55 protein-coding genes (1 of these 55 running past the window's edge) are annotated in these 57,671 nt (G+C 39.0%); 28 read left to right on the top strand and 27 right to left on the bottom strand.

Annotated elements, in window-relative coordinates:
• Nucleotides 1-270: the 3' portion of a hypothetical protein gene (locus tag H8744_RS00270; protein ID WP_262432914.1), read on the top strand. 75 nt of this gene lie to the left of the window's left edge; the window shows 270 of its 345 coding nt (coding positions 76-345); the start codon falls outside the window, past its left edge; its stop codon occupies nt 268-270.
• A gap of 15 nt (nt 271-285) precedes the next feature.
• Here H8744_RS00270 and H8744_RS00265 read toward each other — a convergent pair whose 3' ends face one another.
• Nucleotides 286-1,017, bottom strand: coding sequence for an SDR family NAD(P)-dependent oxidoreductase (locus H8744_RS00265; protein ID WP_262432913.1), 732 nt, complete (start codon nt 1,015-1,017; stop codon nt 286-288).
• 48 nt (nt 1,018-1,065) lie between these two features.
• Nucleotides 1,066-1,371 carry a nitrous oxide-stimulated promoter family protein gene (locus H8744_RS00260; protein ID WP_262432912.1) on the bottom strand — a complete coding sequence of 102 codons (306 nt, stop codon included), beginning with the start codon at nt 1,369-1,371 and terminating at the stop codon, nt 1,066-1,068.
• A gap of 97 nt (nt 1,372-1,468) precedes the next feature.
• On the opposite strand from H8744_RS00260, the gene H8744_RS00255 reads away from it, so the two are divergent.
• The gene (locus H8744_RS00255; protein ID WP_305067403.1) at nt 1,469-2,392 is read left to right on the top strand and encodes a DMT family transporter; all 924 of its coding nucleotides are present in this window, start codon (nt 1,469-1,471) and stop codon (nt 2,390-2,392) included.
• 2 nt (nt 2,393-2,394) lie between these two features.
• Here H8744_RS00255 and rlmF read toward each other — a convergent pair whose 3' ends face one another.
• The 10 genes from rlmF to crcB all read right to left on the bottom strand — a co-directional run bounded on the left by rlmF (nt 2,395) and on the right by crcB (nt 12,533).
• Entirely contained in the window at nt 2,395-3,345 is a 951-nt protein-coding gene (rlmF, locus tag H8744_RS00250) for a 23S rRNA (adenine(1618)-N(6))-methyltransferase RlmF (protein WP_262432910.1), read from the bottom strand.
• Nucleotides 3,346-3,432: 87 nt separating this feature from the next.
• Nucleotides 3,433-3,657: a hypothetical protein gene (locus H8744_RS00245; RefSeq protein WP_262432909.1), complete on the bottom strand. Its 225-nt coding sequence runs from the start codon at nt 3,655-3,657 to the stop codon at nt 3,433-3,435.
• 53 nt (nt 3,658-3,710) lie between these two features.
• Nucleotides 3,711-3,938, bottom strand: coding sequence for a hypothetical protein (locus tag H8744_RS00240; RefSeq protein ID WP_262432908.1), 228 nt, complete (start codon nt 3,936-3,938; stop codon nt 3,711-3,713).
• 467 nt (nt 3,939-4,405) lie between these two features.
• Nucleotides 4,406-4,723 (bottom strand): SWIM zinc finger family protein, encoded by a 318-nt coding sequence (locus H8744_RS00235; protein WP_262432907.1) that lies wholly within the window; start codon nt 4,721-4,723, stop codon nt 4,406-4,408.
• 451 nt (nt 4,724-5,174) lie between these two features.
• Nucleotides 5,175-6,434 (bottom strand): metal-dependent hydrolase family protein, encoded by a 1,260-nt coding sequence (locus tag H8744_RS00230; RefSeq protein WP_262432906.1) that lies wholly within the window; start codon nt 6,432-6,434, stop codon nt 5,175-5,177.
• A 123-nt stretch (nt 6,435-6,557) separates the two neighbouring features.
• Nucleotides 6,558-6,764 carry a hypothetical protein gene (locus H8744_RS18785; RefSeq protein ID WP_305067320.1) on the bottom strand — a complete coding sequence of 69 codons (207 nt, stop codon included), beginning with the start codon at nt 6,762-6,764 and terminating at the stop codon, nt 6,558-6,560.
• Between the two features lie 97 nt (nt 6,765-6,861).
• Nucleotides 6,862-9,723 carry a TolB family protein gene (locus H8744_RS00225; protein WP_305067319.1) on the bottom strand — a complete coding sequence of 954 codons (2,862 nt, stop codon included), beginning with the start codon at nt 9,721-9,723 and terminating at the stop codon, nt 6,862-6,864.
• Between the two features lie 97 nt (nt 9,724-9,820).
• Nucleotides 9,821-11,440 (bottom strand): RluA family pseudouridine synthase, encoded by a 1,620-nt coding sequence (locus H8744_RS00220; protein ID WP_262432904.1) that lies wholly within the window; start codon nt 11,438-11,440, stop codon nt 9,821-9,823.
• Nucleotides 11,441-11,464: 24 nt separating this feature from the next.
• Nucleotides 11,465-12,145, bottom strand: coding sequence for a pentapeptide repeat-containing protein (locus H8744_RS00215; RefSeq protein ID WP_262432903.1), 681 nt, complete (start codon nt 12,143-12,145; stop codon nt 11,465-11,467).
• A 4-nt stretch (nt 12,146-12,149) separates the two neighbouring features.
• A complete protein-coding gene (gene crcB, locus H8744_RS00210; protein ID WP_262432902.1) occupies nt 12,150-12,533 on the bottom strand; it encodes a fluoride efflux transporter CrcB in 384 nt (127 codons plus the stop codon).
• Between the two features lie 83 nt (nt 12,534-12,616).
• Here crcB and susR point away from each other — a divergent pair, with 83 nt between their 5' ends.
• From susR to H8744_RS00180, 6 genes are all read left to right on the top strand, one after another.
• On the top strand, nt 12,617-14,179 hold the full coding sequence (susR, locus tag H8744_RS00205) for a SusR family glycan utilization regulator (protein WP_262432901.1): 1,563 nt from the start codon (nt 12,617-12,619) through the stop codon (nt 14,177-14,179).
• 168 nt (nt 14,180-14,347) lie between these two features.
• A complete protein-coding gene (locus H8744_RS00200; RefSeq protein WP_305067318.1) occupies nt 14,348-16,507 on the top strand; it encodes a glycoside hydrolase family 97 protein in 2,160 nt (719 codons plus the stop codon).
• 373 nt (nt 16,508-16,880) lie between these two features.
• Nucleotides 16,881-18,287 carry an amidophosphoribosyltransferase gene (locus H8744_RS00195; protein WP_262432899.1) on the top strand — a complete coding sequence of 469 codons (1,407 nt, stop codon included), beginning with the start codon at nt 16,881-16,883 and terminating at the stop codon, nt 18,285-18,287.
• Nucleotides 18,288-18,443: 156 nt separating this feature from the next.
• Complete coding sequence (pepT, locus tag H8744_RS00190) at nt 18,444-19,670, top strand: peptidase T (RefSeq protein ID WP_262432898.1); 1,227 nt, start codon at nt 18,444-18,446, stop codon at nt 19,668-19,670.
• Between the two features lie 31 nt (nt 19,671-19,701).
• The gene (gcvT, locus tag H8744_RS00185) at nt 19,702-20,787 is read left to right on the top strand and encodes a glycine cleavage system aminomethyltransferase GcvT (protein ID WP_262432897.1); all 1,086 of its coding nucleotides are present in this window, start codon (nt 19,702-19,704) and stop codon (nt 20,785-20,787) included.
• 134 nt (nt 20,788-20,921) lie between these two features.
• Nucleotides 20,922-23,174, top strand: coding sequence for a monovalent cation:proton antiporter family protein (locus H8744_RS00180; RefSeq protein ID WP_262432896.1), 2,253 nt, complete (start codon nt 20,922-20,924; stop codon nt 23,172-23,174).
• An 82-nt stretch (nt 23,175-23,256) separates the two neighbouring features.
• Here the strand turns inward: H8744_RS00180 and H8744_RS00175 are convergent, their stop codons facing one another.
• From H8744_RS00175 to H8744_RS00160, 4 genes are all read right to left on the bottom strand, one after another.
• Nucleotides 23,257-23,679: an RNA-binding S4 domain-containing protein gene (locus tag H8744_RS00175; RefSeq protein WP_262432895.1), complete on the bottom strand. Its 423-nt coding sequence runs from the start codon at nt 23,677-23,679 to the stop codon at nt 23,257-23,259.
• Nucleotides 23,680-23,683: 4 nt separating this feature from the next.
• Complete coding sequence (gene pth / locus H8744_RS00170; RefSeq protein WP_262432894.1) at nt 23,684-24,247, bottom strand: aminoacyl-tRNA hydrolase; 564 nt, start codon at nt 24,245-24,247, stop codon at nt 23,684-23,686.
• Nucleotides 24,248-24,349: 102 nt separating this feature from the next.
• Complete coding sequence (locus H8744_RS00165) at nt 24,350-24,940, bottom strand: 50S ribosomal protein L25/general stress protein Ctc (protein WP_262432893.1); 591 nt, start codon at nt 24,938-24,940, stop codon at nt 24,350-24,352.
• Between the two features lie 135 nt (nt 24,941-25,075).
• Nucleotides 25,076-25,435, bottom strand: coding sequence for a DUF3276 family protein (locus tag H8744_RS00160; protein ID WP_262432892.1), 360 nt, complete (start codon nt 25,433-25,435; stop codon nt 25,076-25,078).
• A gap of 168 nt (nt 25,436-25,603) precedes the next feature.
• On the opposite strand from H8744_RS00160, the gene nusB reads away from it, so the two are divergent.
• From nusB to H8744_RS00130, 6 genes are all read left to right on the top strand, one after another.
• A complete protein-coding gene (nusB, locus tag H8744_RS00155; RefSeq protein ID WP_262432891.1) occupies nt 25,604-26,530 on the top strand; it encodes a transcription antitermination factor NusB in 927 nt (308 codons plus the stop codon).
• A gap of 44 nt (nt 26,531-26,574) precedes the next feature.
• Nucleotides 26,575-26,898 (top strand): preprotein translocase subunit YajC, encoded by a 324-nt coding sequence (yajC, locus tag H8744_RS00150; RefSeq protein WP_262432890.1) that lies wholly within the window; start codon nt 26,575-26,577, stop codon nt 26,896-26,898.
• Nucleotides 26,899-26,918: 20 nt separating this feature from the next.
• A complete protein-coding gene (locus H8744_RS00145) occupies nt 26,919-27,932 on the top strand; it encodes a CdaR family protein (RefSeq protein ID WP_305067317.1) in 1,014 nt (337 codons plus the stop codon).
• On the top strand, nt 27,922-28,539 hold the full coding sequence (coaE, locus tag H8744_RS00140; RefSeq protein WP_262432888.1) for a dephospho-CoA kinase: 618 nt from the start codon (nt 27,922-27,924) through the stop codon (nt 28,537-28,539). Before H8744_RS00145 ends, coaE begins: the two co-directional genes overlap by 11 nt.
• Before the next feature lie 17 nt (nt 28,540-28,556).
• Nucleotides 28,557-28,988: a DUF5606 family protein gene (locus H8744_RS00135; protein WP_262432887.1), complete on the top strand. Its 432-nt coding sequence runs from the start codon at nt 28,557-28,559 to the stop codon at nt 28,986-28,988.
• A gap of 496 nt (nt 28,989-29,484) precedes the next feature.
• The gene (locus H8744_RS00130; protein WP_262432886.1) at nt 29,485-29,724 is read left to right on the top strand and encodes a hypothetical protein; all 240 of its coding nucleotides are present in this window, start codon (nt 29,485-29,487) and stop codon (nt 29,722-29,724) included.
• Nucleotides 29,725-29,792: 68 nt separating this feature from the next.
• Here the strand turns inward: H8744_RS00130 and clpB are convergent, their stop codons facing one another.
• The gene (clpB, locus tag H8744_RS00125) at nt 29,793-32,381 is read right to left on the bottom strand and encodes an ATP-dependent chaperone ClpB (RefSeq protein ID WP_262432885.1); all 2,589 of its coding nucleotides are present in this window, start codon (nt 32,379-32,381) and stop codon (nt 29,793-29,795) included.
• Nucleotides 32,382-33,392: 1,011 nt separating this feature from the next.
• Here clpB and H8744_RS00120 point away from each other — a divergent pair.
• The 3 genes from H8744_RS00120 (at nt 33,393) to H8744_RS00110 (ending at nt 36,048) form a co-directional block, all read left to right on the top strand.
• Complete coding sequence (locus H8744_RS00120; RefSeq protein ID WP_262432884.1) at nt 33,393-33,971, top strand: DUF6621 family protein; 579 nt, start codon at nt 33,393-33,395, stop codon at nt 33,969-33,971.
• 46 nt (nt 33,972-34,017) lie between these two features.
• Nucleotides 34,018-34,914: a LysR family transcriptional regulator gene (locus tag H8744_RS00115; protein WP_262432883.1), complete on the top strand. Its 897-nt coding sequence runs from the start codon at nt 34,018-34,020 to the stop codon at nt 34,912-34,914.
• A 132-nt stretch (nt 34,915-35,046) separates the two neighbouring features.
• Complete coding sequence (locus H8744_RS00110; protein ID WP_262432882.1) at nt 35,047-36,048, top strand: YeiH family protein; 1,002 nt, start codon at nt 35,047-35,049, stop codon at nt 36,046-36,048.
• Between the two features lie 99 nt (nt 36,049-36,147).
• On the opposite strand, the gene H8744_RS00105 is transcribed toward H8744_RS00110, so the two are convergent.
• The 6 genes from H8744_RS00105 to H8744_RS00080 form a co-directional block, all read right to left on the bottom strand.
• Nucleotides 36,148-36,765 (bottom strand): DUF4252 domain-containing protein, encoded by a 618-nt coding sequence (locus H8744_RS00105; protein WP_305067402.1) that lies wholly within the window; start codon nt 36,763-36,765, stop codon nt 36,148-36,150.
• 40 nt (nt 36,766-36,805) lie between these two features.
• Nucleotides 36,806-37,321 (bottom strand): PG0215 family putative anti-sigma factor, encoded by a 516-nt coding sequence (locus H8744_RS00100; RefSeq protein ID WP_262432881.1) that lies wholly within the window; start codon nt 37,319-37,321, stop codon nt 36,806-36,808.
• Nucleotides 37,302-37,817 carry a GFO_1088 family ECF-type sigma factor gene (locus tag H8744_RS00095; RefSeq protein ID WP_262432880.1) on the bottom strand — a complete coding sequence of 172 codons (516 nt, stop codon included), beginning with the start codon at nt 37,815-37,817 and terminating at the stop codon, nt 37,302-37,304. Before H8744_RS00095 ends, H8744_RS00100 begins: the two co-directional genes overlap by 20 nt.
• A gap of 289 nt (nt 37,818-38,106) precedes the next feature.
• Nucleotides 38,107-39,147, bottom strand: coding sequence for a recombinase RecA (gene recA, locus H8744_RS00090; protein WP_305067316.1), 1,041 nt, complete (start codon nt 39,145-39,147; stop codon nt 38,107-38,109).
• A gap of 38 nt (nt 39,148-39,185) precedes the next feature.
• On the bottom strand, nt 39,186-39,638 hold the full coding sequence (gene bcp, locus H8744_RS00085; RefSeq protein ID WP_262432879.1) for a thioredoxin-dependent thiol peroxidase: 453 nt from the start codon (nt 39,636-39,638) through the stop codon (nt 39,186-39,188).
• Nucleotides 39,639-39,643: 5 nt separating this feature from the next.
• On the bottom strand, nt 39,644-40,837 hold the full coding sequence (locus H8744_RS00080) for a saccharopine dehydrogenase family protein (RefSeq protein WP_262432878.1): 1,194 nt from the start codon (nt 40,835-40,837) through the stop codon (nt 39,644-39,646).
• A 184-nt stretch (nt 40,838-41,021) separates the two neighbouring features.
• On the opposite strand from H8744_RS00080, the gene H8744_RS00075 reads away from it, so the two are divergent.
• Nucleotides 41,022-41,813 carry an META domain-containing protein gene (locus tag H8744_RS00075; protein ID WP_262432877.1) on the top strand — a complete coding sequence of 264 codons (792 nt, stop codon included), beginning with the start codon at nt 41,022-41,024 and terminating at the stop codon, nt 41,811-41,813.
• An 80-nt stretch (nt 41,814-41,893) separates the two neighbouring features.
• Here the strand turns inward: H8744_RS00075 and H8744_RS00070 are convergent, their stop codons facing one another.
• Complete coding sequence (locus H8744_RS00070) at nt 41,894-42,889, bottom strand: FecCD family ABC transporter permease (protein WP_262432876.1); 996 nt, start codon at nt 42,887-42,889, stop codon at nt 41,894-41,896.
• Nucleotides 42,889-44,016 (bottom strand): ABC transporter substrate-binding protein, encoded by a 1,128-nt coding sequence (locus H8744_RS00065; RefSeq protein WP_262432875.1) that lies wholly within the window; start codon nt 44,014-44,016, stop codon nt 42,889-42,891. Before H8744_RS00065 ends, H8744_RS00070 begins: the two co-directional genes overlap by 1 nt.
• A gap of 519 nt (nt 44,017-44,535) precedes the next feature.
• Here H8744_RS00065 and dnaK point away from each other — a divergent pair.
• From dnaK to H8744_RS00020, 9 genes are all read left to right on the top strand, one after another.
• The gene (gene dnaK / locus H8744_RS00060; protein ID WP_262432874.1) at nt 44,536-46,455 is read left to right on the top strand and encodes a molecular chaperone DnaK; all 1,920 of its coding nucleotides are present in this window, start codon (nt 44,536-44,538) and stop codon (nt 46,453-46,455) included.
• Nucleotides 46,456-46,668: 213 nt separating this feature from the next.
• Entirely contained in the window at nt 46,669-47,229 is a 561-nt protein-coding gene (locus H8744_RS00055; protein WP_009038133.1) for a helix-turn-helix transcriptional regulator, read from the top strand.
• Nucleotides 47,226-48,482 carry a site-specific integrase gene (locus tag H8744_RS00050; protein WP_009038134.1) on the top strand — a complete coding sequence of 419 codons (1,257 nt, stop codon included), beginning with the start codon at nt 47,226-47,228 and terminating at the stop codon, nt 48,480-48,482. Before H8744_RS00055 ends, H8744_RS00050 begins: the two co-directional genes overlap by 4 nt.
• Before the next feature lie 287 nt (nt 48,483-48,769).
• Complete coding sequence (locus H8744_RS00045; protein WP_032945184.1) at nt 48,770-49,129, top strand: helix-turn-helix domain-containing protein; 360 nt, start codon at nt 48,770-48,772, stop codon at nt 49,127-49,129.
• Nucleotides 49,129-50,502, top strand: a complete 1,374-nt coding sequence (locus tag H8744_RS00040; protein ID WP_007563562.1) for a DUF3987 domain-containing protein — start codon at nt 49,129-49,131, stop codon at nt 50,500-50,502. Before H8744_RS00045 ends, H8744_RS00040 begins: the two co-directional genes overlap by 1 nt.
• 115 nt (nt 50,503-50,617) lie before the next feature.
• Nucleotides 50,618-51,637: a DUF6371 domain-containing protein gene (locus H8744_RS00035; RefSeq protein WP_118940920.1), complete on the top strand. Its 1,020-nt coding sequence runs from the start codon at nt 50,618-50,620 to the stop codon at nt 51,635-51,637.
• A 293-nt stretch (nt 51,638-51,930) separates the two neighbouring features.
• The gene (locus tag H8744_RS00030; RefSeq protein ID WP_007563566.1) at nt 51,931-52,305 is read left to right on the top strand and encodes a plasmid mobilization protein; all 375 of its coding nucleotides are present in this window, start codon (nt 51,931-51,933) and stop codon (nt 52,303-52,305) included.
• Between the two features lie 4 nt (nt 52,306-52,309).
• On the top strand, nt 52,310-53,509 hold the full coding sequence (locus tag H8744_RS00025) for a relaxase/mobilization nuclease domain-containing protein (protein ID WP_229532997.1): 1,200 nt from the start codon (nt 52,310-52,312) through the stop codon (nt 53,507-53,509).
• Between the two features lie 26 nt (nt 53,510-53,535).
• Nucleotides 53,536-54,114 carry a hypothetical protein gene (locus tag H8744_RS00020; protein ID WP_009038137.1) on the top strand — a complete coding sequence of 193 codons (579 nt, stop codon included), beginning with the start codon at nt 53,536-53,538 and terminating at the stop codon, nt 54,112-54,114.
• A gap of 38 nt (nt 54,115-54,152) precedes the next feature.
• On the opposite strand, the gene H8744_RS00015 is transcribed toward H8744_RS00020, so the two are convergent.
• A complete protein-coding gene (locus tag H8744_RS00015) occupies nt 54,153-54,959 on the bottom strand; it encodes a tyrosine-type recombinase/integrase (protein WP_007563571.1) in 807 nt (268 codons plus the stop codon).
• A 62-nt stretch (nt 54,960-55,021) separates the two neighbouring features.
• Here H8744_RS00015 and H8744_RS00010 point away from each other — a divergent pair, with 62 nt between their 5' ends.
• Nucleotides 55,022-56,368, top strand: coding sequence for a restriction endonuclease subunit S (locus H8744_RS00010; protein ID WP_262432873.1), 1,347 nt, complete (start codon nt 55,022-55,024; stop codon nt 56,366-56,368).
• Here H8744_RS00010 and H8744_RS00005 read toward each other — a convergent pair.
• On the bottom strand, nt 56,348-57,671 hold a 1,324-nt coding region (locus tag H8744_RS00005; RefSeq protein WP_151931211.1), incomplete at its 5' end, for a restriction endonuclease subunit S. The two genes, H8744_RS00010 and H8744_RS00005, sit on opposite strands and share 21 nt — an antisense overlap.

Here is a 57,671-nt window from a genome sequence, read left to right as displayed (position 1 = left end):
TTATGTGAAAATTATTCTCTAGAAGGATTTATGGAACAATTAGATCAGCTCTCGTCTAGGGATTTGAAGTGTGCATATTGCTTGCTTGAAGTTGCTCGTCAAAAGGTAGAGAAAAAAGACATTCTTTATGATATTGTAGAGGTGGAAAAGTTGATGATAGTGTATTCAGCAGTAGCAGAAAAGTATATTTTAGCAGAAACCATATCGGAGGGTGTAGGTGGAAAATTGAAGAATAAGTTGAAAAAGTTATTGCAGAGATATCATGGTTAAGGTTTAGGAGTCGGTTTATCTTGTTTTTACAGGCAGACATTTCCAAATTCTTCTAGGAATCATTCGCCAAAAGAAAACGATTATTGCATATTTCCAATCAATTATTACTACACGTTTTTTATTTATTATTGCTTTTACAATGTGTTCTCCTACCTTATTTGCCTTCATTAGGAGTGGATATTTTTTCCCGTCATTTAATAAGTCTGTAGCAACAAAACCGGGACGAATATCGGTGAAGTAGATATTTAGCTTCTGTAAATTAGCTAGTTGTTCCAATGCATCGATATAGGTGTTCTGATACCGTTTTGTAGCAGAATAAGCAGGTGCTACTCCTAATCCTTTTGTTCCGGCTATGGAGCTGATGATGGCTAAGTTTCCGCTGCCTTGTTGACGGAAATAGGTGAAAGCAGCGATAATCATACGGGTAAATCCTTCTACATTGGTGCAGACGGTGCTTAATTCGATTTCAGGATTTAGTGTCGGGTTTTGATATCCGATTCCGGAACTTAGCAAAAAGATATCCATGCCTCCAACTTTGTTGATAAGGCACTGCAGCTTTTCAGGTGCATCTTCTTTGGTTATATCGAATGCTTCTGTTTCTATTTGGTCCGGAGCAATTGTTTTAAATGTGTCCAAAGCAGATTGGCGTCTTCCTGCAACTCCGATTCTCCATCCTTTCTGTAAAAATATTTTAGCTACTTCTTGTCCTATACCGGAGGTAGCTCCGATGATGATTGCTTTTTTCATATTATTGGTATTGTAAATAATCTTTTAGTTCGGTGTTATTTTATTCAATTATATATTATTGAGTATATGCCGTATGGCTTCTACAGGAGCGTAGAGTATCATCCTTGGACCGGAGAATCTCATTACCTGTTTCATCTTTTCTCGCATTGCAGGTTTGTAACAATGTATTGCACATTGTTTACAAGCTTTCTTTTTTTCTCCGAATGGACAACGATCCAATCTAGAGTGGGCGTAATGTAAAAGCTCCACACAGTCAGGGCAGAGAATAGTGTTTTTCTCCTTTTTACGACAGAAGATGCGAATCATTAGCTCTACCACTCGTTTCTCATGGTCAATATGCAATTGGGATTTCATGATAGATTCTATTATTCTATTTTTATATTTCTTTAGTAATGGTGGCAAAGGTACTTAAAAAGCAGTATATTTGCACCCCGAAAATGAAAACATAATGATGAATATTAATAATAAAGCGAAAGGATTTGTTTGTGGAGCAGTAGCCGCAGCTACTTATGGTATGAATCCCTTGTTCACCCTTCCATTATATGAGGAGGGTATGAGTGTGGATTCAGTATTGTTTTATCGATATGCTTTTGCTGTGCTAATTTTAGGGATATTGATGAAGTTGCAAGGTCAATCATTTGCTTTGAAGAAGAATGAGATATTTCCGCTTATTATTGGAGGACTGCTTTTTTCCGCGTCTTCTTTGTTGCTGTTTATGAGTTATAAACATATGGATGCAGGGATTGCTTCAACAATCTTATTTGTTTATCCGGTAATGGTGGCTGTTATTATGTTTTTGTTTTTCCATGAAAAAGTTTCATTTATGACTGCCTTTAGTATTATGATGGCTCTTAGCGGCATTGGATTACTTTATAAAGGTGATGATGGAGAAACGTTGAGTCTGATCGGAATGCTTTTAGTTATTCTGTCTTCATTATCATATGCCATTTATATTGTAGGGGTCAATCACTCCACATTAAAGATGATGTCAACTGCAAAATTGACTTTCTATGCTTTGCTATTTGGACTTTCGATTTATATTGTTCGTTTGAACTTTGGTCTGGATTTACAGGTTATTCCTTCATCATCAGCTTGGGTAAATATTCTTGCTATGGCTTTCCTTCCTACAGTAATCTCCTTAGTATGTACTGCTATATCTATACACAATATTGGTTCTACATCTACGGCTATTTTGGGAGCTTTGGAACCGGTCACTGCTCTTTTCTTCGGTGTACTTATTTTTGGAGAGCAGTTAACTCCCCGTTTAATGCTGGGTATTACAATGATACTTGTCGCTGTTACATTTATAGTGCTAGGCCGTCCTCTGTCGGAAAAGTTCGGACATTTGTTTGTACATCTGTTACGTCGCCATTGACATCAGAATCGCCATGCTAGAATTCGGCTGTTTTTTGTACCTTGATGCATTGGAATGATTATATATTCCGATGCATTAACAACCCTTAGTTTAGCATAGAGCTTGTCCAAGTTCTTTTCCTTGGAAACCAGACAGGTAAACCATCCGCAATTTTTTTTGTATTTCTGACTCTCGTCTATCATATTCAAAATGAAATGTAATTCTCCGCCATCACACCATAATTCATTTGATTTACCTCCAAAATTAAGCTCTACTTTTGTCACTCTCTTTCCTTTAAGGCTACTTAACTTTCTGAAGGTTCCAGTTTCTGCTTCTTCTTTCGAACTATGGAAAGGAGGATTGCAGATGGAAACATCGAAATATTCATTTGTGGCAATTATTCCTTCAAAAATCTTGCTCTTATTTGTTTGAAGCCGTAATTCGATTTTGTGAGCTAATATTGGATTGGAAGTCACAATTTTTTTTGCATTTCCTATAGCGACTGGATCGATATCAGATCCTACAAACGTCCATCCATATTCTGTTTGACCGATAATTGGATAAATACAATTAGCTCCTACACCAATATCCAAACATCTACGTTGTTGTTTAATTTCTTGAGATACTTGATTGTCAATCAGCTTTTGTTTGTCTTCTTTTTCATTGTTTTTTTCTTCAATGTATTTACCGGGATCGATCAAATCTGCAATATAATGGATATAGTCAGCCCTGCCTGGAATAGGAGGGCATAGGTAATTTTTAGGAATATCCCAATAACGTATTCCATAGTAGCTTAACAATAATGCTTTATTCAGCGCTTTAACAGCTTGGGCGTTATGAAAATTTATTGTTTGTATTCCATAGGGGTTGAGCAGTATAAATCTTTTGAGTAGTGGATAGTGTTCTATTAATACTGGAAAATTATACTGTCCGTTATGTTTATTTCTTTTATGTAATTCATTCCTTTCTATCATCGGGCAAAGATACGGAGAATCCCAATGAAAGCAAATACTTCATATAAAAGAAGTAGAATAATTTTTTTTGGAAATTTTAATTTGCTTCTAAAAGTCTTTCAGGATTTCTATCATGGCAGGTCGATGTTTATAAGTGATTCTGAATTCATTTGTAATCTTTTTTGTGGTTATATTCCCATTCTTGATTTTTTTCATAGCCTTAAATATTGTGGCAATATATTCATCGTGTTTTCTTCCCGAATTTATTGCTGCGTATTTATGAATTTCTTTCTCAAAAAGTTGAAGAATTTTTTCTGCATATTCATCTTTCAAATGTCTTGCATAATTGAGTGATAAGTCTAAGTTCCTATTGTGAATTTTGTTTCTTACATCATTGTAAACAGAAATGATTTCCCTTCATTTTCAGGAATTAATCTTTTTAGTTTGTAATAATATTCAATATCTCCATCTTTTGTGATAAATAATTGCTTACAGGTATCAATGATTAGAGATGTGTTTTGCATCTTTTCATAGATGGATAATTTGCATTCTAGCCATTTTTGTAGTGTTCCGTGTTCATCTTTATTCTGTGCTAATAATATACCATTATCCAATAATTGTAATGCTTTATCATATTGTTGACTTTTGATGGAAAATTCTATTTCTTGTTTCCTGATTTCCGGTAAGTATAGGTACGTTTGAAGTGTATTTTGTATTTCCTCTTTACGATGCAGGGTACGAAGGAGTTCAATTTTCTGTTGTATTAGTTTATATAATTCCCAACTATCTTTTCGTTCTTCAATTAATTGGTTTATATAGGCTAAAGTTTCGTTTTATTCCAATCTAATTCTGGTTCACGGTATCTGTCATACGCTTGTCTAGCATAGTTGTAATTGAAACATTCTTGAATTTCTATTCGATAATCTGTTTTTGCCTGTTTTGAGTTTGTAGGAAATTTCTTAAGAAGGGCTTCTTTACATTCGGAATGTATAGAGGCATATTCGAGTATAAAATCTGATAATTGTTTAGGAGATATAAAAGATAATATATCTTGTATTTTGAAATTTTTTAGATTACTCTTTTATTCTTCCTGTATTTTGGCTTCTTTGGCAGATAGAAAATGTTTTTGTTTGGATTGACTTTCGCGGATAGCAAGTATGACTGCTACTATATGTTTACATATATCTCCGTCATATGGGCAGTCACAATCCCAATATACAATTTCTTTTCCTTCTATTGAAATTTCGACTTCATACTCTTCTGTCCCTTCTACATGTGCCAACCATTCACCGGCTTCAATCTCTTCAAGATTTGTAACAGCGCCACATTCATAATATTCCTTTCCCCGTCTCCATATTTGTGGAGGAACAAAATTTTCAAAATTAGATAGTGTCATCATAATAATTTCGTTTTGAAGGTATAAATAGGTAGCTACATCATTTCATGTAATAACATTCAGTGGTTTGTAACTATAAATACAAATATAAATATAAGATTCGATTAAGCAATAAGTCTAACTTGTTTTTTATTTTACTTGTGGAGTTTAAGTTTAAAAAGCAAAAAAAACGGTACCCCGATTCACATCGCAGCACCGTCACAACACAAACACAAAATAAAACACGACAAAACTACTATGCAATCTTACCTGTCTATGCCGGGGAGGCATATGGTCGCTTCATTATGGGTATTCACATATGCATATAGAGCTTCAGGCTGATTTGCATTATTATAAACGTGCGAAAGCATGTTTTGTTCAATGTTAGTATGAAAAAAGGCGATATTTTATATAGAGGAAGAATCGTTATGGAAGTAATAAGCTGATTCACTGTTCCTAATAGATTGTTTTTCCATTATAAAATGTTTCTATATATTTTGCCATCCTTCATTATCATCACAAAATATTTTTCAGGGTTTCCCAATAATGTGATATCCTCAAGCGGATTACCATCAACTAAAATGATGTCTGCTAATGCATTTTCTTCAATAACTCCTAGTTTGCCGGGATAAGGGTTTCTCATTCCTGACAAAGAAAGAAGTTGGGCGTTGTCATGAGTAACCATTTTAAGTATTTCGAAATTGGTGAACCATTTTTGTAATTTGATAATTCCTTGATTTTGGTTCTTTGTATTGGTTGGATTAAATAATAAATCTGTTCCCCAAGCTAACTTGACTTTGTATTTTTTTGCTAACTGATACGTTTTATCTGTACCGTTGACGACCAGTTCATGTTTCTCTTGTTGTTCTTTCGTAGGAAATTTATTATCTTCCAAAGTAAAAGGTTGCATACTCAGCCATACTTCTTTTTCCGCTATAAGCTTCATTGTCGGTTCATCAATGAGATGCCCATGCTCAATGCTTTTTACGCCTGCCTGAATAGCCCGTTGAATGGCTCTTGGTACATATACGTGTACCATTACATAGGTTCCAGCATCTTCTGCAGCTTTCACTGCTGCATGGATTTCTTCTTCGAAAAATTGAGTATCCTCCAAACGGTCATATAGAGAAGCAACACCTCCTCCGGTCATTAATTTTATTTGACTTGCTCCTAAACGAAGGTTATTGCGTGCTGCAACTGTTACAGCATCTATTCCGTCTGCAATGATGGCTGCTCCAATTTCTTCAGTATGTGTCAATCCGCAGCAATCGAAAGGACGTGGTTCATCGTAAACTGCCCGGAAATCACCATGACCACCGGTTTGTGAAATGAGAGATCCACTAGGATAAATGCGGGGACCGATGATGATTCCTTCATCGATGGCGCGTTTTAATCCGAAGACTGGTCCTCCCGCATCACGAATAGTGGTAAAACCCCGGAGCAAAGTTGCGCCTGCTTCTTGTCCTGCTTTGAATTGTGTATAAGCTGTATCGGCTGTCAGCAAATCAATCATGGTATTACATGCCATATATGCATGCCAGTGTGCATCTATCAAGCCTGGCATCAGGAATTTTTGTTGGCCATCTATGATTGTGTCATTTCCGTCATTGATGGGAATAGGAGATTCGGAGATTGTTTTTATCTGATTATCTTTTATCAGAATATTTCCGTAAATTACTTTCTCGTTATGTCCATCAAAGATATGGACATTGTTGATTAATATGCCTTGACTCATAATATGAATAATTAAATGATTAGGCATATTAAACCTGCATACTCTTCAAAAGTTTTTCGTAAATACGGATATCTGCTTTTTGTGCTTAGTATTTATGAATTTTAAATGAATGAATCTGTTTTCTTAGTATTTGACCATCCTTTTGGATGAACCGTGCCAGGAGCATCCCAAACAATATACTTCTGTCATATCAAAACCTATTGTGGATGCATCTGGATTTTTAGGTATTACTTCTCCAGTATCTGTAACATACACGAGAAGTCGTTCTCCTTGTTCATTTTTTACATACATACCAGCGATTTTACACTGGGGGCAAAGCAACTTTTTCATTTTACGGAGGATGTTAAATTAGTTATTGTTTTATTATTATAATAAGGATGTCAAGTTTGTGATAATCTTAATGTGGCCGATCCATTAGGGTTATCATTTAAAAAGTAATTGAAAATAAGGCTTCTGCCTGAAATTTTCCATAATTTATCGGTTGAATTAACCGTATTCCTGTAGTTAAGGGATAGGTCTTACGAAGTACGTTCCAGTCGATTATCAGATCACCGCCACAAGAACTTTGTGTCATCCATCTATTTTGTTTGTTTGCTTGATTCCGCGACAAATCATAAAATAAATTTGCACGTAATCGTCGGATATAAATGAGTGAACCGATATTCAAATCTGGTGAGAGTATGGGAAATGCATAATCTGCTTTGAAAGCCCATTGTTGACGAGTCTGGTATAGAAAGTCATATCCGCGAGGTTTTTCAATAAGGTGCTTGGGGAGATATAGAGCTTTTCCGTCCAGTTCCTGATATTGATAACCCAGTCGAAGCATCAAGCCATGGTTGCGGATAATCCCGGGCCAATAGGTCGTTAGCCGGGCTGCGTATAAGCTACCATAATTTTCTGTGTTAAAAGGACTCATGAGGTATTGTAGACGTAACTGGTAACCGGTGCGGGGCAAGATATCCCGCAATGCTTTACGCCTATAATTATAAAATAGAATTTCTGGTAGAATGTATTGGAAATTATGAAATTCGCTGCCTCCGTGTTCCTGATATTTATTGTTTGTAAAATAGTAGGTAAATGCAGGTTGTATGCCTCTGATATGTTGGCTTTTCGTCAAGTTAAAGGGAAGATAGATTCTTGCTTCAGCTTCTAACAGGTTGCGATTGGTATAATATCCTCTTGTAACATCCTGTTTTTTATCATTTTGTGTCCAAGCTATATTGTATGCTTTATCACCATAATCGGCTGCTAAGTCAATGATTGGAAACCAGCCTTGGTAAGTAAATGAAAGTTTTCCGTGGTGATATCCTTTTTGATAATACCATCCAGCCTGCATGATGGCAGTATTCAATGTGTTTTGAGACATAATTGTAGCACCAGGTTTGACAATGGTGCTTAAATCATCGGCACTCGTGTTCATAGCCTCGGACACGTCATAATAGAATGGAGCCCAACTGTGAATTTTGAATGTATGAATGGCTTTTCGATAAGGCTTCGGTTGAAAATCAACAGCTTCCAGCCGAGCCGAGTCAAGATTGAATTGCTCTTGTTTTACTAACGTTTCGACAAAGGGTAATGGTGTTGGTTGGGTTATGTTTACTTTTTGGATTAATAAGCTATCTGCTGCTAACGATGCAATTTTGTATCCATTTGCTTGGTAATCTGAATAGAATAAGCGATTGTCAGATGGAGAGAAGGTTGGATCGAAAGCACCGAAACGGGCTGAAGTCAGGCGGTATACTTGTTTATCTTCCGGATCAAAGCAATAAATATTATTTGTTCCATTGAGTCCCGATTCAAAATATATTTTTCCATTCCTCCAAAGGGGGGAAGTGATATTGGTAGAGGTCGTTTTCAGTAACACATCCCATTGTCCTGAAGCCGGAGAAAATTGAAAGAGAGTAATTCCTTGGTCGGTTACAGCAATGGCGATGATTGTGTTATCGTCTGTGAAGGTCAGTTCTTTGATAAATGCATTTTCAGGCACGTTAAAAGAGGTGATTTCTTTTCCATTCTCTAAATTGACAAGTACCAATTGGTTTTGTCCCTCAACAGAATTTTGTGAAACAGCGGCTGTTTTTCCATATTTATCAATTGACGGAGTTAAATAACGTTTATGTGGTGTGTGGATTGTAATGCGTTTGGATTCAAAATCATAACTTTTCAGAACGGAGTAATTCTCGTGTGTCCAGCGGGCACTGGGTATAATTTCAGTCCAATACAATCGATTATTTCGAAAATTTAAACGGCTGTTGATATTACCTATATAACTGAGTCGCTTTTCTTTTCCATCTATAAACGCTACTAAAGCGTTAATATCCTTCAGACTCGATTTAAGGGCTACTATGACCGAGTCGTTTATTACCTGAGGATATCTGTAAGAAGTGTAATCTTTGCTGGAGGTTGACAAATAATTGGGAGTAAGCGTACAACTATCCAGCTTTTCCCATTCTCTTCGTAAATAATCGAATGTATCATGGTAAAGTTGTTTAAATCCACTTCCTGAATAATGTTTGAAAGAACCCTCAAAATATAGATTGTTGGGATATCTACTGGTAGTTTTTGCCCAAATATCCGCACCATAACGTTGACGAGCATATGATGCAAGGTTATAACCCAAGGTATAATAAGTTCCTGTATAATTTTTGTATGATCCCATCAACCATTTATCTAATGTATAAAATTTATCTCCTCCAAGCATTTGCGCCCGATAAATCATATTAAATTCCGGCAATCGTCCACGCCCACCATTCGACAATGCCGTTTCGGTACTGACTGCATCTCCTTCTAGAAACCAAATCGGCATAAGAAATGAAGCGACTCCGGCAGATTGTTCACCAACGATATAATAGAGTGGTTTGAAAATGCCATGCATTACTTTCCCGGTTTGGAAAACATGGCGGGATTCATGTAAAACTAAATGCTTATCCCAGCTTTGAACACTCAGATCAGAAGAAGGAGTTGTTATGAGTTCCATGCGGCGGGGTGCCCAGGAAACCATTCCATTAGAAGACATGCTTGCTGGATGCAGTATAACCGGAAATTTCACCTGCATAGGTTTCCCGATTGTCTTTTGTATATGTGGATAAGCATTCTCGAGATAAAGAGCGTATTTGTATGCCATCGAGTCATTTCCCTGTGGATATACCAGATCGTAATGAGGCAGCCTGACAATGTTCCATTTAAATCGTGACGGATCTGAACCGTAGTTCATGAATTGAGCATGCAAATGGAAGGGAATTAATATGAATAAGTATATTATAAGGAATAGGTGTTTCGATTTTAACATATTGTTATCTGATTGATTGTTAATGGCTGCAAAACTATAAAAAATCTTCTACTTACTTATTATTGATACATGTTTTAATTGGTCATTGACATGACTTCTAAAAGTCTGCCTTTTTTTCTATATGGATTTTTGAGATGGTAACCGGGTGTGTGAACTCCAAATATTCGGCGTGTAAATATAACCGTTCTGCTGATTTCCCATAAAGTTCATCACCTGTGATCGGACAGTCTAATCCGGATGGATGAGCGGCATGTACACGTAATTGATGCGTGCGCCCTGTTAAAGGATAAAATTGGATGCGGGTACGTTTTTCAGAATATCTCAGTACTTCATATTCCGTTATGGCAGGTTTACCATATGTCTCATTTACCATTTGCCGGGGACGATCAAGCAAATTGGGGCAAAGTGGTAAGTTTATGATGCCTCGCTTTTGGGATATGACACCGTCGAGTAATGCTACGTAGCGTTTCTTCACAACACGGTTCTTGAATTGTGCTTGCAAATTTTGATGTGTCTCTTTGGTTTTGGCAAGGAGCAAAAGACCAGAAGTCGCCATGTCCAAGCGATGGACGATTATTGGTCCGGTTATTTCAGGATATTTTTTCTTTGCCCACTCATAGACTGAAGTTACATTTTCTTTCCCGGGTACGGAAAGCATGCCGGCCGGTTTATTGACGACAAGAAGCCAATCATCTTCATATACGATTTCCAATTCGCTATCTCGATGGATGTCAGTTTGCAACGGGTTGCCTTCTATTTCCAGTCCTTTCAACATATGCTTCAGTATGGGTTCACACTTCCCTTTGCAAGCCGGATAGTAATACCCATGTTTTCTGATTTCTGTTTTAGGTGACTCTCCCCACCAAAATTCCGCCATTGCTATCGGCTCGAGTTGATGCAGATATGCATATTGTAATAATTTAGGTGCAGCACATTCACCAGCTCCTGCAGGTGGAATTTTGTGTATTGCTTCGTCAAAAATGGTACATAGGTCTTTGATATCTCCTTGTGCATTTAATAAGCGAAACTGTTGGAATAATTTTTTCTGTAGAATGGCTGAACGAACCTTGCGTTCTTTTTTAAGTTCCGTTATTTGTGATTCAATACTATTTAATTCATTCTGTAGATTGGTTATTCGGTTTTTCCACTCACGTTCCATTCTTTTAAGTTCGGCTTTTTGAAATTGACTTTCACGGATCATTTCCGCTTGTTCCATTTCACTGGGATTATGTTGCCGACGTATATCACGTTCTTCCTTTGTTTTTCTTAGATATTCTTTGGCTACTGTGATTGCTTCTTGACTTGAACGTTTGGTGTCTTCCAAGTGTTGTTTGAGATTTCGATAAGAAGAACTTTCTTGCTTATTCTTAATTTCTATATTGATTGATGTGATATTCTCTTCTTCAACTTTAAAAAATCCATTTGGTTGTAACAAATCGTATATTGGAGGCACAAAATAGGGGTGTTGGTTTTTACCTGCCAGATTGCCGGAGAAGGCCGCAAGGTACCCCAGTTCGCCATTCGGAGTTCGTACGATCAAGACTCCGAACATTTTTCCTTTTTGTAATTCTTCGTTCCAATGTTTCTGTGCCGATAAATAAGTTTGCACTTCCTTCGAAGCTATTACGCATAATGGATGAGGCGTGTAGTGAAAAGGAAAAGTGAACTTTTGAGGTAGACTGATTCCGGAGATCGGTTGGACGAAATGATGTAACATCGTTTTTATAATTCTCTTCTTTATCTATTTATCATTTAAATCTTCGATGATGACACCTAGTAATGGCAATAGCTCCATGGCTTGTATTGAACTGACGATGGCACCTTGCAGATCGGAGAGGTTCAGCTGAAGGCCGCTTATTTGGGAAGAACGAAGGTCTACTCCCTTTAGCCGCGTATGAGAAAAGTCTGCTCCGACAAGGGTACAATGCTCTAATGCAAAGTTCTGCAGACGGCAGTCGTTAAGGCTGCTGAATTGTAGATCGCAGTTGCTAAATTGTACCTGGTTCATTTTGCTCATTGCCAGATTGAGATATTGTGCGTTGCATCCTGATACGAACAGATGATTCAAGGTCGTTTCTGAAAAACCACTTCCCATCAGTTTGCAATCGATAAATTGAACACGGTAGAAAGAACTTCCCGAAAATGAAACGTTCGCCAGATTGCATTGACGGAAAATCACATCAGAGAACTGGGTTGATTTTAATTGGCTGTCACTTAAAGTCAGATTATTGAAGACACATTCTTTGATGGTTTTGTAGGCTACCCGAATGGATTCCTCCAAACTTCTGTCAAAAGAAAGATTTGAAATGGTTTCCTCTTTGCCAAGCAGACTTTTTAAACTTTCCGAACTGTCGGCCGATTCGTCAATCATAGGATCGACAACTTGGACGCTTTGACTTTTGTTCTTTTTAATTGGTTTCATTTTGTTACCCGATCAATTTACCCGTATATCCTCCTACAAAAACAGCTAATAATCCTCCAATGATACTTAATAAAGTATAGAGAAGAAACGTTCCATAAAATTCTCCTTTCAGCAGGCTCAAACCATCGTTGGAAAAAGTCGAAAAGGTTGTGAAACCTCCACATAATCCGACTGTTAGGAAAAGTCTTGTCTCCATCGAAAGATTCCATCGCTCGGATATCGTGTAGAATAGTCCGATAAAGAAACTTCCGGTGATGTTAACTATAAATGTGCCCCATGAAAAAGGAAATCCGACACTTGACATTTTCTCGTTAACACTTATCTGTGCCAAATAGCGGAGTACACTTCCTATGCCGCCCCCAAAGAATATATATACAATCTCTTTCATTATTTTGATGCTAAGCGCAGCAAAGATAGTAGATTTCGTCGGAAAATTTGTACTTTTGAGCGCTTTAGCAAAAATATCCGGCTATGAGGAGACTGTTTTTTCTTATACTTATGTTTTGTGCTTCCCTTTCTGTGTTGGCAGTGCAGGGAGTTGATTCTGTTCTAGCACGTCTGGATAAGGTGATAGAACAACAGAACCTGTATTTGAATCAGAAAGAAACCTGTATCGATAGCTTGAAGCGACTTTTGCAAACTTCACCTTTGTCATTGCAACATCGTTTCGCTCTGAATAAAAGGTTAGGTAAGGAGTACGAATTATTTGTTTCGGATTCGGCTATGAAGTATTACGACCGGAGCATGTCGCTCGCAGATTCGTTGCATAATCTTTCTTATAAGGATGAAATCCGTCTCTGTCAGGCGACCGTTCTTTCTATTTCCGGAATGTATAAAGAGGCTGAGGAGACGCTTCGGAAAATTCATCGGGCAACTTTGCCGGATAGTCTGCTCCCTGTTTACTTTAATTGCGAGCGTCGTTTGAACTCATATCTGGTCAACTATTCTCAGAGTGGCATATATTCTACTGATTATCTGCTTCGACAAAATTTGTACCGTGACTCTTTACTTGCCGTGCTTCCTCCAGATGAGCCTGAATATCATTTATATGAAGCAGAGCGGTTGATCGCTCGGCAACATAATGTTCAGGCGAAAAAAATATTGATGGGATTGCTGCATAGTCAGCCTGAAGTATCTAATACTTATGCACGGGCTGCATATTCACTTGCACATATATATAAGGAAGAAGGCCGTTCCGACGAGTATGAAAAATATTTGGCTCTTTCGGCCATCTCTGACATAAAAGCATCGGTGAAGGAAAACGCGGCACTCCAAAATCTGGCTTTTGTGCTTTATGAGCGAGGAGATATTACTCGTGCCTATCATTACATCAAACAATCTCTTGAGGATGCCGTCTTCTGTAATGCCCGTTTACGTACTATCGAGATATCGGGCGTATTGCCTGTGATAGATGCTGCTTATAAGCAACGGATTGAAGAGCAACGTCGTCAGTTGATTCTGTTTTTGGTTATAGTAAGTGTACTTTCCGCTTTTCTGATACTATCGGTAGCATTGGCATGCAAGCAGATGAAAAAGCTTTCTCTGGCTCGTCGTAACCTGAAGCAGGCAAATCATATTAAAGAAGAGTATATTGGTCATTTCCTGAATCTTTGTTCGATTTATATGGAGAAGTTGGATAACTTCCGTCGTACGGTGAACCGTAAAATTACAGCCGGCCAGACAGAAGAGTTGCTTAAGCTGACTAAATCTTCACAGGTTGCTGGTATGGAACAGAAGGAGTTCTATGCCAATTTTGATAATGCCTTCTTGCAACTTTACCCCGATTTTGTGACCGAGTTCAATGCTCTACTCCAACCGGAAGAACAGATCGTGTTAAAACCTGGCGAACTATTGAATACGGAATTGCGTATATTCGCAATTATCCGTTTGGGCATTGATGACAGTTCGAAGATTGCCAACTTCCTTCACTACTCTATCAATACGATTTATACTTATCGGAATAAAGTCCGTAACAAGGCCGTTAATCGTGATAAATTTGAAGAAGAAATGATGAAGATCGGAAGTATAGACTGAGGAATCATTCATATTTCCTTCATTTGGTATTTCCTTTATCTTTTTAGTAATAAGAAGATTATGCAAACGTTTTCAGAAATATCTTTTATATTCCGTTTATATGTTGTGTCTGCTTTTGTGTTTACTGCCTATCTTTGTGCTATCGATTATTATTAACTAATTCATATCATGAATCACATGAAAACACTAACCTCGAAAATGGCTTTTATACTGTTGGCTTTATTAATGAGTACGGCAGCTATGGCCGAAAGCATTACTTCTCCGAACGGACTCTTGAAACTAAATTTTTCGGTAAACGCACAAGGTGAACCTGTGTATGAACTTTCTTATAAAGATAAGGAAGTGATCAAACCATCCAAATTAGGTCTGGAATTGAAAGATGATCCGGGACTGATGAATGGTTTTACATTAACCGATGCTAAAACAAGCACTTTTGATGAAACTTGGGAACCGGTATGGGGGGAAGTAAAGTCCATCCGCAATCATTACAATGAGCTGGCCGTCACACTCGATCAGAAGGCACAAGATCGTAATATAGTGATTCGTTTCCGTCTTTATGATGACGGTCTGGGCTTTCGTTATGAATTCCCTTTACAGAAGAATCTGAATTACTTTGTTATCAAAGAAGAACATTCACAGTTTGCTATGACCGGTGACCATACAGCTTTTTGGATTCCCGGTGATTATGACACGCAAGAATATGATTTCACTGAGTCTAAGCTGACGGAGATTCGTGGTTTGATGAAAGGTGCCATTACAGGAAATGCTTCTCAAACGTCCTTTTCACCAACCGGTGTACAGACTTCATTGCAAATGAAGACAGCCGATGGCTTGTATATCAATCTGCATGAGGCTGCTTTGGTCGATTATTCTTGTATGCATCTGAATCTGGATGATAAGAATCTGGTGTTTGAGTCTTGGTTGACACCGGATGCGGTTGGCGACAAGGGATATATGCAGGCTCCCTGCAAATCTCCGTGGCGTACCGTGATGGTAAGCGATGACGCGCGTGATATTCTTGCTTCCAAGCTGACGTTGAATTTGAACGAACCCTGTGCTTATGAAGATGTTTCCTGGATTAAACCTGTGAAATATGTCGGTGTTTGGTGGGAAATGATTACTGGAAAGAGTACTTGGGCCTATACGGACGATCTTCCCTCTGTGAAATTAGGAGAGACGGACTATTCAAAGACTAAGCCAAACGGCAAACATGCGGCAAATAATGAAAATGTGAAGAAATACATAGACTTTGCCGCAAAACATGGATTTGACCAGGTGCTGATTGAAGGTTGGAATGAAGGCTGGGAAGACTGGTTCGGGCACTCTAAAGATTATGTCTTTGATTTTGTAACTCCTTATCCGGATTTTGATGTGAAGATGCTTAACGCATATGCAAAAAGCAAAGGCGTTAAATTGATGATGCATCACGAGACTTCTTCTTCGGTTCGTAATTATGAACGCCATATGGATAAAGCTTATCAGTTTATGGTGGACAATGGCTACAACGCGGTTAAGAGTGGTTATGTGGGGAATATTATTCCGCGTGGTGAGCATCACTATGGTCAGTGGATGAACAATCATTACTTATACGCCATTAAGAAAGCTGCCGATTATAAAATTTGCGTTAATGCACACGAAGCTGTGCGTCCTACGGGACTTTGCCGTACTTATCCGAACCTTATCGGAAATGAATCGGCTCGTGGTACGGAATACGAAGCTTTCGGTGGAAGTAAGCCATTCCATACAACATTGCTTCCGTTCAGCCGTTTGATTGGCGGTCCGATGGATTATACCCCTGGCATCTTCGATACTAAATTGACTTTCCTTGATAATGATGAACATGGGTGGGTGCATACGACATTGGTGAAACAGATGGCATTGTTTGTAACTCTTTACAGCCCGTTGCAGATGGCGGCCGATATTCCCGAAAGTTATGAACGTTATATGGATGCTTTCCAATTTATAAAAGATGTGGCTGTAGATTGGGACGACAGTAAATATCTGGAGGCAGAACCGGGGGATTATATAACCGTGGCACGCAAAGCAAAAGGAACAAACAACTGGTTTGTAGGAGGCATTACGGATGAAAATGCTCGTACATCTACATTTACACTTGATTTCCTTGATCCCGGAAAACAGTATGTAGCTACCCTTTATGCAGATGGCAAGGATGCCGATTATGAGTCGAACCCTACTTCCTATCAGATTAAGAAAGGTCTGGTGACTAGTAAAACTAAGATAACCGCAAAGCTTGCACGAAGCGGTGGTTTTGCATTAAGCTTGATAGAGGCTACACCAGCGGATAAAAAGATGAAGAAATTCAAGTAATAGGTATAAGGTTGATAGAGTTTAGATCATTCGGATTTGTTACTTATAACTTGTATGTTTGCCTTCGCTATTGAAGGAATAGGATGTATTTTCTCTTTAAAGGCAATAAAGCACTACTTTAAAGGCAGTAAAGTGTCACTTTAAAAGCAATAAAGCATCGCTTTAAAGGTAATAAAGCAACACTTTAAAAGTAATAAAGCACCACTACAATAGTTATTACAAATCTGTATTGCTAAGCTTCTAATATAGATTGAATGCACCTCGCAAAGATTGGATCAACTTTGCGGGGTGCTTTTTTTATAAGACGAATTCTTTTTTGTACTTTTGCACCGTCTTTTTTAAAACTAACACTAATTTAAAAAGAATCTTAAATATGGGAGGTTTTTTCGGAACAGTCTCGCGTGTAGGCTGTGTGACCGATTTATTCTACGGCACAGATTACAATTCACATTTGGGGACAAAGCGAGGGGGACTTGCTACGTATAGTGAAGAACAAGGCTTCATACGTTCCATACACAATTTGGAAAGTTCGTATTTCCGATCCAAGTTTGAATCCGATCTGGATAAATTTCAAGGAAATGCCGGTATAGGCATCATCAGCGATACGGACGCACAACCTATCGTTATCAATTCTCATCTGGGGCGTTTCGCCATAGTCACTGTTGCCAAAATTGTTAATCTTAAAGAACTTGAAGAAGAACTACTCTCCAAAAACATGCACTTCGCCGAACTTAGTTCGGGTAATACCAATCAGACGGAACTCATCGCATTACTTATCATCCAGGGAAAGACATTCGTAGAGGGTATAGAGAATGTATTCAAGCATATAAAAGGTTCCTGTTCCATGCTGCTGTTGACGGACGATGGCATAATAGCCGCCCGCGACCGGTGGGGGCGTACTCCCGTCGTCATAGGAAAAAAAGAAGGAGCTTATGCTGCCACCAGTGAGTCGAGCAGCTTCCCAAATCTTGACTATGAGATTGAAAAGTATCTTGGACCGGGCGAGGTGGTTCATTTACGAGCCGATAGCATGGTGCAATTGCGCAAACCCGATGAAGGCATGCAGATATGTTCCTTCCTTTGGGTATACTATGGATTTCCCACATCTTGCTATGAAGGTCGTAACGTAGAAGAAGTTCGTTTTACAAGCGGTTTGAAGATGGGACAAAAGGATACTTCGGAGGTGGATTGCGCTTGCGGCATTCCGGATTCGGGTGTCGGCATGGCTTTGGGATATGCTGAAGGCAAAGGGATTCCTTATCATCGGGCGATTGCAAAATATACTCCCACCTGGCCACGCAGTTTTACTCCCAGTAATCAGGCGATGCGTTCCCTGGTGGCTAAGATGAAATTGATTCCCAATCGTGCCATGCTCGATGACAAACGTTTATTGTTTTGTGACGACTCCATTGTTCGCGGAACCCAATTGCGTGACAATGTGAAAGTGCTTTATGATTACGGTGCAAAGGAAGTTCATATGAGGATTGCATGTCCTCCGTTGATTTACGCATGTCCTTTTGTTGGCTTCACTGCATCAAAGAATGCATTGGAATTGATTACTCGTCAGATCATAAAAGAGCTTGAAGGGGATGAAAATAAAAATCTGGATAAATATGCCACTACCGGTTCACCGGAATATGAAAAGATGGTAAGCATTATTGCGGAACGCTTCGGACTCACGTCTTTGAAATTTAATACCCTTGAAACACTGATCGAGGCGATCGGATTGCCTAAATGTCAGGTTTGTACTCATTGTTTTGATGGTAGCAGCCATTTTTAAATGGCAGTTACAACTAACAAATAGTTACTTGAAATAAGAAAGATATTCGATTTTTGAAAAAGAGCCGTCAATTATTTGTCAATTCACGGCTCTTTTTCTATCTTTACGGCAGATGTGATTTCAATCGTAAAATGTAAATCCTAAAATATGAACAGTATGACTTTAGTAGAACGTTTTTTGAAGTATGTAAGCTTTGATACTCAATCGAGTGAAGAAACAGGGCTTACTCCCAGCACACCGGGACAGATGGTTTTTGCTGAATATCTGAAATCAGAGTTGGAATCCTTAGGTTTGGAAGATATCTCACTGGACGAGCATGGCTACCTTTTCGCCACTCTTCCGGCAAATACGGAAAAGGAAGTTCCTACCATCGGCTTTATCGCCCATATGGATACCAGTCCTGATATGAGCGGGAAAGATGTAAAACCTCGCATAATAGAAAATTACGGTGGCGGAGATATAATGCTGAATGCTGCCGAGGGAGTAGTATTGAGTCCGTCGCAATTCCCTGAACTACTCGATCATAAAGGTGAAAACCTGATCGTTACAGATGGTACGACTTTACTGGGGGCGGATGATAAAGCAGGTATTGCTGAAATAGTTTCTGCTATCGCATATTTGAAAGAACACCCGGAAATCAAACACGGCAAGATCCGTATCGGATTTAATCCTGACGAAGAGATTGGAGAAGGAGCGCATAAGTTTGATGTGGAAAAGTTCGGTTGCCAGTGGGCTTATACCATGGATGGCGGTGAAGTGGGCGAGCTGGAGTTTGAAAATTTCAATGCGGCCGCTGCTAAAATAACTTTTAAGGGACGGAATGTACATCCGGGATACGCCCGCCATAAAATGATCAACTCCATCCGTTTGGCAAATCAATTTATATCGATGCTCCCGCGTCATGAAACGCCCGAACACACCGAAGGCTATGAAGGCTTCTATCATCTGGTCGGCATCCAAGGCACTGTAGAGCAAACTACCATTTCATATATAATCCGCGATCATGATCGTGCCCGTTTCGAAAGCCGTAAACGTGAGATGGCTCATCTGGTAAGAAAAGTAAATGCAGAATATAGCGAAGACGTTGCCACTCTCGAGTTGCGCGACCAATACTATAACATGCGTGAACAGATTGAGCCGGTAATGCATATCATCGATACTGCTTTTGCGGCTATGGAGGCTGTGGGAGTGAAACCGAATGTGAAACCTATTCGTGGCGGTACGGACGGTGCGCAACTTTCTTTTAAAGGTCTTCCATGTCCTAATATCTTTGCCGGTGGACTAAACTTCCACGGACGTTATGAATTTGTTCCTATCGAGAATATGGAAAAGGCAATGAAAGTTATCGTAAAGATCGTTGAATTGGTTGCAGAGAAAGCTTAATATTTAATTTTCAACTTTTAATATTTAATTTATGAAGACCACTCCGTTTACCGACAAACATATTGCACTGGGTGCTAAAATGCACGAGTTTGCCGGTTATAACATGCCGATTGAATATACCGGCATTATTGAAGAACATCTCACCGTTTGTAATGCTGTAGGTGTATTTGATGTATCCCACATGGGTGAATTCTGGGTAAAAGGGCCTAATGCCTTGGCTTTTCTCCAGAAAGTAACTTCTAACAATGTGGCTGCCCTTGAACCGGGTAAAGTACAGTACACCTGTTTCCCTAATGAAAAAGGGGGTATTGTAGATGACTTGTTAGTGTATCAGTTTGAGCCTGAAAAATATCTTTTAGTTGTCAATGCTGCCAATATCGAAAAAGATTGGAATTGGTGCGTTTCTCACAATACGGAAGGTGCTGAACTGGAAAATTCTTCGGACCGGATGGCTCAGTTGGCTGTCCAAGGGCCTAAAGCGATTCTTGCTTTACAGAAGTTGACGGATATCAATCTTTCCGATATACCTTATTATACTTTTAAGGTTGGTGAGTTTGCCGGAGAAAAGAATGTGATAATCTCTAATACAGGTTATACGGGTGCCGGAGGTTTTGAACTTTATTTCTATCCGGATGCGGCCGACAAAATATGGAAAGCCGTTTTCGAGGCAGGCGAAGAATTTGGTATCAAACCGGTTGGCCTGGGGGCTCGCGATACACTCCGTTTGGAAATGGGCTTCTGTCTCTATGGTAATGATCTGGACGATACGACTTCTCCTATAGAGGCGGGATTGGGTTGGATTACCAAATTTGTGGAAGGCAAAAACTTTACCAATCGTCCGATGCTTGAGAAACAAAAAGCAGAAGGCACTGTGCGTAAATTAGTTGGTTTTGAAATGCAAGACCGTGGAATCCCTCGTCATGGATATGACTTGGTGAATGCCGAGGGTGTGAAAATTGGAGTTGTTACATCCGGAACGATGTCTCCTGTACGTAAAATAGGTATCGGTATGGGATATGTTAAACCGGAATATAGCAAATTGGGCACTGAGATTTATATCGATATGCGCGGACGTAAGCTGAAAGCAGTTGTAGTACGGCCACCGTTCAGAAAGTAATATTCCCCCCCTTTTTGTAATTTACCATTATGCCTGGGAGCGATTAAAAAGTCTCAGGCATAATTTTTTTTGCTCAATTCTGACATGTCTCTTGATTTTCGTGTACTTTTGTATGCAATAAATAGTCTACGATAATGTCAAACTTACCTACTTTGATAGCTGACCTGGCATTGATACTGCTTTGTGCCGGTGTTATGACCCTGTTATTTAAGAAATTAAAGCAACCATTGGTACTGGGCTATGTGGTTGCTGGTTTCTTGGCAAGTCCTCACATGCCTTTTACACCTTCCGTAATGGATACTGCCAATATTAAGACTTGGGCTGACATAGGTGTGATTTTCCTTCTTTTTGCATTGGGACTTGAGTTTAGTTTTAAAAAAATTGTAAAAGTAGGTGGAGCGGCTGTTATAGCAGCCTGTACCGTTATATTTTGCATGATATTGCTAGGTACAGTTGTGGGGATGAGCTTTGGCTGGCAACGGATGGATTGTATCTTTTTGGGAGGAATGATAGCGATGTCGTCTACTACTATTATTTATAAAGCTTTTGATGACTTGGGCATTCGTAAAAAGCAGTTTACCGGTTTGGTGCTGAGTATTCTGATTTTGGAAGATATTCTTGCCATTGTACTTATGGTGATGCTTTCAACTATGGCAGTGAGCAATAATTTTGAGGGTACGGAGATGCTTGAGAGTATCGGGAAATTATTATTTTTTCTTATCCTTTGGTTCGTTGTCGGTATTTATCTGATTCCGGAGTTTCTCAAGCGGTGCCGTAAGTTGATGAGCGAGGAAACTTTGTTGATCGTTTCGCTGGCACTTTGCTTTGGTATGGTGGTGATAGCGGCCAATACGGGATTTTCCGCTGCATTCGGTGCTTTCATTATGGGATCTATTCTTGCCGAAACCATTGAAGCAGAATCTATCGACCGTCTGGTAAAACCAGTTAAGGATTTATTTGGAGCAATCTTTTTCGTTTCTGTCGGTATGATGGTAGATCCTGCAATGATTGGTGAATATGCTTTGCCAATCTTTGTGATTACCCTTGCTGTCATTTTAGGGCAGGCTTTCTTTGGTACTTTTGGAGTGGTACTGGCGGGAAAACCGTTGAAGACGGCCATGCAGTGCGGTTTCAGCCTAACACAGATTGGTGAGTTCGCCTTTATTATTGCTTCTTTAGGTGTTTCACTTCATGTGACGAGCAATTTCTTGTATCCTATCGTGGTGGCTGTATCAGTTATCACCACTTTCCTTACCCCCTATATGATTCGACTGGCGGAACCGGCATCCGACTATGTTGATCGGCATTTGCCAAAGTCTTGGAGACGCTTTCTAAATCGGTATACTTCCGGGTCACAAACGGTGAATCAGGAAAGTTTGTGGAAAAAACTGCTTTTTGCAATGGCGCGTATCGTGGTTGTTTATTCGATAGTTAGTATTTCCGTTATTGCCCTTTCATTTCGTTTTGTTGTTCCCTTTTTTCGTGAACAACTATCACAGTTCTGGGGATCGTTGCTTAGTGCTGCTTTCATCATTCTTTTGATAGCTCCTTTTTTACGGGCTATTATGGTGAAAAAGAACCATTCCATTGAGTTTATGACGCTTTGGAACGATCATCGGACGAACAGGGCTCCTTTAGTGGCCACCATCATTTTGCGTGTGGTAGTTGCCGTCTTGTTTGTGATGTTTACTATAGCTGGCTTGTTCAAAGCATCTATTGGCCTTGTGATTGGCATTGCAATTCTTGCAGTTGTATTGATGGTGGGTTCACGTAGGTTGAAGAAGCAGTCGATATTGATAGAACGGAAGTTCTTCCAGAATTTGCGTTCACGTGATATGCGTGCGGTTTATATGGGTGAAAAGAAACCTGAGTATGCCGGCAGATTACTTTCTCGTGATTTGCACTTGGCTGATTTTGAAATACCGGGTGAATCTCTTTGGGCAGGTAAAACATTGTTGGATTTGAATCTAGGTAATAAATATGGTGTGCATGTAGCCTCTATTCTTCGTGGAAAGCGTAGGATTAATATTCCGGGAGGTAGCGTACGACTTTTTCCTATGGATAAGATTCAGGTGATAGGTACCGATCAACAATTAAGTCTGTTTGGTGAAGAGATGTCGCGTGGTTCTTCCTTCGATACGGATGTGTTTGAAAGGAGTGAAATGACATTGAAACAGTTTATGATTGATGCCGATTCTGCTTTTCTTGGAAAAACTTTACGTGAATCAGGTATCAGGGATAAATTTCATTGTTTGATTGCAGGAGTAGAACGAGGCGAGGAAATACTAATGGCTCCGGATGTAAATGCGCCTTTCGAAGAAGGGGATGTGTTATGGGTTGTTGGTGAAAAGGAGGATGTATACCGATTGGTCGGACAAAAAAATTGAGTGGTTCATCCGAACCCTTTCTTTTCACCAATAACTTTTTTGTGGTTAAATACGTGTTTGATCAAGCTCTAGCAGGTACCGATTATTCTTCTTCATCGAAGTCGAAGTCAAAGTCGAAGTCATCCATGAACTCAGGAGTTGTGAAATCTTCCAAGCTTCGGCGGTCTTTTTTCGTTGGACGTCCGGTGCCGCGGGCACGGTCGATGAATCCGCTGATCTTACTCATTTCCAATATCTCATATTGGTCGGGAGTAGTTACATTTTCCATAACTTCCGGGACTAATTTGGCTCCCACGCGCTTTTCGATGGCTTGCAGCACTTTAAATGAGTAGGTGATGGGGGGCTTTTTTACTTGAATCACATCTCCCGGTTTAATCATGCGTGCTGCTTTTACGAATGAACCATTTATACTGACACGACCTTTTTTGCAGGCTTCGGCAGCAATCGTACGTGTCTTGAAGATACGTACCGCCCACATCCATTTGTCTATTCTAGCTTCAGGCATTTAATTATTTTTTATTGAATTGATTCATGGTAATATTAATTCCGGCAAGACAAAAGCTTTTAATAATTTCTCCTGCCGATTCAAGGCGCTCATCCATTGTTTTCAAATCTTCATCATTGAAATGTCCCAATACATAATCGATCTGTCCTCCGCGAGGAAAGTCATTCCCGATGCCAAAACGTAAACGTGCATACTCCTGTGTTCCCAATGTAGCCGCTATATGCTTGAGTCCGTTATGACCGGCATCGCTCCCTTTTCCCTTCAGGCGCAGGGTTCCAAATGGCAAAGCCAAGTCATCGACTACTATCAGTACATTCTCCAATGGGATGTTTTCCTTTTGCATCCAGTAACGAACTGCTAATCCGCTTAGATTCATGAACGTAGAGGGCTTTAGTAATATAAATTCTCTTCCTTTTATCGAAAAAGAAGCTGTTGAACCATAACGTCCGCTTACGAATGGGGCATTATTTATTCTGGCAAGGGCATCTACTACCATGAAACCGATATTGTGACGGGTTTCATGATATTCCGGTCCGATATTACCCAGTCCGACAATAAGATATTTCATAATTAGTTATAATTGAGATATAAAGGGAACGCAGATTAACACAGACCAAAATCTGTGATAATCTGCGTTCCGGAATATTCTGGTAGAAATATTGTTCTACATTTATTTTCCTGCTGTGGCAGCGGCACCTCTTGCTGCACGAGTCAGTTTAACTGCACAAACGACAGCGTCTTTTGCATTCAGCAATTCCAGACCATCATAGCTCAGCTCACCGACTTTAACTGTCTTACCAAGACCCAAATGGGATACATTGATAGTCAGTTTCTCAGGAATTACGTTATATAAAGCTTTAACTTTCAGTTTACGAAGTTGCAATGCTAATTTACCACCGGCTTTCACACCCTCTGCCAAACCTTCCAACTGTACCGGAACTTCCATTACGATTGGTTTAGCTTCGTCAATCTGATAAAAATCAACGTGAAGGATCGTGTCTTTTACCGGATGGAACTGGATATCTTTCAAAATGGCGTTTACTTTTTTACCATCGATGTTCAAATCTACGACATGGATATGTGGAGTATATACCAAATTACGCAAGCCTTCTACAGGTACAGTAAAATGAACATTCTCACCACCTCCGTAAAGTACGCAGGGTACACCATTGTTCTTACGGATTTCTTTCAATGCTCTTGCTTGTTCTGAAGAGCGTTCTGCAATCGTTCTTGCAGTTCCTTTTACTTCAATTGATCTCATTTTCTAATTTTTTGTGTTACTCTAAATTAAGTGATTTGAGTGCTTAATTCACCATCACACGATGTGGATATCCACCCGTTGTTGCAAAAAAGCGGTGCAAAAGTACACTTTCTTTTCGAATTATCAAAAAAAACTTTATTCAAAATCAATGTCGATCTTGATTTCCTCGGGTTGAATGATTTCAGCGGTTTCTTCTTCTTTTACCGCGTGCCCTTGCACTTCGTTTATAAATTCGATGGCTTGAGTCAAACCGGTCATGAATTTGTCAAAGTCTTCTTTGTATAGAAAGATCTTATGTTTTTCAAAACTTACTTGAGAATCATCTCCTTCACCCAGCACCACTTTCTTGCTTTCCGTGATGGCAAGGAACATTTCGTCTTTCCGGTTCTTTTTTACGTCAAGATAGTAAATACGTTTACCAGCCTTAATGGATTTAGAGAATACAATCTCTTTATCATTTATCTCTGCAACTATTTTCTTTTTTAAATCTTCCATATCATTAGGTCTGTTAATAATCGGCTTCAAAATTGGAACTTTTTTTTCAACTGTCAAAAGAAAAAGGGCAGAGAATGAATTACTGCATTAAAAAATGTGATTTATTTGTGTAAACTCATTAAAAATATCTACTTTTGCAATTCGTTAATAACAGTATTATTAAAGATTATGATTAACAGAGTTCTTATTCGTCTAAAAATCATACAGATAGTGTATGCTTACTATCAGAACGGAAGCAAAAATTTAGACTCAGCGGAGAAAGAGTTGTTCTTTAGCCTTTCCAAGGCATATGACCTCTATAACTATTTGTTGATGCTTATGATTGCATTGACGGACTACGCACAAAAACGCATCGATGCGGCAAAAGCTAAGTTGAAACCTACGAAAGAAGAGTTGTATCCTAACACGAAATTTGTGGATAATAAATTTGTTGCACAACTCGAAGTGAACAAGCAATTGATGGAGTTTATCGCTAATCAAAAAAGAACATGGGCTAATGACCAAGATTTCATCAAGGAACTTTATGAAAAGATTGTAGTATCTGACGTCTATAAAGAATACATGGCTTCAGCAGATAATTCATATGATTCCGATCGTGAATTCTGGAGAAAGATTTATAAAGCATTTATATACAATAATGATTCTTTGGATCAGGTTTTGGAAGATCAGAGTTTATATTGGAATGATGATAAAGAAATAGTTGACACATTCGTGCTGAAAACGATTAAACGTTTCGAAGAAAAGAACGGAGCTAATCAGGAATTACTTCCCGAATTCAAGGATGATGAAGATCAGGAATTTGCACGTCGCCTTTTCCGCCGTACTATTCTGAATTCTGATTATTACCGTCATCTGATCAGCGAAAATACTAAAAACTGGGATCTGGATCGTGTTGCTTTCATGGATGTCATTATTATGCAGACTGCATTAGCAGAAATTCTAAGTTTCCCGAACATTCCGGTCAGTGTTTCGTTAAATGAATATGTAGAGATTGCAAAACTCTATAGCACTGCCAAAAGCGGTAGTTTCATCAACGGAACGTTGGATGGAATAGTTAATCAATTGAAAAAAGAAGGTAAGTTGACAAAAAACTGATACCTTTGCTTTATATAGATTAGAAAATTTAAACAGATTAATTTATGAACTTATTGACTGTATTACTGCAAGCTCCGGCAGCCGGACCTAATGGAAGTATGATGTGGATCCTGCTGATAGCAATGTTTGTTATCATGTATTTTTTTATGATCCGTCCTCAGAATAAAAAACAAAAAGAGATTGCTAATTTCCGTAAATCTCTTCAGGTGAATCAGAAGGTAATTACCGCTGGAGGTATTCATGGTGTTATTAAAGAGATTACCGATGATTATATTGTTCTTGAAATTGCAGCTAATGTAAAAATCAAGATAGATAAGAATTCTATTTTTGCAGATGCTTCTGCTGCCAGCCAGCAAGCTGCTAAATAAGCTGTAACTGTAATTAGCCTATGTCCGAACGTAGGAACATAAAATATATTTATTTGAAACTTTCCAAAAAGATTAAGAATTTTCTGCTTAGTGAAAATAGCAGGGAATTCTTAATCTTTTCGTTTTTCTTCCTGATTGCTGCCGGCTTTTGGTTACTTCAGACATTAAACAATGATTATGAGGCGGAATATTCTATTCCGGTTCGCTTGAAAGGAGTTCCTAACAATGTAGTTATTACTTCGGCTCCTGCTTCTGAAGTGCGTATTAAAGTGAAAGACAAAGGTACTGTTTTGCTCAACTATATGTTAGGGAAGAGTTTTTTTCCGGTTAATCTTGATTATGACGATTATAAAGGACGTGATAATCATGTGAAGATTTACGCTTCCGAATTTGAGAAAAAAATATTAAGTCAACTTAATGTCTCTACCCGATTACTTTCGGTTAAACCGGATACTTTGGAATATATTTATTCTACGGGTAAATCAAAACTGGTTCCGGTGAAAATGCATGGCAAGGTTTCTGCTGGACGGCAGTATTATATTTCGGATACGATTTATTCTCCCGATTCGGTATTGGTCTATGCACCGGAGAATATTCTTGATACTATCTTTGCGGCTTATACGCGGTCCTTTGACTTAAGTGATATTGTTGATACATTGACGTATCATGCATCCATTATGGATTTGAAAGGAGTTAAATTTGTACCAAATGCTGTCGATTTGACTTTTCCCGTAGACATATATACGGAAAAGACGGTTGAAGTCCCTTTACATGGCATTAATTTTCCAGCGGACAAGGTGTTGCGTACATTTCCATCTAAGGTGCAGGTGACCTTTCAGGTGGGATTAGGACGTTTTCATAAGATTACTCCAGAATCTTTCTATATCAATGTTTCTTATGAAGATTTGCTTAAGCTAGGATCTGACAAATATACGGTTAAGTTGAAATCTATTCCGCAAGGAGTGAGCCATGTACGTGTTGTGCCTGATAAGGTGGATTTTCTGATTGAACAAGTTTCTTCTTATGGCAATTAGAATAGGTATAACAGGTGGCATAGGCAGTGGCAAAAGTATTGTCTCACGATTGCTGGAGGTGATGGGAGTTCCTGTCTATATTGCCGATGCAGAGTCTAAAAGGCTGACAAATTCAAGTCCGTTTATTCGTAAAGAGCTTTGTAACTTGTTGGGCGATAAATTGTTTGAAAACGGTGAACTGAATAAACCAGTGCTGGCTTCTTATCTTTTTGGGCATCCTGATCATGCCAGGCGGATAAATGATATCATTCACCCGCGCGTAAAGGAAGATTTTAGAAATTGGGCAGAGGCTCATGCTGCTTTTCCCATCGTAGGAATTGAATCTGCAATATTGATTGAATCCGGTTTCGACAGTGAAGTTGATTTGATAGTGATGGTATATGCTCCGTTTGAGTTGAGAATAGAACGTGCTGTCAGGCGTGATAATTCTTCGCGTGAACTGATTGTGAAACGCTGTCAATGCCAAATGAGCGATGAAGAGAAGCGCCTACAAGCAGGATTTGTGATTATAAATGATGATGAAACGCCTTTAATTCCTCAGGTTTTAGAGTTAATATCTTTGCTATCTAAAAATATTGATTATCTTTGCCCGTCAAAAAATAACTAATAAAAACAGAATATACTATGCTGAAGACTATCTTGTCCATTTCCGGAAAACCGGGATTGTATAAACTTGTTTCACAAGGAAAGAACATGCTGATTGTTGAATCGATCAATGCTGATAAGAAACGCTTTCCTGCTTATGGTAATGAAAAAATAATTTCTCTGGCAGATATAGCAATGTACACGGATGATTCTGAAGTGCCTTTATATGAGGTTCTTGAAGCGATTAAGAGTAAAGAAAACGGTTCAGCGATTTCTCTTGATCCGAAGAAAGCCTCTGCTGACGAATTGCGTGCCTATATGGCGGAGATATTGCCTAATTTTGACCGGGATCGTGTATATCTCAATGATATAAAGAAGCTTATTTCTTGGTATAATATTCTTATTACCAATGGAATTAATGAGTTTAAAGCCCCGGTAGAAGAATCGGAAAAAGAAGAAACTGCAGAATAAGAGAGTCTCTTAGACATCTTGATTGTAGAAGAGAAAGCGTGATAAACGTCCCACGGGATATTTATCACGCTTTTTGTTTTTTTATTGATCAGCTTTAAACAAAAGCTATAAACCACTGTTCTGTGAATGCTATTATATTTGCAGGAATATTTTTGAGTCTTCTTACTGTAGATTCAAAGCTTTTTACTTATCTTTGTTGCAGTCCATAACGCTCTGAAGCGTCAGGGAATGGGACAATTAGTAACAATAAAGAACAAAGGCGTTTAAAATATTATTCTGTACTTGAAATCTGGACAATTTCACTATTCAGGAATAATGCTTGCAAGCGCTCATGCTCTGCTGTATATGCAAATATATAGTATTGGGCGTGGGTTGCTGTACATTATTTGAATAGTGGCAGTCCAGAGCCTCAAGTACGATAATGGCAGCAGTTCCCACGCTTTTTTACATATTTAGATTCTTCTTTGGGGGACAGGAAGAAAGATGCACACAGAGTATGGAAAAGAAATCGAATAAAACATTTGATTTTCAGTTGGATGCTGAACAGGGGACATTGCACTTAAGCAATCTGCTGAAGGATGCAATGGTATATTTGTATGATGAAGAGGGAGAGCTAAAAATGAAGGAATGTAGTGTTTCTCCTTCGTTGGATTTAAAACTTCCGGGACATGGGATTTACATTCTTGTTATATTTCATCCCATGCATAGAATGTTGGCTAAAAAAATCGTTTTCTGAGTACATAGAATGCAAAAATGCCGATATAACTCAATATACCGGCATTCCTACGACGTTGCTTTTGTATCTTAATTATGGAATGATAATCCGTCACCTGCTACATCGACAATGATCGCTTTGTCACGTGCCACCTCCTGTGAAAGTAGCTTCTTTGACAAGTCATTCAGCAAATAACGCTGGATTGCTCTCTTCACCGGACGGGCTCCAAATTCCGGATCATATCCTGCCTGTGCAATAAAGTCTATGGCAGCATCTGTCAGTTTCAATTCAACACCATTGCCAGCAAGCATTTTTTCGACACCTTTGATCTGTAACAGCACGATCTCTTTAATTTCCTTTTCCGTCAGTGGCAGGAACATGATGGTTTCATCGATACGGTTTAGGAATTCCGGACGAATGGTTTTCTTTAACATATTCATCACTTCCTTTTTGGTTTCTTCGACTACTTTCTCTTTGTTTTCACCGTTCAATTTCTCCATCTGACTTTGGATGTAGGAGCTTCCCATATTGGAAGTCATGATGATGATGGTGTTCTTAAAGTTTACCACACGACCTTTGTTATCTGTCAGTCGTCCGTCATCCAGCACCTGCAAAAGGATATTGAAAACATCCGGGTGAGCTTTCTCTATTTCATCGAACAATACTACGGAATATGGTTTGCGCCGGATGGCTTCTGTCAACTGACCGCCTTCATCATAACCTACATATCCCGGAGGCGCTCCGACAAGACGGGAGACGCTATGTTTTTCCTGATATTCACTCATGTCGATACGGGTCATCATTGATTCATCATCGAACATGAATTCAGCGAGAGCCTTTGCCAATTCTGTCTTACCGACACCGGTCGTTCCCAAGAATATGAATGAGCCGATCGGACGTTTCGGGTCTTGAAGTCCTGCACGACTACGGCGGACTGCATCGGCAACAGCAGCGATGGCTTCATCTTGACCGATGACGCGCTGGTGCAACTCGTCTTCCAAGTGAAGCAGCTTGTCCTTTTCACTCTGTAACATTTTGCTTACCGGAATTCCTGTCCAGCGGGCTACAACATCAGCGATATCTTCAGCGTCCACTTCTTCCTTAATCATGGCCGAGTCGCCTTGCATTACTTTCAGTTCTTCCTGAGTATCTTCGATCTCTTTGTTCAGAGCTTGGAGTGTACCGTAACGTATTTCAGCAACTTTTCCATAATCACCTTCCCGTTCGGCTTTTTCGGCTTCGAATTTTAGGTTTTCTATTTCTACCTTGTTCTTTTGGATCTTGTCCATCAGAGACTTTTCGTTCTGCCATTTAGCCTTATGTGACTTTTCTTGCTCTTTTAATTCAGCAATTTCTTTACCTATCGTATCCAGTTTGGGTTGGTCTTTTTCCCGCTTGATAGCTTCACGTTCAATTTCCAGTTGCTTGATCTTGCGGGATATTTCATCCAAATTCTCGGGTACGGAGTCGACTTCCATACGTAACTTGGCTGCTGCCTCATCCATAAGATCGATAGCTTTGTCCGGAAGGAAGCGATCGGTAATATAACGGCTACTCAGTTCCACGGCAGCAATGATTGCATCGTCTTTAATACGTACGTGATGATGATTCTCGTAACGTTCTTTCAACCCACGCAAGATCGAAATGGTACTTAGCGTATCAGGTTCGTCCACCTGCACGATCTGAAAGCGTCGTTCCAAAGCCTTGTCTTTTTCGAAGTATTTCTGATATTCATCCAAGGTAGTCGCACCAATGGCACGAAGCTCACCGCGAGCGAGTGCAGGTTTCAGAATATTGGCTGCGTCCATGGCACCTTCGCCTTTCCCGGCACCTACGAGCGTGTGAATCTCATCGATGAAAAGAATGATGTTTCCTTCGGATTTCATGACCTCGTTGACTACGGATTTCAATCGCTCTTCAAATTCTCCTTTATATTTAGCACCTGCCACCAAAGCACCCATATCTAATGAGTAAACTTGTTTGTCACGCAAATTTTCGGGAACGTCACCTCTTAATATACGATGAGCCAACCCTTCAACAATGGCAGTCTTACCCGTACCTGGTTCGCCAATCAATATCGGATTGTTCTTTGTACGGCGGCTCAAAATCTGAAGGACACGTCGTATCTCTTCGTCGCGGCCTATCACCGGGTCGAGTTTGCCGCTGCGAGCTGCTTCATTCAGGTTGATCGCATACTTTTCAAGTGCCTGATAGTTGTCTTCACTTGACTGTGAAGTTACTTTCTCCCCTTTACGTAATTCAGTGATGGCTGCACGAAGTTCTTTTTCTGTCATTCCGGCATCCTTGAGGATAGAGGAAACAGTACTTTTTACTGTAAGCAGGGCTATTAATATCGGTTCGAGAGAAACAAATTCATCACCCATTTCTTTTGAATACTGAGTAGCTTTCTGAAGTACGTCATTAGACTCCCGGCTTAAATAAGGTTCTCCGCCTGACACTTTGGGCAATGAGTCAATCTGCTTGTCCACGACTTGTGCTATTTGGGCACCGTTTACACCTAACTTCTGGAAGATGAAGTTAGTCACGTTTTCCCCAGCTTTCATCACTCCGGCCAATAAGTGAACAGGTTCAATGGCTTGTTGCCCCCGGCTTTGTACCAGGTTCACAGCATCTTGTACTGCTTCTTGGGCTTTAATTGTAAAATTGTTAAAGTTCATATTGTATAATCTCCTTTCTTTTTTTCACTTCTTAATAACACTGAAAGTGCGCAAAAGATTTGCCAATGCACAAATAATGCCATTATTTCAGTAATTTTGTATAATTTGTTGACAAAATGTCTTCTTTTACTTTATACTTTGCGTATTTACATAGATAATGTATGAGAAAACCCATTCTTGAAATTCCCAATTGTTACAAATTGACAAAATGCTTTTCTGATACACTATAAAGAGTTTAATTCCGACCGATGATAGGCATGATCAAAAAAAACGCACTGTGGAGCGATTTGACTTATTCGCTTTGTCGGAATAAAGGTTGAATGGGTTTCTTTATGTACTTCTATATTTGCTCGTTCTTTTCACATGGTGGATCATATAGACTATATTGTCTCATAATGTCGGTTATTGAAGCTTCGCAAGATAGGGCGGAATAGAGAAAAAGGAAAAAGAAAAGGATGTATTTACCGTTGAATTTTACATTGATTTACTGGTTATTGCTACTCTATCTGCTGGATATGGTTACTTCATCTGTTGATTATGGTTATTTCATACGTTGGGAATAGCTATTTCATCTAATGGTAATGGTACTTTCATCGGTCGAATAAGGTTATTTTATATGTTTGGAAGCCATATTTTTCTCTTTTCATGACCTAAAACTACTTCTTTGAATGCTATTTCGACAATCTTATGAAGATAGTTGGTTATTGAAAATAGGGAAATAGGAACATATTGTCAGCAAAACATAGGAGTTTACTGAATTTTTAATGAAGGTAATGAAATGTTTAATTTGATCGACCATGGTAGTCTTTGTATGTTGGAAAATTGCATGGTTGGATTTAAAGTTTCTGTTTGATGTAGGCGTTGTCGTATATTGAGTTTTTATACTTTTTGTATGAAAGCCGAAGTAGAAAATGGTCCAAGTATTTAAACTTTTGAAAGATTAATGGTGTGCGGATAAAAGCTTTATTGTATCTTTGAACCACTGAATAAAGATAAGAATAGAACTCCACTATGAATGAAAAGATAAAACTTCCTGAAACGGTAATGTTGATTGATGCGGCATTCCTTAATTTTGTAATAGTTGATTTAAAGAAATATTTTGAGAACCAACTCAATCGTCCGCTACAACAGATTGATTTATCTTCGTTAACGACCTATTTGGCATTGGATGCCGGTATTATGGAAGGAGACAACAAAGTTCAACTATTGTTTGTGTATGATCAGAATTCTTCAAGATTGATCGATTGTAAGCCTGCCGATTTCAAAAAAGAATTGGATGGAGTGGCATTCTCTAACCAGTTTGGTGAGTTCTCTTTTGCGGGAGTGCCCTGTGAAGATATGGTGTCTCGGGGCGAGCTTTTCCTTGACATGCTTGACATAGTTATAGATTCTCCCGATGTGAAAAAATTGGTAGTTATTTCTTTTAATGAAGAGTATGGTGATAAAGTTGTTAAAACATTGAATGCTGTCAAAGAGAAGGAAATTGTCCAGTTTTGCATGAGTGAACCGGAAGGAACTGTTGAATATCGGTGGGAAATACTGGCTTTTCCATTGATGCAAGCTCTTGGTATCAGAGGGGACGAGTTATAATTGAAAACTTTGGTATAAATTACTAATCTGTTAACCGCTAATCCCTATGTCTGATTTTCGTTTGAAAGTATTTCGGAGTGTAGCGAATAACCTAAGTTTCACTAAGGCTTCGCAAGAGCTTTTTATCAGTCAGCCGGCTATCACGAAACATATTCAGGAGCTGGAAACTTGTTATAAAGCTCGTTTGTTTGATCGCCAAGGCAATAAAATCTCTCTTACAGAAGCCGGAAAATTGCTGTTGGAGCATAGCGAGCGGATTCTTGATGCTTATAAACGTTTGGAGTATGACATGCATTTATTGCATGACGATTATATTGGGGAGCTGAAACTCGGTGCCAGCACTACGATTTCTCAATATGTACTTCCGCCTTTGTTGGGTAGTTTTATACGTAAATTTCCTCAGGTTACTCTTTCCTTATTGAATGGAAATTCCCGCGGGGTGGAGGTTGCTTTGCAAGAACACCGTGTGGATTTGGGGCTGGTGGAGGGAATCTATCGTTTGCCAAATCTGAAATATACCACTTTTCTTGAAGATGAATTAGTTGCTGTGGTACATACTCGCAATAAACTATCTTTGCCGGAGGAAATTGAACCGAAAGATTTGGCAGGAATTCCCCTTGTGTTACGTGAACGTGGTTCGGGTACACTGGACGTTATAGAGCGAGCGTTACAACAGCATAACATCAAACTTTCTTCGCTGAATGTAATGATGTATCTTGGGAGTACGGAAAGCATCAAACTTTTTCTGGAGAATACGGATTGCATGGGCATCGTTTCAATTCGCTCTATCAGCAAAGAACTGGCATCCGGTACATTTCGTGTCATTGAAATCAAAGGCATGCAAATGATGCGTGAGTTTTGCTTTGTTCATCAACAGGGGCAGGAGGGAGGATTGTCGCAGGTATTCATGCAGTTTGCGATGCATCATAGCAAGAAGTTGTAAGTGGAGAAGTTGTAATGTCATATTTGGAATAGTTTATAACTAAAGGTTATTGCATATAATAAGAAACGATTGGCGCATACCGTAAAGTAAACCTACCTTTGCAATCGAAAAAAATAATTAAATATTAAAGATATGGTTTCAGCTATTACAAAAACATTGAAGATGAACAACAAGACAATTTATGTGTCGCTCGTATCGATTCTGACTTTATTTCTTTTATTGGACTATATTCCTGGCATGCATGCTCTTTCCGCATGGGTAACTCCTCCACTGGCATTATTCTTGGGATTGGCTTTCGCACTTGTTTGTGGGCAGGCACATCCTAAATTCAATAAGAAAACTTCTAAATATTTATTGCAATACTCGGTAGTAGGTTTAGGGTTCGGGATGAATCTTCATTCAGCATTGGCGTCCGGTAAAGAGGGAATGGAATTTACTATTATTTCAGTAGTCGGTACTTTGTTGATTGGTTGGTTCATTGGGCGGAAAATGCTAAAGGTAGACAAGAATACTTCCTATCTAATCAGTTCCGGTACTGCAATTTGCGGTGGCAGCGCGATTGCCGCTGTTGGGCCGGTTGTGAAAGCTAATGATAGTGAAATGTCTGTGGCACTGGCAACTATCTTTATTCTAAATGCGATTGCTCTGTTTATTTTCCCGGTTATAGGGCATGCTTTGGGAATGAGTCAACACGATTTCGGGACGTGGGCGGCCATTGCCATCCATGATACGAGTTCGGTTGTAGGTGCTGGTGCTGCTTATGGAGAAGAAGCCTTGAAAGTGGCTACCACTATCAAGTTAACCCGTGCGCTTTGGATTATTCCGATTGCGTTTGCTACTTCTTTTATATTTAAGAGTAAAGGACAGAAAATCAGTATTCCATGGTTTATCTTTTTCTTTATTTTGGCATTGGTTGTGAATACTTATTTATTGGGGACAACAGATTTGGGTGTTCAGATCGGCAATGCCATTAATGGGTTGGCGCGTAAAACCTTAACCATTACAATGTTTTTTATCGGGGCTTCCCTTTCAATTGATGTGGTGAAGGCGGTGGGCATTAAGCCATTAATTCAAGGAGTACTTCTGTGGATAGTGATCAGTTGCAGTACTCTAGCTTATATTTACTGTTTTTAAAGTAATGATATTCAATAAATATTCTTCTGATCTTTAAGTTTATGGCAGATATATAGAAAAATGGTATATCTGCCATAAATGTATTATATGGGACATAAGTTACTTATTTATTTCAGTGACATATGACCAATCTGAATTCTTCAACTCCTTTTTCAAGGCATCAAGTTCTTTTTTTAGATCGTTTAATTCTTTGAAGTCTTCCATATATTCATTGGGATAATCAATGTTTATATCGCTGATTGCACGTTTTATTTGATCTATCGGGTTGAGGTTTTCACTGGTTTTCTGTGATTTCACTATACTTTGGATATCTTTCAAAGTCATGTCTCCTACGAGACGGATGTATTTCAGCGTAGCAGGTCCGTCAGTAACCATAATGAGATCGCTTACATTCTCTCCTTTCCTTTGCACATAGAATGCCATACGAGAAACAATCCCTTTCTGTTTCATTAATAATTCGTATTTTTGGTTATTGACAACGCTTTCAATATCCCGGCGCATTTCTTTCTTTATCCGGTCATTCATGGTGGAAAGTATTTGTACCAGTTCCAGATTTTTTGCGATTTTGCCGATAGTGACATCTTTGGTGTATAGATCTGGATTCATTTCTATCATTGTTTTTGTAATGTAGACTGAAGATACATCACTCATATCGCTATACTTACTGAACAAGCTTTGAGCTTGGCAAAACAAAGGTAATAATAATAGTAAGCACATTAAAAAAGTTCTGTTTCTATTCATAATCTTATATTTTTAATTATAATATATCTTTTCTTATCTCTTTATTTGTTCTTTTTACTTCTTGCTGAGCTTCCACTACTTCTTCAATTCCTGTATTAAGCCCGGTAGCTACTTCTAATAAAGTGGCATGTAATATTTCATAAGCCGCTTGAGGATCATTGAACGTATTTTGTAGCTGTTGGCGGCCATTATTTTGGAGATAAATTATACTGTATCCTGTGCTGAGCAGAAGCAGTACACTGGCAGCTATTCCACCGATCCAACGCCAATTTTTGCGAGTTTTATTTTTTTGAAAGAACCGTAGTTCCTCTTCCTCTTTACGGTCAATCATCTTTATCAGCTTTTCTTCCAATCCTGTAGGTACCTCGGCTGGTGTCGGTCCATGAAATCCACAAAACAATCTTTTATCTTCTTTCAGATGTTCGGGAACATCTTCAGCACTGAAGTATTCTTTCAACATCTTTTCCTGGCTCTCGGTAGTGTTCCCTTCATAGAAAACAGCAAGTAGCCTTTCAATTTCCTCGACTCTCATAGTTGTTCAGTTTATTAAATTGTTCACGTATTTTTTTTCTGGCTCTTGATAATAGTACACGTATATTAATGGCATTCAATCCGGTAATATGTTCTATTTCTTCGAAAGAGCATTCTTTGACATCTCGTAAAATGATTACTTTTTGTTGTTGTTCGGGCAGTTGTGCAATGATTGCTTTCACTTGCCGGGCATCGTCTTTTATTTCCAGATCGTCCGATGGACAGGATCTTTGAAAATCTTTCAATTCGATTGTCTGCTTATTGGCAACATACTTCCCTGAACGTAACATGTCAAAGCACATATTTTTAATAAGCGTTACGCTGAATGCTTCCGGATTGCTGATAATTGCTAATCCATCTCGCTTATCCCATAGTTTTAAATAAGCTTCCTGTACCAAGTCTTCAGCATCTGCTTCGTTTTCCAATAGCCGGAAAGCTATATGGTAAAGTTTGCGATGAAAAGGTAGAAATTCTTTTTTAAAACTCTCAGCGTCCATGAATTGTTATTTTGTCTCAATGTTTATACCTGTTAGACGTGATCGGATGATTATTGTTACAGTGTAAGATGAAAATAAATGAGAAAAAGATATTGCTCCTAGTTTGAGTGCTTGGATAGGGAAGTGGGAAAATGTTTGATATTAAGATAAATAGGATCAGATGATTTTGGCAAAAAGGGAAGTATTGGGTGATTTGAAAAAGTGATTAGTGATTAATTTGGAGTAATGTGAATTAAAATATTCTTATTCATTAATCACTCGTCATTATTCACTAATCACTAGTTGCCATTTATTTTTTCGGTTCTTTTAGCTTCTCAAATATTAAAGCTTCCAATTCTTCTGCCAATTCAGGATTATCGGCAATACATTGTTTGGAAGCATCCCGTCCTTGTCCCAATTTGGTATCGTTATAGCTATACCATGAGCCGCTTTTCTTAATGATGCCCAAATCTGCTCCAAGATCGATGATCTCTCCTGAACGGGAAATTCCTTCACCGAACATGATGTCGAATTCTGCTTTACGGAAAGGAGGAGCTACCTTATTCTTCACAACTTTCACTTTCGTTTGCTTACCGATTACTTCTTCTCCATCCTTCAGCTGTTGCGAGCCGCGTATGTCCAGTCGTACAGATGCATAAAATTTTAAGGCATTACCACCGGTTGTCGTTTCAGGGTTACCGAACATTACACCGATTTTTTCGCGCAATTGGTTGATGAATATGCAAGTTGTGCGTGTTTTGCTTACAGCGGATGTTAACTTACGCAATGCCTGAGACATCAGACGTGCTTGAAGCCCAACTTTATTATCTCCCATATCACCTTCAATTTCAGCTTTAGGTGTCAGAGCCGCTACCGAGTCTACCACTATAATATCGATGGCGGAAGAACGGATCAACTGTTCTGCAATTTCCAATGCTTGTTCACCATTGTCCGGTTGAGAGATGAAAAGGTTGTCCACATCTACTCCGAGTTTGGCAGCATAGAAACGGTCGAAAGCATGTTCCGCATCGATAAAAGCCGCAATACCACCTGCTTTTTGCGCCTCAGCAATGGCGTGTATAGCGAGGGTAGTTTTACCAGAGGATTCCGGACCGTATATTTCGATGATTCTTCCGCGAGGATATCCACCTACACCGAGAGCTACATTCAGGGCGATAGATCCGGTTGGAATCACCTCTACTTGTTCAACTACTTCTTCACCCATTTTCATGATAGAACCTTTACCGAAGCTCTTTTCTATCTTGTCCATGGCAGCCTGTAAGGCTTTTAATTTTTCGCTTGATGCCATTTTATTATCTGTTTCAAAATTAAGTTCGTCTTTCTTAGCCATTTTTTTATTAATCTTTTAGCGATTTACTATTCCTTATTTTACTGCATGATCTGTGCGGCATGTTCTTTCGTTTTTACCTCTTTCGGAGTTATAATCCGTTCTACAACACCCTCTTCATTGATAAGAAATGTTGTACGGAAAGTTCCCATGTAAGCACGTCCGTATAGTTTCTTTTCTCCCCATACGCCAAACTGTTCCACCAACTTTTTATCGGTATCGGCAATAAGTGTAAAGGGTAAATTATTCTTTGCAATAAACTTCTGGTGCGACTTCTCATCATCTATACTTACTCCGATCACTTCATAACCGGCATTCCGTAATTCGGAATAATTATCGCGCAGATTACATGCCTGAGCTGTACATCCCGAAGTGTTATCCTTAGGGTAGAAATATAATACAATTTTTTTGCCTCTATAATTACTAAGGCGGATTTCTTCACCTTTTTCGTTGACTCCTAACAGCTCAGGAGCTTTATCTCCTACGTTTATCATTTTTCTTATAATTCTAAATCACCATCAAATACTTCATGCCAAGGCAATCCCTGCTTGTTAAGTTGCTCCATGAAAGGATCAGGATTGAATTCTTCCACGTTGTTTACTCCCGGACGTTTCCATTCTCCTTTGAAGAACATCATTGCACCGATCATAGCCGGTACACCGGTGGTGTAACTTACACCCTGCATACCAGTTTCTTTGTATGCTTCCTGATGGCTACAATTATTATATACGTAATAGGTACGTTCTTTTCCGTCTTTCAATCCACGAATGCGGCAGCCGATGGAAGTTTCCCCTTCGTAGTTTTCACCTAAATCTTGTGGATTTGGCAATACTGCTTTAAGGAATTGCAAGGGAACTATTTCAACGCCATTATACTGTATAGGATCGATACGTGCCATGCCTATATTTTGAATCACACGTAAATGAGTCAGGTATTCCTGACCGAAAGTCATCCAGAAACGGGCACGTTTGATCGTAGGATAATGTTTCACCAATGATTCTAATTCTTCGTGATAAAGTAAGTAAGAATCACGTGCCCCGATGTTGGGATAAGTCAGGTCTTTGTGAATCTCCAGCGGACCGGTTGTAACCCATTTGCCATTTTCGTAGTAACGTCCGTTTTGAGTTATTTCACGGATATTGATTTCCGGGTTGAAGTTAGTTGCAAATGCTTTATGGTGGTTTCCCGCATTGCAGTCTACTATATCAAGATATTGAATTTCATCGAAGTAATGTTTGGCGGCATAGGCTGTATAGATGCCACTTACTCCTGGATCGAATCCGCATCCGAGGATGGCTGTGAGTCCGGCTTCTTTGAAACGATCGTGATAGGCCCATTGCCAACTGTATTCGAAATGAGCTTCATCTTTCGGTTCATAATTAGCTGTATCCAGATAGTTTACTCCGGCTTTCAGACATGCTTCCATGATGGTTAAATCCTGATAGGGAAGTGCAACGTTGATCACCATTTCCGGTTTGAAATCGTTGAACAGAGCGACAAGCTCTTCTACATTATCAGCATCTACTTTGGCTGTTTTTATAGTAGGATTGCCTATAGCTTTGACGATATCGTCACATTTTGATTTCGTACGGCTGGCAATCATGATATCAGTAAATACATCGGCATTTTGTGCCACTTTGTGTGCAACAACGGTACCTACACCGCCCGCACCGATAATAAGAACTCTACCCATTTCTTTAATTAAGAATTAAAAGTTAAGCATTTAAGAACTGTTTATGGAACAAATATACGGCAATATTTTCAGATAATCATTTCACGGTACAGTTTTTCTGTACTATATAATGAAACAAAAGTGGAGACTTTATGTTATTTTTGATATCTTTGCATCGAAATTTAACTTAAACGTTATAGAATAAATGAAGAAAGTATTTGTTTCTGTTATGCTTGCAGGTGTAGCACTTGCAATGTCGTCCTGCCGTTCTAGTAAAGAGGCAACCTCCTTGTCATCAATGAACGGAGAATGGAATATTATTGAAATAAACGGTGCAACTGTTACTCCGGTTCAGGGGCAGCAAGTTCCTTTTATTGGTTTTGATACTACTACTGGAAAATTGTATGGGTATAGTGGTTGCAATCGCATGATGGGATCATTTGATGTGAATGCCAAACCTGGTACAATTGATTTAGGAGCTATCGGAAGTACTCGTATGGCGTGTCCTGATATGACAATGGAGCAGAATGTATTGAGTACATTAGGACAAGTAAAGGGATATAAAAAAATGGGAAAAGGCCATATGGCCCTTTGTAATGCATCCAACCGTCCGGTTATGGTATTAGCAAAGAAAGCTGCAGATGTTACTGTGAAGAATTTGAATGGCGAATGGAGCATTAAAGAAGTGCATGGCGAAACCATACCGACAGGAATGGAAAAGCAACCTTTTATTGCGTTCGATGTAAAAGAGAAGAGAATCCACGGAAATGCCGGTTGTAATTTGATTAATGGCAGTTATGAGACGGTGGAAGGTAATGAACTTTCTATTTCATTTCCAGGTGTAGCGGCAACAATGATGGCTTGTCCGGATATGGAGATTGAAGGCAAGATTCTGACTGCCTTGAATGAAGTAAAATCCTTTGGGAAACTAGCCGGAGGAGGCATTGGATTGTATAATGCTGACGGTACATTAGTGTTGGTGCTTGCTAAGAAATAAAGAATAATAGATTCTCTGTATAATACGGAGATGGAGTTGTGACCCGGGTACAGATCATCTATACCCGGGTCACTATGTGTTTAGCTTCTATTTTTCAGAATGATCCAGATAATGATAGGAGCCCCGAAGAAAGCGGTTACGGCATTTATAGGTAAAGTTCCCTGAAAACCGGGCATTTGTGATATGAGATCGCATGTAAGCAAAATGATGGCTCCGCATAACATCGAAGCCGGAAGAATGATCCGGTGGTTTGGGGTGCGGAACAGACCGCGGGCTACATGGGGCATAGTTATGCCGATAAAACCTATTGGACCTGTGAATGCAGTTGAAGTTCCTGCCAATAATGCCGTAGCAAGTATTATCCAGAGACGAAGGCGAGTGACGGAAATTCCCAATCCGTTCGCATAATTTTTACCAAGTAATAGGACGTTAAGCTGTTTTTGTAAGATTAAAGATAGAATTATCCCTCCTGCTATGATGGGCGCCATGACACCCATATGTTCCCAACCCACAGATGAAAGGCTGCCGAATGTCCAGGTTATGAACAATTTTAAGGTATCAGGATTACTCATACTTTGCAGGATACTTACAATGGCACCGGCAAAATAACCGAACATCATACCTATAATTAATAAGGATACCATTTGTGGTACGCGAATAGAAACGATAATAACCAGAAGTAATACACATACGGCTCCGACAATAGCCGCTATGACCTGTCCCCATCCTGCGACAATCCAGAAAGGGAGTACAGAAGTCCCTAAAGTCAGCAAAGCCACTCCCAGACTGGCACCGGAGGTAACTCCCAATACATCTGGACCCGCCAGTGGATTATGAAATAAAGTCTGCATCAACACACCTGCTACAGATAGTGCTGCTCCGGCCAATATTGCTGTCAGTGCTTTTGGAAGACGGTGGTTGAGGATGATTTCCTGATAAATAAGATTATCATTCCCTCCAGTTAAAGTATTCCATACATCAATAAATGACAGGTTGACACTACCAATGGCAATATCAGCCAAAAAGGCGAAGAACAATAAACCGGTCAGGAATAGGAATAAAGGGGTTTGTTTCATTATTTTAGTTGTTCAAAATAGGTCAATTCATAATCCGGATAAAGATTAGGATGACAAATTTTTATCATATCACTTAACAATAAATCCGGCCTTGCTACGCCACTTTCCCAATAATCGTTGCCTCCGGATGCATTCATACGCTTATTCATGTTATATACTTTCCCTTCTTTAAAAGCTTTGAAAAGTTTGTATTTACTATTTGTCTGCCCTAATTCTTCAAGAGAAGAAGCTTGTACACCGATCCATAAATCCGTATTATTAAACTTCATAAGCACTTCTTCTATGGTACAGCCAACGCTGGTATTAGTGGAGTCCTGTGCAAACTTGTATGAGGCACCTGCATCGCGAAATAATTGTGCAGTATAGCTTTTGCCTCCAGGTAATGACCAAGTTCCTCTGTAGTCCTGACCAGAAAAAATAGAAGGAGAGTAGGAGAGTTGGCTTACATCCTTTTTTATGTTATTGTATCGCTTTTCCACCTCTTTATATATACTATCTGCCAGTGCTTCTTTATCAAAAAAAGCTCCGATGAATTTGATCCATTCTGCGCGACCAAGCAAAGTAGGTTCTTGCCATTCTATATTATATATGATATTGAGTCCGGTCTGGCGCATCCGTTTGCTGTTTTCATCATCTGTATTATAAGCGGTTGTCATGACGGCTTGGGGATGTAAAAGCAGCAAGTTTTCTATATCGAGATTAAAAGCATCTCCTAGGTCTTTGATATTACCTTCTTTGACACCTTGTAAGATGGTGGGATTATAAATGTAGTCAGAACTGCATACGCCTGTAACTTTGTCTAGTTCATCCAACAGAGCAAGGAAACCAAGATGAGTGGCAGAGTTAGCCATCATGCTTTTCAAAGGTATGTTGATTTTACGACCATCTGGAGGTACTTCAGTCTCATTATTTTTTACAAGGTAATATTTATCATAGATTTCTCCAGGTTTCCAAGGATTATAGACTGTTACAATCGTATATTGTTCTGCATGAGCTATACTAAAACCTTTTGCTTGTGAAAGCATAACAGGAGTACTGTTTTCTTGATCAACTCCGTTTTGCTGTTGTTTACTACCACAAGCTGCCAATAAAAAGATTAGGCAAAAATAGATAAAACGATATGTCATATTTAATTTCATTATGTTATATGAATTAGATTATTGCTATTTGATTAATCTAAAAAATATAGAGAACATAAATTACATTTTTGTTTTATGAATAGTCGATTCATATACAAATAATTTAAATTCCGTATTTGATTGTTTTCCGAGTTCACCTGTCATTATGATATAATAATGATCAGGTTGATTTCTTAATCTACAGATAGTGTGTCCTTTCTGAAAGATAAGTGAAGAATTTCGTAAAACACTGCAAAGATAGGAAATAATTCTTTTCTTTATTGAACCAGAGCTATCTTCATTTGTTGTAAGGGGCAGTTGCATGCAGTTTTAAGCCATTGCTGTGACAGTTATTACATTTTAACTTCTGTCTTTTTGGCAGAAAGCATGTCACTGACAAATGTAATTTCCTTTTGGCACACGGTTTGTCCTTTACTCATCGTCCGTTTGGAAGTCTCCCTTAAAGGAATGGGATCAGAACCGGACAAAAGGAAATTTGAATAATAATAATATAAAAAGTATAAAATCATGGGAAAGATTATTGGTATTGACTTAGGAACTACAAACTCATGTGTTGCTGTATTTGAGGGCAACGAACCAGTTGTTATTGCAAATAGTGAAGGAAAACGTACGACTCCTTCTATCGTTGCTTTTGTTGATGGCGGTGAACGTAAAGTCGGTGATCCTGCAAAACGTCAGGCTATCACTAACCCAAAACGTACTATATACTCTATCAAACGTTTTATGGGTGAAAATTGGGATCAGGTACAGAAAGAAGTTACCCGTGTTCCGTATAAAGTGGTAAAGGGAGACAACAACACACCACGTGTAGACATTGACGGACGTTTATATACACCGCAGGAAATCTCAGCAATGATTCTGCAAAAAATGAAGAAAACAGCTGAAGATTATTTAGGACATGAAGTGACTGAAGCGGTTATCACTGTCCCTGCATATTTTTCAGATTCACAGCGTCAGGCTACGAAGGAAGCCGGACAAATAGCCGGATTGGATGTAAAGCGTATTGTAAACGAACCGACAGCTGCAGCATTGGCTTATGGTCTTGACAAGGCGCATAAAGATATGAAGATTGCCGTATTTGACCTTGGTGGTGGTACGTTTGATATCTCAATTCTTGAATTTGGTGGAGGTGTATTTGAAGTTCTTTCTACTAATGGTGATACTCATCTGGGTGGTGATGATTTTGATCAGGTGATCATTAACTGGTTAGTTGAAGAGTTTAAGAAAGATGAAGGCGCTGATTTAACTCAGGATCCGATGGCATTGCAACGTTTGAAAGAAGCTGCTGAAAAAGCAAAAATCGAATTGTCTTCTTCTACAAGTACAGAAATTAATTTGCCATATATTATGCCGGTAGGTGGGGTACCTAAACATTTGGTTAAAACATTGACCCGTGCAAAATTTGAATCATTGGCTCACAGCCTAATTCAGGCTTGTCTTGAACCATGTAAAAAGGCTATGAGTGATGCAGGTTTAAGTAACTCTGATATTGATGAAGTAATTTTGGTTGGTGGATCTTCGCGTATACCTGCAGTACAAAAATTGGTTGAAGATTTCTTTGGTAAAGCTCCATCTAAAGGTGTGAATCCTGATGAGGTAGTGGCTGTAGGTGCTGCTGTTCAAGGTGCTGTCTTGACAGATGAGATCAAAGGTGTAGTTTTGCTTGATGTTACTCCGTTATCAATGGGTATTGAAACATTGGGTGGTGTAATGACAAAGATGATTGATGCCAACACTACTATCCCGGCACGTAAAGTTGAGACATTCTCTACTGCTGCAGATAACCAGAGTGAAGTAACCATCCACGTTCTTCAGGGCGAGCGTCCGATGGCTTCTCAGAATAAATCAATCGGTCAGTTCAATTTAACGGGTATCGCTCCGGCTCGTCGTGGGGTTCCTCAGATTGAAGTAACTTTCGATATCGATGCTAACGGTATTTTGAAAGTATCTGCAAAAGATAAAGGTACCGGTAAGGAGCAAGCAATCCGTATAGAGGCTTCCAGTGGTTTGAGTAAGGAAGAGATTGATCGTATGAAAGCAGAAGCTGAGGCCAATGCTGAAGCAGATAAGAAAGAACGTGAAAAGATAGACAAACTGAATCAGGCCGATAGTTTGATTTTCTCTACTGAAAATCAGTTGAAAGAATTGGGTGATAAGTTACCTGCTGATAAGAAGGCTCCGATTGAAGCCGCTCTTCAAAAATTGAAAGATGCACATAAGGCACAGGATATATCTACTATTGATAGTGCTATGGCTGAATTGAATACTGCTTTCCAAGCTGCTAGTGCTGAAATGTATGCTCAGGGTGGTGCCCAAGGCGGTGCCCAGGCTGGTCCGGATATGAACGGAGGACAAGCTAATGGTGGGCAGTCTAATGGTGGGCAGGATGAACATATTCAGGATGCTGATTTTGAGGAAGTGAAGTAAGTATCGATAAATAACGATAACAATAAATAGGAATATAGGGTGTAACTCAACAAGTTACGCCCTATATCTTTTTGTAGACTTTTCTTTGGCTTTGCTTATTTCTCGGATTTTTATCGTATATTTGTACCATAATTGTACCGACACTTAAAAGTAGATAATGTGACACTTACAAGAATGCCGGTATTGAGAATGAGGAATATAAGTAAAAAGATTATGCCAGCAGCAAAATTTGAAATAAAACGGAAGTGCCAGATTTGTGGAGAAGAGTTTTTAGCCAAAACAATAGAATCTTGGTATTGCTCTCCCAAATGTTCCAAAATTGCATGGAAGCGACGCAAGGATGAAGAACAAAGATTGCAAAGGTTGGACGAAGTGGTTAAGAAGATACCCAAGTCCAAAGAGTACATCACGGTTCCTGAAGCATACGCATTGTTTGGCATAAGCAAGGAAACTCTTTATCGTTTGATTCGTAAGGGTACAATCCCCAGTGTAAATGCAGGAGAAAGACAGACATTACTATCAAAAGCAGAACTGATGAAACTCTATCCTCCACGCAAGAAAGCTCTCACAAAGCCGAAACCTGTTGCCAAACTATATAGTCTGGAGCCGAAAGATTGTTATACCATTGGAGAAATCACAGAGAAGTTTCTTGTGAATGAAAGTACAGTTTATCTCCATATACGCAAATACTCTATCCCTACTCGGCAGATTGGGAACTTTGTGTATGTACCCAAGAAAGAAATTGATAACTTATATAAAGGTGTGAAGCGATGAAGAAAGCATTAGTCAATACACGAGTGTCGGTAAAGCTCCGCAAATCTGAATATCGTGATGAATGGTATCTTTATGTGGAATCTTATCCTGTATTTCAATCCGGAAAAGATACGCCACAAAGAGTGCGTGAATATCTCAATCGTACCATTACAACACCTATTTGGGATAAGTCACGCAATGCAAGGACTAATGCCGAAGGCAAAACCACTTATAAGCCGAAGCGAGATTTGAACGGTGTCATTCAATGTAAGTCGCAATTAGACCAGGAATCATGTATCTATGCCGACAAGGTCAGAAGCCTACGACAAAAGGAGTACGACAATGCAGCTTTATATGCCGATACCGATGCAGAACAGGCGGAGCAGTTGGAACGCTCCCGAAGTAATTTCATTGAGTACTTCGACCATGTGCAGCGAACAAGGCATGCCCATAGCTCTGATTCTATCATTGTCAACTGGAGGAGAGTGCATGAATTATTGAAGATTTTCGCAAAAGGTGACACCATTCTCTTTTCGCAAATAGACTTAAAGATGGTTGAATCGTTCCGGCAATTCATAATGAATGCCCCACAAGGAGGCACTAAACGAGGTACGATTTCTCAAAATACAGCAGCAACCTATTTCTCTATCTTCAAAGCCGGATTGAAACAGGCTTTTATAGACGGATATCTGACTATTGATATTTCTGCAAAAGTCAAAGGCATTCAAGAAAGGGAAAGCCGGAGAGAATATCTCACGGTAGAGGAATTGAACCGACTGGCTCAAACACCTTGTGACCCATTACTGAAACGTGCTGCCTTGTTCTCTGCTTTAACAGGAATCCGTCATTGCGACATTCAGAAGTTGAAGTGGTCGGAAGTGGAAATGTTCAATGGAGGCTATCGGTTGAATTTTACTCAGCAAAAGACAAAAGGAGTTGAATATATGCCTATATCAGAGCAAGCATATAATCTCTGTGGAGAGCCAAAAGAGGGTGAACTTTTGGTTTTTGCCGGACTTCCTGACCCTTCTTGGATAAACCGTCCTGTCAAAAAGTGGATTGAAGCTGCCGGAATCACCAAACACATTACCTTCCATTGTTTTAGGCACAGCTACGCAACCCTGCAACTGGCTGGAGGAACTGATATTTATACGGTCAGCAAAATGTTGGGACATACAAATGTGCGAACAACACAGGTGTATGCAAAGGTTGTTGATGAAAAGAAAGAGAAAGCTACAGAAACCATTAAATTGGATTTATCTCAAACAAAATAACCATTATTATACTTTGTAAGTATAGCCATCTGCGTAAAATCTGCGTGGGTGGCTTTTTGTTTTTATCTATGGTCTTTTCTTCTGACCATCTTATGATCCCTTTATGATTGAAGACATTATCATAAAAATCTACTACTGATATTCTCCACTATTCATGTTGATAATCAATGGGTAATCCTTATGATGATTATGTTTCGTTACTGCTTATTTATGTGATGTATTACACTATGAAATCAGTATGCGTAATCGCTGTTATTTTGCCGAAAAATCAAAAAACAAGTAGCAATATGAGTGAGAAGAACATTACATTTGAAGATTTACCCAAAGCAATGTCGTGGTTGATGGATAAATTGAATGAGCTGGATTCTAAAATAGATGGATTAAACAATCAGAATCAAAGCGTTCCAACCGAACAATGGATGAACCTTAAGGAATTGTGTGATTATATTCCCAGTCACCCGGCAGAGCAAACTGTATATGGCTGGACGAGTTGTCATCTAATCCCATTCCACAAAAGAGGGAAGCGTATCATGTTTCTAAAATCGGAAATTGACGAATGGCTCCATGCTGGCAAAATCAAATCTGATAAAAACTTGGAAGATGAAGCCGCCCAATTCATAAAGTCAAAAAGAAATACCAAATTCTAATGGATTCAACCAATTTATGCAATGCGCTCAGAATGGAATTTGAAGGGATCTTTGAAAACAAGATTCCTTTGGATGCTTTTCCTGCCAAAATTCAAGATATGATATTGGCTCTATCCCGACAAGAGAATTATTCCATAGAATATATGATGGCTTCTCTTTTGGTGGCAGTGTCAACCGCTATCGGCAACGCTGTCAATATTCGTATTCGTGGTGGATGGATTAGTAATCCTGCCCTTTATATGATATTGGTAGGTCGTCCCGGAATGGGCAAAACCCCACCTTTGGATTTTGCATTCCGTCCTATCCGAAAGCATGATGCCAAAATCATCAAACAATTTAAATTGGATATGGAGCATTATAATAGCTTGGTTGAAAACAATAAGGCTAAAAAAGACAAGTCCTCTTCATTGCCGGACAAACCAATTTTACGAAGAACCATCATATCCGATTTTACACCGGAAGCTTTAATGCGTGCGTTGGATGACAATCAGCGAGGTGTCGTGGTATATGTGGATGAAATTATGGGAATGTTTAATGCCGTGAATCAATATAGCAAAGGACAACTCATTGAGCAGCTATTGACAGCCTTTAGCGGAAAACCATTGGATATTTCAAGATGTAGCATCCCTGTACCTATTCATATAGAGCATCCTTTTATAAATATTGTCGGCACGATGCAAACGACACGTATGCACGAACTGATAGAGAAAGGATATAAAGACAATGGGCTGATAGACAGAATAATTTTTGTTTATCCATCGTCTCAGGAAATTTCAGATTGGGGGCTGGATGAAGAATCTTCCGTATCAACTTTTGGTAAATACTCATCAATGTGGGATTCTATTATAAATAAGGTAATTAGTTTGCCATTTATAGAGAATGAAGATGACAGAGCCATACATAATGTATTGGAATTTTCTTCGGAAGCCAAAGCCTATTTTACAAACTGGCGCAATAATGCAGTTCGGGCTGTTAATCAAATCCAAGATGATGGATTGGTGGATAGCAGAGTGATTAAAGCTCCCATGATTACGGCTCGTTTAGCTTTAGTCTTGCAAATCCTTCGTTGGGCTTGCGGTGAAGAACACAAGGATTTTGTGGATATTGACTCAACCAAATCTGCTATTGCATTGAGTGAATACTTTGAGAACTGTTATACCAACATTCAGAAATATATGTTGCGAGAGAGCGTTGAACCGCAAAAAAGAGAATTGCTTGATTGCCTTTCCGCAACTTTCACTACTGCCGATGCCATTCAAGCCGGAAAAGAAGTAGGGTTGTCGGAAAGGTCGGTAATGTATTCTTTGGTTAGCCTTGCTACGAATAAGGTTATCAAGAAAGTAAAGCGAGGTGAATATGAGAAGCTGCAATAAACGACACCTTTTGCAGTTTGCAGTTGTTGCAGTTTGCACTTTGCGCTGACATAGGATTTCTGCAAAACTGCAATAAGTGCAGACTGCACGGACTGCAATAACAAAATGAAGAAGTATGGCTGAATATAGATTTTCTCTTCAAAAATATAAGCGTGGGTCAAAACTTTCATGCCCGAAGTGTGGAAAGAAACAATGTTTTGTCAAGTACATAGATAGCCAAGGAGAAATAACTTTTCCTGATTATGTAGGCAGATGTGACCATGAGCAATCTTGCCAATACCATTACACTCCATCGGATTATTTTCATGATAACCCAATGGTAGTGGATTACAACAAGGATAACTTCATTGAAGCCGATAAGCCTAAGCCCAATTTACTGCCTCCAACCTCTTTTGTTGACAATGAACTAATGAAACGTACTCTTACTAACTATGGTATGAATCCATTGTACATCTACCTGTCTGGGATGTTGGGTAAAGATGAGACTTCTCGGATATTCCAACTATATCATGTTGGCACATCAAAGAAGTGGGGCGGTTCTACTGTCTATTGGCAAATTGATTGGCAAGGTAATGTACGAACAGGGAAGATAATGTTGTATGATGCAGAAACAGGACATCGGACAAAAGAGCCAAGAAGTTATGTTAGTTGGGTACATACAGAACTGAATCTCCCAAACTACAATTTGAAGCAATGTTTGTTTGGCGAACATCTGTTATCTGAGAATCCGACCAAACCTGTTGCTATTGTGGAAAGCGAAAAATCCGCTTTGATAGCTACCCATTATATGCCGGAATTTATATGGTTGGCAACAGGTGGAATGCATGGATGCTTCAAGTCTGACGTGGTAAGTGTATTGAAAGGTCGGTCGGTTATGCTATGCCCGGATTTGGGTGCAAGAGAGGTTTGGCAAACCAAGATGGCTTTACTCACTTCCGTATGTTCTAAAGTTGTATTGAGTGATAGTTTGGAACAATGCGCCACAGACGAACAGCGCAAGAACGGACTTGATATTGCGGATTTCTTATTGATGACAGAAACACCTGCGATGATACTTCAAAAGATGATAAAGCGAAATCCAAACCTACAAACTTTGATTGACTGCTTGCATTTGGAACTGGTGGATTCCGGTTAGTGATGTGTTTATGGAGAAGCCAAACTAAGGGGAAAGTAAAACTATTGATTATCCAAATGGATATAGGTGACAATAGCCACTCTTAAAGTTGACAGACAAATGGCATAGTTCGGACAAAGACAATGCTTGCACTAAGGTATGTAATGCTCCATTTTTAATGGGTATTCTATGCAAGAAGTACCACCGTCCGACAAAATGGTTTCACTCATTTGTCGTCTTGGAGGCTTCTTGCATTACTCGCAGGCTCGCAATGGATAGAACATTTTATTAATAAATTCCAGTTATAAACGCTTATGGATATACAACAAAACAATGGAAAACAGGGTGTTCGTACTCGTCATATAGACATTCGTCTGACTGAAAATGAGTATGAAATGATAGTAGAAAAAGCTGCCGAATGTGGACTGACACTTAGTAACTACGGACGAAAATTATTGCAAAATCACCATCCAAACAAACGACTTTCAGACGAGGAAGTACAAGGATTGAACTCTTTATCGGATGCACGAGCCGACCTTATCCGCATTCAGAATGTACTCAAAGGTAAACCTGATGAGATTAAAAAACGATATTTCCGAGATGAGAATTATATGCGTGCTTGGATAGAGGCAGTAAATAGGCTTATTGTCCGATGGGGACAAATACGAGACAGTATAAATCAAATTTGAAATTATGATAGCACAAGGAAAGGCAATTTCTCATGGAGCAAGAGCCATTGAGTATTCTATGGAAAAAGATAAAGCCCAGCTCGTTAAGGTGCATGACTTGCCAGAAAATATAGAACCTTTGGCTATGTGGTCACGGATGATGCAACACCAGCATCAATGTATGAAAGACAGATATAATCCGAAGCCCATAAAGCTGAACGCACTGCGCTTTGAAATATCTCCAGCCAAAGAAGAATCGGCAGGATGGACAATGACGGATTGGCAGAATTTGGCGGATGAGTTTATTGCAGTACTTGACGGCATTGACCGAAGATGTGGCAAACCAGATAGTCATCTTAAACCGACCAATATCAAAAATAGCCAGTATGTTGTTTCGTTACACACCGACAGCAAAAGTGGCATCCCTCACTTGCATATTGTAGCTAACCGCATAGACAATATGGGCAAGACAAACGATGCGCATTATATTGGTGAACGTGCCGTTCATGTTGCCAACATCATCAATGAGAGACGTGGCTGGGTGCAATCCGTGCAACGTCGTGATGAGAATATTCAGCAAATCAGTGAAGACTGCATCGCAATATTGAAAGCTATGCCAGAATTTGATTGGGAAACTTATAGCCAAATGTTAAACGCTAAGGGGTACGATATTAAGTTGATAAAGGACAATAAGGAAGTGGTCAAAGGGTACGCTATACGAAAAGGGAACTCTATTTATAAATCCTCGATATTGGGTAAAAGTCGAAAATTGATGCCATCAAAAATTGAAGCGACTTGGGTGGGATTACATGCTTCTGATAAACAAACTGCAATTCAATCAAAGGAAGTATGTACTCAAACGATGGCGCATAATAATAAAGAGGTGATGCCACAATCAAAGCCTTCTATTTACCACTATTCCATAACAGTGGATGGAGAACAACTCGAGGTTGATATACCAGATATGGTTAAGTCTGTCTTTGACGAAGAGTTTGGAAGCCTTGATGAAGAAGTCAAACAGACCAATTTATTCAAAGTTGCCGCCTTACTATTTGCCGGATATTTGGATGCAGCCACTTCTATGGCGGCTTCAAGCGGAGGTGGTGGCAGCCCCGGTAGCGGATGGGGTAAAGATAAGGAAGATGATGAGCGTAACTGGGCTGTTCGTTGTGCAAAAATGGCAAAATGGCTCTGCAAACCGATTAAACGTAGCAGGGGTAGATAGTATTTCATTTATAATCACATATAACCATGCGTAAAAGTAAATATGACCAATCTTCTTTGCCTGTGCAGGATAGCAAGAGCATAGATAGTGATGATAACATTAGCAAAATTGAAAATCGTGTTGATTTTGAAACCGAGCTTGTAAATCTCACGAATCAGATTAAGGACATCAAAGATGTTATCCAAGAATTGAAACAGATAAAAGCATTTGTAGATGCTTCAGTGTTAACTTTTGAAGAATCAGCACAGGTTCTTAATGCTGCAGTGAAAACATCCGACAATATCCCTGATACTATTAGCCGTGCAATTATTCAGGCAGAGAATACTGTTGTAAATGTCAAACTTAGCGATGAAGACAAGTCTATTTTTACAGAATATCGCAATAAATTGATTGAAGAAGAAAAATCTTTATTTGAGAAGCAGATAACAGAATTGAAGACACTTCATACGAATCACTGGAAAGAAGTCCATAAATGTGTGAAATCTGAAACTTCGTTTTCTCTTAATGGCAAAATAGCCAAATGTGCCGTTGTCGGATTCTGGATATTGTATGCGTATTTCTGTTTGACATTGGGAGGATTGATAATCTATATGAAGTTCTTTTAAGGAATTGGAAGGATGGATTGACCAACCTTCCAAATACATCACCATGTTATGACCTTATCAACAATCTCTTGTTGTTCGGCACTGCTACGCCTCAAATAAATACGAGTTGTTTCAATACTTTCATGTCCCATCAGGTCAGCAAGTAGAGAAATATCGTTGAACTTCTCCAAGAAATTTTTAGCAAAGCGATGACGGAATGAATGGGGGTAAACCACTTTCTCATTCAATCCGTATTTGGCTGCGTAGTTTTTCAACTGTTGCGCAATCCCTCTTGTAGTGATACGCTCACCAAAGCGATTAAGAAAAAGATAGCCGGTGGTACGATTGACTTTGCTAAGCCATTCTGTGGCTTCCTTGCGCAAGGACTTCGGAATGTAAATACGACGTATTTTGCCACCTTTGGTGTAGATGTCAAAATAACCCATCTGCACGTGTTCAGCCTTCATTTGGATTAGTTCACTGACTCTTGCTCCTGTTGCTGCGAGGAAACGAACTACGAAATACCATTCTTGGTTTTCCTCCTTTTTTAGTTTGTTTTTTAGAAAAGCGTAGTCGGCATTACTGATTACATTTTCCAAGTAACTCCGCTGCTGCACTTTGACGGATTTTAATCTCAAACGAGATTTTCCCATGCTATCAAGATACTTGTTCATTGCCTGAATACGAAGATTCACTGTCTTAGGCTTGAATTTCTCAATGAGATAGGTTTTATACACAAGCAAATTGCGCTTGTTCAATTCTTTGTGCCGGGAATAATACTCTTTTACGGCATAGAGATAAGCTGCAATTGTGTTCTCCGCCATATTCCCTTGACGAAGATACGTTTCAAAATTTTCAATGTTCATGTCAGATACATTATTAGTTAAACAATTCGTTATCATAATAATGTATGGTATTGCCTAATTCATTGAGTTCCTATTATGAGAAGTTTCTCGCTACCGGAGAGGTGAAGTGCATCGATGAGGAGATTCCGTTTGAGATACCGCAGGGGTGGGAATGGGTAAGATTAGGCAATATTGCAACGATTATTGGTGGTTATGCTTATAAAAGTCAAGATTTTATTAATAGTTCCAATAATCAAGTTCTCCGCTTAGGTAATATTAAGAATGATTTTTTAAAACATAATGCTTCACCAGTATATATATCTGATGACTTGGCAACCAAAACCGATAAATTCAGATGTCATTTAGATGATATTTTAATCACAATGACAGGCACACGCAAAAAAAGAGATTATTTCTTTTCATATAAGGTGGAACAGAATGACCTAAATTATTTCATAAATCAAAGAGTGGGTATTTTACGTTTTTACATAAGTGAAGTATCTATGTTTATGATTTATGCTCTAAAAGCAGAAAACACCTTACAAAATGTATTTCAATATGAAACAGGAACTGCTAACCAAGGAAATTTAGGAGCAGAAAACATAGCCAAAGTTTATATACCCCTACCTCCACTTTCTGAGCAACTACGTATAGTTTCAAAAATAAAAGAATTAATACCATTAGTCGAAGCCTATGAGCAAACGCAGAATGAACTTAATACACTAAATACCTCTCTCAACGAGCTGTTATGTAAATCTATTCTTCAAGAAGCTATTCAGGGCAAACTTGTACTTCAGGTTGCAGAAGAGGGTACGGCACAAGAGTTACTTGAACGAATACGACAGGAAAAATTGCAACTTGTCAAAGAGGGTAAGCTAAAGAAATCCGCCTTAACCGATTCTGTTATCTATAAAGGTGACGATAACAAGTATTATGAGAGGATAAATGCGCAAACCGTTGAGATTGAGCTTCCTTTTGAATATCCTAACAATTGGTCTGTGCTACGTTTGAAAGATATATGCCAACTGATAGACGGTGAAAAAAGAAACGGAAAGGGCATCTGTCTGGATGCAAAATACCTACGTGGTAAATCATCTGCTACCACTGTAGAGAAAGGAAAATTTGTCTATGCCGGAGATAACATCATTCTTGTAGATGGTGAAAATTCAGGTGAAGTTTTCACTGTTCCGCAAGATGGGTATATGGGGAGTACATTCAAACAGTTATGGCTCTCTTCGGCTATGTGGAAACCATATATTTTGGCTTTCATTCTGTTCTATAAAGAGGATTTGAGAAATTCAAAAAGAGGTGCGGCTATTCCGCACCTCAATAAAGAGTTATTCTACAATCTGCCTATTGGTATTCCACCTTATCAAGAACAGCAGCGTATTGCAAAACGGATAAATGAACTATCGCAGTTGCTCAAATAGTTTTTCTATTTGAGCAACAATGCGTTGTTGTTCTTTAATCGGAGGTAATGGTATTAATATTTCTTTTACTTTTGCTATACTTACACCACCTATAATGCCCGTTTTATTTAGGTTAAATAGTTCAAAGAACGATGGTGACTGTAGATAATAGTACATGTATTTCCCGATTCCAACAAATGGTGAGAAACAACATAACTTATTCCCAAAACATACATCTTGATTCAGTATTGCAATTTTTCTTCCGGCACTTCCACCTTCAATACACATCAATATTGAGTTATTGGGAGCAAGTCTAAAATCAGGTTCATATTGTTTTGGAATCGCAATGCCATTATCGTAAATAATCCGATTATTAAAATCAACATCCTTAGTTCCAATATAATAACGTCCTATAACATCTGTAAATTTTGATTTCTTTTTAGTTTCACTAATACTGTTGCCAGCGTAAATGTTTGCAATATGAGAAAGTCTTGTCCATACCCAATTCTTGGGAGTTTCAAAAGGTATCTGTTCTGTTATATCTAAGCACTTTTTACCTACCTGCTCATAATACTTGTTATCGTCACCACGGAAGATAATGGAATCGGTTAAAGCAGACTTTTTAAGTTTGCCTTCTTTGACAAGTTGCAATTTCTCTTGCCGTATTGGTTCAAGTAATTCTTGGGCTGTACCTTCCTCTGCAATCTGTGGAACTAATTTACCTTGTATTGCCTCTTGAAGAATGGACTTTTTTAAACTATGCCATATTTCTTTATTTATTTGGTTGAGTCTATTTTGACTATTTCCATATTGATAAATATATGGGTATAACTGATTTAATTTTGTAACAATGCGTAGTTGTTCTTCTTGTGGTGGAATAGGTAACAAGCAGTGCTTAATAATGAGTTGATTTATGTTGGGATCTTTTCTTGAACCTGCTGCAAAATCCATCCAAAATGGTCTTTGATATTCAATAAAAGTATGGATGTAATCCATATTACAAAATCCATTAGGCTGGATGGCACATACAGATTGGTTTATAGTTGTATCAAAATGCAAGATACAGTGTTTGCCTATTGTCCCAGCACCACCATACATTGCAACACACACTGAGGTTTGGGGTAAAATAGAAAGATTGTAGTCTATAATTGCTTTCGAGGTTATTTGTATTTCGGTTTTGTTCAAAATTCCATTGTTCAAGTCTGTTGTACGTACCCAATTGATATTGCCATTTTTATAATAATCTGGATTCCTACTTAATGGCGTAGAACCACTTGTTGTTTCAAAAATATTGCCAATTCTTTCCCATTGCCACCCATTTGGA

This window comes from Jilunia laotingensis (assembly GCF_014385165.1).
Lineage (GTDB): Bacteria > Bacteroidota > Bacteroidia > Bacteroidales > Bacteroidaceae > Bacteroides > Bacteroides laotingensis.
Note: the sequence above shows the minus strand (reverse complement) of the source record. Positions and strands in the feature narration are given on the sequence as shown.

Excerpts from the sequence above, each read along its gene's own strand:
- H8744_RS00265 (WP_262432913.1), bottom strand. The coding sequence starts at position 1,017 with ATGAAAAAAGCAATCATCATCGGAGCTACCTCCGGTATAGGACAAGAA.
- H8744_RS00260 (WP_262432912.1), bottom strand. The coding sequence starts at position 1,371 with ATGAAATCCCAATTGCATATTGACCATGAGAAACGAGTGGTAGAGCTA.
- H8744_RS00255 (WP_305067403.1), top strand. The coding sequence starts at position 1,469 with ATGAATATTAATAATAAAGCGAAAGGATTTGTTTGTGGAGCAGTAGCC.
- rlmF (WP_262432910.1), bottom strand. The coding sequence starts at position 3,345 with ATGATAGAAAGGAATGAATTACATAAAAGAAATAAACATAACGGACAG.
- H8744_RS00235 (WP_262432907.1), bottom strand. The coding sequence starts at position 4,723 with ATGATGACACTATCTAATTTTGAAAATTTTGTTCCTCCACAAATATGG.
- H8744_RS00230 (WP_262432906.1), bottom strand. The coding sequence starts at position 6,434 with ATGAGTCAAGGCATATTAATCAACAATGTCCATATCTTTGATGGACAT.
- H8744_RS18785 (WP_305067320.1), bottom strand. The coding sequence starts at position 6,764 with ATGAAAAAGTTGCTTTGCCCCCAGTGTAAAATCGCTGGTATGTATGTA.
- H8744_RS00225 (WP_305067319.1), bottom strand. The coding sequence starts at position 9,723 with ATGTTAAAATCGAAACACCTATTCCTTATAATATACTTATTCATATTA.
- H8744_RS00220 (WP_262432904.1), bottom strand. The coding sequence starts at position 11,440 with ATGTTACATCATTTCGTCCAACCGATCTCCGGAATCAGTCTACCTCAA.
- H8744_RS00215 (WP_262432903.1), bottom strand. The coding sequence starts at position 12,145 with ATGAAACCAATTAAAAAGAACAAAAGTCAAAGCGTCCAAGTTGTCGAT.
- crcB (WP_262432902.1), bottom strand. The coding sequence starts at position 12,533 with ATGAAAGAGATTGTATATATATTCTTTGGGGGCGGCATAGGAAGTGTA.
- susR (WP_262432901.1), top strand. The coding sequence starts at position 12,617 with ATGAGGAGACTGTTTTTTCTTATACTTATGTTTTGTGCTTCCCTTTCT.
- H8744_RS00200 (WP_305067318.1), top strand. The coding sequence starts at position 14,348 with ATGAATCACATGAAAACACTAACCTCGAAAATGGCTTTTATACTGTTG.
- H8744_RS00195 (WP_262432899.1), top strand. The coding sequence starts at position 16,881 with ATGGGAGGTTTTTTCGGAACAGTCTCGCGTGTAGGCTGTGTGACCGAT.
- pepT (WP_262432898.1), top strand. The coding sequence starts at position 18,444 with ATGACTTTAGTAGAACGTTTTTTGAAGTATGTAAGCTTTGATACTCAA.
- gcvT (WP_262432897.1), top strand. The coding sequence starts at position 19,702 with ATGAAGACCACTCCGTTTACCGACAAACATATTGCACTGGGTGCTAAA.
- H8744_RS00180 (WP_262432896.1), top strand. The coding sequence starts at position 20,922 with ATGTCAAACTTACCTACTTTGATAGCTGACCTGGCATTGATACTGCTT.
- H8744_RS00175 (WP_262432895.1), bottom strand. The coding sequence starts at position 23,679 with ATGCCTGAAGCTAGAATAGACAAATGGATGTGGGCGGTACGTATCTTC.
- pth (WP_262432894.1), bottom strand. The coding sequence starts at position 24,247 with ATGAAATATCTTATTGTCGGACTGGGTAATATCGGACCGGAATATCAT.
- H8744_RS00165 (WP_262432893.1), bottom strand. The coding sequence starts at position 24,940 with ATGAGATCAATTGAAGTAAAAGGAACTGCAAGAACGATTGCAGAACGC.
- H8744_RS00160 (WP_262432892.1), bottom strand. The coding sequence starts at position 25,435 with ATGGAAGATTTAAAAAAGAAAATAGTTGCAGAGATAAATGATAAAGAG.
- nusB (WP_262432891.1), top strand. The coding sequence starts at position 25,604 with ATGATTAACAGAGTTCTTATTCGTCTAAAAATCATACAGATAGTGTAT.
- yajC (WP_262432890.1), top strand. The coding sequence starts at position 26,575 with ATGAACTTATTGACTGTATTACTGCAAGCTCCGGCAGCCGGACCTAAT.
- H8744_RS00145 (WP_305067317.1), top strand. The coding sequence starts at position 26,919 with ATGTCCGAACGTAGGAACATAAAATATATTTATTTGAAACTTTCCAAA.
- coaE (WP_262432888.1), top strand. The coding sequence starts at position 27,922 with ATGGCAATTAGAATAGGTATAACAGGTGGCATAGGCAGTGGCAAAAGT.
- H8744_RS00135 (WP_262432887.1), top strand. The coding sequence starts at position 28,557 with ATGCTGAAGACTATCTTGTCCATTTCCGGAAAACCGGGATTGTATAAA.
- H8744_RS00130 (WP_262432886.1), top strand. The coding sequence starts at position 29,485 with ATGGAAAAGAAATCGAATAAAACATTTGATTTTCAGTTGGATGCTGAA.
- clpB (WP_262432885.1), bottom strand. The coding sequence starts at position 32,381 with ATGAACTTTAACAATTTTACAATTAAAGCCCAAGAAGCAGTACAAGAT.
- H8744_RS00120 (WP_262432884.1), top strand. The coding sequence starts at position 33,393 with ATGAATGAAAAGATAAAACTTCCTGAAACGGTAATGTTGATTGATGCG.
- H8744_RS00115 (WP_262432883.1), top strand. The coding sequence starts at position 34,018 with ATGTCTGATTTTCGTTTGAAAGTATTTCGGAGTGTAGCGAATAACCTA.
- H8744_RS00110 (WP_262432882.1), top strand. The coding sequence starts at position 35,047 with ATGGTTTCAGCTATTACAAAAACATTGAAGATGAACAACAAGACAATT.
- H8744_RS00105 (WP_305067402.1), bottom strand. The coding sequence starts at position 36,765 with ATGTGCTTACTATTATTATTACCTTTGTTTTGCCAAGCTCAAAGCTTG.
- H8744_RS00100 (WP_262432881.1), bottom strand. The coding sequence starts at position 37,321 with ATGAGAGTCGAGGAAATTGAAAGGCTACTTGCTGTTTTCTATGAAGGG.
- H8744_RS00095 (WP_262432880.1), bottom strand. The coding sequence starts at position 37,817 with ATGGACGCTGAGAGTTTTAAAAAAGAATTTCTACCTTTTCATCGCAAA.
- recA (WP_305067316.1), bottom strand. The coding sequence starts at position 39,147 with ATGGCTAAGAAAGACGAACTTAATTTTGAAACAGATAATAAAATGGCA.
- bcp (WP_262432879.1), bottom strand. The coding sequence starts at position 39,638 with ATGATAAACGTAGGAGATAAAGCTCCTGAGCTGTTAGGAGTCAACGAA.
- H8744_RS00080 (WP_262432878.1), bottom strand. The coding sequence starts at position 40,837 with ATGGGTAGAGTTCTTATTATCGGTGCGGGCGGTGTAGGTACCGTTGTT.
- H8744_RS00075 (WP_262432877.1), top strand. The coding sequence starts at position 41,022 with ATGAAGAAAGTATTTGTTTCTGTTATGCTTGCAGGTGTAGCACTTGCA.
- H8744_RS00070 (WP_262432876.1), bottom strand. The coding sequence starts at position 42,889 with ATGAAACAAACCCCTTTATTCCTATTCCTGACCGGTTTATTGTTCTTC.
- H8744_RS00065 (WP_262432875.1), bottom strand. The coding sequence starts at position 44,016 with ATGACATATCGTTTTATCTATTTTTGCCTAATCTTTTTATTGGCAGCT.
- dnaK (WP_262432874.1), top strand. The coding sequence starts at position 44,536 with ATGGGAAAGATTATTGGTATTGACTTAGGAACTACAAACTCATGTGTT.
- H8744_RS00055 (WP_009038133.1), top strand. The coding sequence starts at position 46,669 with ATGCCAGCAGCAAAATTTGAAATAAAACGGAAGTGCCAGATTTGTGGA.
- H8744_RS00050 (WP_009038134.1), top strand. The coding sequence starts at position 47,226 with ATGAAGAAAGCATTAGTCAATACACGAGTGTCGGTAAAGCTCCGCAAA.
- H8744_RS00045 (WP_032945184.1), top strand. The coding sequence starts at position 48,770 with ATGAGTGAGAAGAACATTACATTTGAAGATTTACCCAAAGCAATGTCG.
- H8744_RS00040 (WP_007563562.1), top strand. The coding sequence starts at position 49,129 with ATGGATTCAACCAATTTATGCAATGCGCTCAGAATGGAATTTGAAGGG.
- H8744_RS00035 (WP_118940920.1), top strand. The coding sequence starts at position 50,618 with ATGGCTGAATATAGATTTTCTCTTCAAAAATATAAGCGTGGGTCAAAA.
- H8744_RS00030 (WP_007563566.1), top strand. The coding sequence starts at position 51,931 with ATGGATATACAACAAAACAATGGAAAACAGGGTGTTCGTACTCGTCAT.
- H8744_RS00025 (WP_229532997.1), top strand. The coding sequence starts at position 52,310 with ATGATAGCACAAGGAAAGGCAATTTCTCATGGAGCAAGAGCCATTGAG.
- H8744_RS00020 (WP_009038137.1), top strand. The coding sequence starts at position 53,536 with ATGCGTAAAAGTAAATATGACCAATCTTCTTTGCCTGTGCAGGATAGC.
- H8744_RS00015 (WP_007563571.1), bottom strand. The coding sequence starts at position 54,959 with ATGAACATTGAAAATTTTGAAACGTATCTTCGTCAAGGGAATATGGCG.